General features: G+C 67.5%; 54 protein-coding genes (1 of these 54 cut by a window edge). 33 read left to right on the top strand and 21 right to left on the bottom strand.

Annotated elements, in window-relative coordinates:
• The 3 genes from DIE04_RS04850 to DIE04_RS04840 form a co-directional block, all read left to right on the top strand.
• Positions 1-86, top strand: the final stretch of a protein-coding gene (locus tag DIE04_RS04850; protein ID WP_124486152.1) for a 4-aminobutyrate--2-oxoglutarate transaminase. 1,198 nt of this gene lie to the left of the window's left edge; only the last 86 of its 1,284 coding nucleotides appear in the window; its start codon lies beyond the left edge, outside the window; the stop codon is at positions 84-86.
• Positions 87-175: 89 nt separating this feature from the next.
• Entirely contained in the window at positions 176-1,645 is a 1,470-nt protein-coding gene (gene gabD / locus DIE04_RS04845) for an NADP-dependent succinate-semialdehyde dehydrogenase (RefSeq protein ID WP_044845770.1), read from the top strand.
• A gap of 166 nt (positions 1,646-1,811) precedes the next feature.
• The gene (locus tag DIE04_RS04840; RefSeq protein ID WP_260426216.1) at positions 1,812-2,960 is read left to right on the top strand and encodes a hypothetical protein; all 1,149 of its coding nucleotides are present in this window, start codon (positions 1,812-1,814) and stop codon (positions 2,958-2,960) included.
• Between the two features lie 74 nt (positions 2,961-3,034).
• On the opposite strand, the gene DIE04_RS04835 is transcribed toward DIE04_RS04840, so the two are convergent.
• Both DIE04_RS04835 and DIE04_RS04830 read right to left on the bottom strand, forming a co-directional pair.
• Positions 3,035-4,579: a PAS domain-containing methyl-accepting chemotaxis protein gene (locus tag DIE04_RS04835; RefSeq protein WP_044845772.1), complete on the bottom strand. Its 1,545-nt coding sequence runs from the start codon at positions 4,577-4,579 to the stop codon at positions 3,035-3,037.
• 409 nt (positions 4,580-4,988) lie between these two features.
• Complete coding sequence (locus DIE04_RS04830; protein WP_124520050.1) at positions 4,989-6,533, bottom strand: PAS domain-containing methyl-accepting chemotaxis protein; 1,545 nt, start codon at positions 6,531-6,533, stop codon at positions 4,989-4,991.
• A gap of 546 nt (positions 6,534-7,079) precedes the next feature.
• Here DIE04_RS04830 and DIE04_RS04825 point away from each other — a divergent pair.
• Entirely contained in the window at positions 7,080-7,640 is a 561-nt protein-coding gene (locus DIE04_RS04825) for a GNAT family N-acetyltransferase (RefSeq protein ID WP_124520052.1), read from the top strand.
• Positions 7,641-7,754: 114 nt separating this feature from the next.
• Positions 7,755-8,231, top strand: coding sequence for a DUF523 domain-containing protein (locus DIE04_RS04820; RefSeq protein WP_409333439.1), 477 nt, complete (start codon positions 7,755-7,757; stop codon positions 8,229-8,231).
• 102 nt (positions 8,232-8,333) lie between these two features.
• Here the strand turns inward: DIE04_RS04820 and pcaF are convergent, their stop codons facing one another.
• Positions 8,334-9,536 (bottom strand): 3-oxoadipyl-CoA thiolase, encoded by a 1,203-nt coding sequence (pcaF, locus tag DIE04_RS04815; RefSeq protein WP_044845776.1) that lies wholly within the window; start codon positions 9,534-9,536, stop codon positions 8,334-8,336.
• A gap of 226 nt (positions 9,537-9,762) precedes the next feature.
• Between pcaF and DIE04_RS04810 the strand changes: the two genes are divergently transcribed.
• The gene (locus DIE04_RS04810) at positions 9,763-10,551 is read left to right on the top strand and encodes an IclR family transcriptional regulator (protein ID WP_185500311.1); all 789 of its coding nucleotides are present in this window, start codon (positions 9,763-9,765) and stop codon (positions 10,549-10,551) included.
• Positions 10,552-10,789: 238 nt separating this feature from the next.
• Here DIE04_RS04810 and DIE04_RS04805 read toward each other — a convergent pair whose 3' ends face one another.
• Positions 10,790-12,121, bottom strand: coding sequence for an MFS transporter (locus DIE04_RS04805; protein ID WP_124520056.1), 1,332 nt, complete (start codon positions 12,119-12,121; stop codon positions 10,790-10,792).
• A gap of 63 nt (positions 12,122-12,184) precedes the next feature.
• Positions 12,185-13,375, bottom strand: a complete 1,191-nt coding sequence (locus DIE04_RS04800; RefSeq protein WP_044845779.1) for a M20 aminoacylase family protein — start codon at positions 13,373-13,375, stop codon at positions 12,185-12,187.
• Between the two features lie 228 nt (positions 13,376-13,603).
• Between DIE04_RS04800 and DIE04_RS04795 the strand changes: the two genes are divergently transcribed.
• The 3 genes from DIE04_RS04795 (at position 13,604) to DIE04_RS04785 (ending at position 15,995) form a co-directional block, all read left to right on the top strand.
• A complete protein-coding gene (locus DIE04_RS04795) occupies positions 13,604-14,242 on the top strand; it encodes a TetR/AcrR family transcriptional regulator (RefSeq protein ID WP_124520058.1) in 639 nt (212 codons plus the stop codon).
• A 45-nt stretch (positions 14,243-14,287) separates the two neighbouring features.
• Positions 14,288-15,271 (top strand): MDR family oxidoreductase, encoded by a 984-nt coding sequence (locus DIE04_RS04790; protein ID WP_124486143.1) that lies wholly within the window; start codon positions 14,288-14,290, stop codon positions 15,269-15,271.
• 145 nt (positions 15,272-15,416) lie between these two features.
• Positions 15,417-15,995 carry a peroxidase-related enzyme gene (locus tag DIE04_RS04785; RefSeq protein ID WP_044845836.1) on the top strand — a complete coding sequence of 193 codons (579 nt, stop codon included), beginning with the start codon at positions 15,417-15,419 and terminating at the stop codon, positions 15,993-15,995.
• 199 nt (positions 15,996-16,194) lie between these two features.
• Here the strand turns inward: DIE04_RS04785 and DIE04_RS04775 are convergent, their stop codons facing one another.
• Positions 16,195-17,070 (bottom strand): SDR family NAD(P)-dependent oxidoreductase, encoded by an 876-nt coding sequence (locus DIE04_RS04775; protein WP_124486141.1) that lies wholly within the window; start codon positions 17,068-17,070, stop codon positions 16,195-16,197.
• 186 nt (positions 17,071-17,256) lie between these two features.
• Positions 17,257-17,835, bottom strand: coding sequence for a TetR/AcrR family transcriptional regulator (locus DIE04_RS04770; protein WP_124486140.1), 579 nt, complete (start codon positions 17,833-17,835; stop codon positions 17,257-17,259).
• Positions 17,836-18,038: 203 nt separating this feature from the next.
• Between DIE04_RS04770 and zwf the strand changes: the two genes are divergently transcribed.
• Entirely contained in the window at positions 18,039-19,514 is a 1,476-nt protein-coding gene (gene zwf / locus DIE04_RS04765; protein WP_124486139.1) for a glucose-6-phosphate dehydrogenase, read from the top strand.
• Between the two features lie 184 nt (positions 19,515-19,698).
• Here zwf and DIE04_RS04760 read toward each other — a convergent pair whose 3' ends face one another.
• Complete coding sequence (locus DIE04_RS04760) at positions 19,699-20,643, bottom strand: LysR family transcriptional regulator (protein WP_124486138.1); 945 nt, start codon at positions 20,641-20,643, stop codon at positions 19,699-19,701.
• Positions 20,644-20,744: 101 nt separating this feature from the next.
• Between DIE04_RS04760 and DIE04_RS04755 the strand changes: the two genes are divergently transcribed.
• From DIE04_RS04755 to DIE04_RS04735, 5 genes are all read left to right on the top strand, one after another.
• Entirely contained in the window at positions 20,745-21,947 is a 1,203-nt protein-coding gene (locus tag DIE04_RS04755; protein WP_124486137.1) for an MFS transporter, read from the top strand.
• 29 nt (positions 21,948-21,976) lie between these two features.
• Positions 21,977-22,300, top strand: coding sequence for a MoaF-related domain-containing protein (locus DIE04_RS04750; RefSeq protein WP_124486136.1), 324 nt, complete (start codon positions 21,977-21,979; stop codon positions 22,298-22,300).
• Between the two features lie 16 nt (positions 22,301-22,316).
• Positions 22,317-23,285 (top strand): LLM class oxidoreductase, encoded by a 969-nt coding sequence (locus DIE04_RS04745; RefSeq protein ID WP_124486135.1) that lies wholly within the window; start codon positions 22,317-22,319, stop codon positions 23,283-23,285.
• Positions 23,286-23,434: 149 nt separating this feature from the next.
• Positions 23,435-24,241, top strand: coding sequence for a 2,5-didehydrogluconate reductase DkgB (gene dkgB / locus DIE04_RS04740; protein WP_124520063.1), 807 nt, complete (start codon positions 23,435-23,437; stop codon positions 24,239-24,241).
• A 64-nt stretch (positions 24,242-24,305) separates the two neighbouring features.
• Positions 24,306-25,421, top strand: a complete 1,116-nt coding sequence (locus tag DIE04_RS04735) for an alkene reductase (RefSeq protein ID WP_124486133.1) — start codon at positions 24,306-24,308, stop codon at positions 25,419-25,421.
• Positions 25,422-25,545: 124 nt separating this feature from the next.
• On the opposite strand, the gene DIE04_RS04730 is transcribed toward DIE04_RS04735, so the two are convergent.
• Positions 25,546-26,211 carry an O-methyltransferase gene (locus tag DIE04_RS04730; protein WP_124486132.1) on the bottom strand — a complete coding sequence of 222 codons (666 nt, stop codon included), beginning with the start codon at positions 26,209-26,211 and terminating at the stop codon, positions 25,546-25,548.
• Positions 26,212-26,259: 48 nt separating this feature from the next.
• Between DIE04_RS04730 and DIE04_RS04725 the strand changes: the two genes are divergently transcribed.
• The 7 genes from DIE04_RS04725 to DIE04_RS04695 all read left to right on the top strand — a co-directional run bounded on the left by DIE04_RS04725 (position 26,260) and on the right by DIE04_RS04695 (position 33,239).
• A complete protein-coding gene (locus tag DIE04_RS04725; protein WP_124486131.1) occupies positions 26,260-26,937 on the top strand; it encodes a TetR family transcriptional regulator in 678 nt (225 codons plus the stop codon).
• A 538-nt stretch (positions 26,938-27,475) separates the two neighbouring features.
• Positions 27,476-28,864 (top strand): NCS2 family permease, encoded by a 1,389-nt coding sequence (locus DIE04_RS04720; protein WP_124486130.1) that lies wholly within the window; start codon positions 27,476-27,478, stop codon positions 28,862-28,864.
• A 239-nt stretch (positions 28,865-29,103) separates the two neighbouring features.
• The gene (locus DIE04_RS04715) at positions 29,104-29,697 is read left to right on the top strand and encodes a hypothetical protein (protein ID WP_124486129.1); all 594 of its coding nucleotides are present in this window, start codon (positions 29,104-29,106) and stop codon (positions 29,695-29,697) included.
• A gap of 30 nt (positions 29,698-29,727) precedes the next feature.
• Complete coding sequence (locus tag DIE04_RS04710; protein WP_124486128.1) at positions 29,728-29,940, top strand: hypothetical protein; 213 nt, start codon at positions 29,728-29,730, stop codon at positions 29,938-29,940.
• Entirely contained in the window at positions 29,937-30,857 is a 921-nt protein-coding gene (locus DIE04_RS04705; RefSeq protein WP_044845852.1) for a LysR substrate-binding domain-containing protein, read from the top strand. The genes DIE04_RS04710 and DIE04_RS04705 overlap by 4 nt, the downstream gene beginning before the upstream one ends.
• Positions 30,858-31,082: 225 nt before the next feature.
• Positions 31,083-31,865, top strand: a complete 783-nt coding sequence (locus DIE04_RS04700; protein WP_044845853.1) for an ABC transporter substrate-binding protein — start codon at positions 31,083-31,085, stop codon at positions 31,863-31,865.
• Between the two features lie 258 nt (positions 31,866-32,123).
• A complete protein-coding gene (locus DIE04_RS04695; RefSeq protein ID WP_124486127.1) occupies positions 32,124-33,239 on the top strand; it encodes a succinylglutamate desuccinylase/aspartoacylase family protein in 1,116 nt (371 codons plus the stop codon).
• A 148-nt stretch (positions 33,240-33,387) separates the two neighbouring features.
• Here the strand turns inward: DIE04_RS04695 and DIE04_RS04690 are convergent, their stop codons facing one another.
• Positions 33,388-34,194, bottom strand: a complete 807-nt coding sequence (locus DIE04_RS04690) for a MetQ/NlpA family ABC transporter substrate-binding protein (RefSeq protein WP_044849040.1) — start codon at positions 34,192-34,194, stop codon at positions 33,388-33,390.
• A gap of 307 nt (positions 34,195-34,501) precedes the next feature.
• On the opposite strand from DIE04_RS04690, the gene DIE04_RS04685 reads away from it, so the two are divergent.
• The 9 genes from DIE04_RS04685 to DIE04_RS04645 all read left to right on the top strand — a co-directional run bounded on the left by DIE04_RS04685 (position 34,502) and on the right by DIE04_RS04645 (position 43,503).
• On the top strand, positions 34,502-35,662 hold the full coding sequence (locus DIE04_RS04685; RefSeq protein ID WP_124486126.1) for a porin: 1,161 nt from the start codon (positions 34,502-34,504) through the stop codon (positions 35,660-35,662).
• A gap of 223 nt (positions 35,663-35,885) precedes the next feature.
• Positions 35,886-36,146, top strand: a complete 261-nt coding sequence (locus tag DIE04_RS04680) for a DUF2866 domain-containing protein (RefSeq protein ID WP_044849042.1) — start codon at positions 35,886-35,888, stop codon at positions 36,144-36,146.
• A 135-nt stretch (positions 36,147-36,281) separates the two neighbouring features.
• On the top strand, positions 36,282-36,665 hold the full coding sequence (locus tag DIE04_RS04675) for a DUF6232 family protein (RefSeq protein WP_124486125.1): 384 nt from the start codon (positions 36,282-36,284) through the stop codon (positions 36,663-36,665).
• A gap of 71 nt (positions 36,666-36,736) precedes the next feature.
• Positions 36,737-36,964, top strand: coding sequence for a hypothetical protein (locus tag DIE04_RS04670; protein ID WP_124486124.1), 228 nt, complete (start codon positions 36,737-36,739; stop codon positions 36,962-36,964).
• A gap of 267 nt (positions 36,965-37,231) precedes the next feature.
• Positions 37,232-39,508, top strand: a complete 2,277-nt coding sequence (locus DIE04_RS04665) for a TonB-dependent hemoglobin/transferrin/lactoferrin family receptor (RefSeq protein ID WP_124486123.1) — start codon at positions 37,232-37,234, stop codon at positions 39,506-39,508.
• Between the two features lie 49 nt (positions 39,509-39,557).
• Positions 39,558-40,649 (top strand): hemin-degrading factor, encoded by a 1,092-nt coding sequence (locus DIE04_RS04660; RefSeq protein ID WP_124486122.1) that lies wholly within the window; start codon positions 39,558-39,560, stop codon positions 40,647-40,649.
• Positions 40,646-41,554, top strand: coding sequence for a hemin ABC transporter substrate-binding protein (locus tag DIE04_RS04655; RefSeq protein ID WP_124486121.1), 909 nt, complete (start codon positions 40,646-40,648; stop codon positions 41,552-41,554). The genes DIE04_RS04660 and DIE04_RS04655 overlap by 4 nt, the downstream gene beginning before the upstream one ends.
• 15 nt (positions 41,555-41,569) lie before the next feature.
• A complete protein-coding gene (locus tag DIE04_RS04650) occupies positions 41,570-42,658 on the top strand; it encodes an iron ABC transporter permease (RefSeq protein ID WP_124486120.1) in 1,089 nt (362 codons plus the stop codon).
• 17 nt (positions 42,659-42,675) lie between these two features.
• On the top strand, positions 42,676-43,503 hold the full coding sequence (locus DIE04_RS04645) for a heme ABC transporter ATP-binding protein (protein ID WP_124486119.1): 828 nt from the start codon (positions 42,676-42,678) through the stop codon (positions 43,501-43,503).
• 36 nt (positions 43,504-43,539) lie between these two features.
• On the opposite strand, the gene DIE04_RS04640 is transcribed toward DIE04_RS04645, so the two are convergent.
• Both DIE04_RS04640 and DIE04_RS04635 read right to left on the bottom strand, forming a co-directional pair.
• Positions 43,540-44,151, bottom strand: a complete 612-nt coding sequence (locus DIE04_RS04640) for a trimeric intracellular cation channel family protein (protein ID WP_124486118.1) — start codon at positions 44,149-44,151, stop codon at positions 43,540-43,542.
• Positions 44,152-44,159: 8 nt separating this feature from the next.
• Positions 44,160-46,277 carry a penicillin-binding protein 1A gene (locus DIE04_RS04635; RefSeq protein ID WP_124486117.1) on the bottom strand — a complete coding sequence of 706 codons (2,118 nt, stop codon included), beginning with the start codon at positions 46,275-46,277 and terminating at the stop codon, positions 44,160-44,162.
• A 241-nt stretch (positions 46,278-46,518) separates the two neighbouring features.
• On the opposite strand from DIE04_RS04635, the gene DIE04_RS04630 reads away from it, so the two are divergent.
• Positions 46,519-47,313, top strand: coding sequence for an aminoglycoside phosphotransferase family protein (locus tag DIE04_RS04630; RefSeq protein ID WP_124486116.1), 795 nt, complete (start codon positions 46,519-46,521; stop codon positions 47,311-47,313).
• 141 nt (positions 47,314-47,454) lie between these two features.
• Here DIE04_RS04630 and DIE04_RS04625 read toward each other — a convergent pair whose 3' ends face one another.
• Genes DIE04_RS04625 through DIE04_RS04615 form a run of 3 tightly spaced genes read right to left on the bottom strand, consistent with a single transcriptional unit; the run spans position 47,455 to position 50,273 of the window.
• Complete coding sequence (locus DIE04_RS04625) at positions 47,455-48,450, bottom strand: NAD(P)H-quinone oxidoreductase (protein ID WP_124486115.1); 996 nt, start codon at positions 48,448-48,450, stop codon at positions 47,455-47,457.
• On the bottom strand, positions 48,447-48,824 hold the full coding sequence (locus DIE04_RS04620) for a carboxymuconolactone decarboxylase family protein (RefSeq protein ID WP_124486114.1): 378 nt from the start codon (positions 48,822-48,824) through the stop codon (positions 48,447-48,449). Before DIE04_RS04620 ends, DIE04_RS04625 begins: the two co-directional genes overlap by 4 nt.
• 12 nt (positions 48,825-48,836) lie before the next feature.
• On the bottom strand, positions 48,837-50,273 hold the full coding sequence (locus tag DIE04_RS04615; protein WP_124486113.1) for an NAD-dependent succinate-semialdehyde dehydrogenase: 1,437 nt from the start codon (positions 50,271-50,273) through the stop codon (positions 48,837-48,839).
• 379 nt (positions 50,274-50,652) lie between these two features.
• Here DIE04_RS04615 and DIE04_RS04610 point away from each other — a divergent pair, with 379 nt between their 5' ends.
• Positions 50,653-51,588, top strand: coding sequence for a LysR family transcriptional regulator (locus DIE04_RS04610; protein WP_124486112.1), 936 nt, complete (start codon positions 50,653-50,655; stop codon positions 51,586-51,588).
• A 107-nt stretch (positions 51,589-51,695) separates the two neighbouring features.
• On the opposite strand, the gene DIE04_RS04605 is transcribed toward DIE04_RS04610, so the two are convergent.
• The 6 genes from DIE04_RS04605 to DIE04_RS04585 form a co-directional block, all read right to left on the bottom strand.
• Positions 51,696-52,193 (bottom strand): hypothetical protein, encoded by a 498-nt coding sequence (locus DIE04_RS04605; RefSeq protein WP_124486111.1) that lies wholly within the window; start codon positions 52,191-52,193, stop codon positions 51,696-51,698.
• An 89-nt stretch (positions 52,194-52,282) separates the two neighbouring features.
• Positions 52,283-53,119 carry a bifunctional allantoicase/(S)-ureidoglycine aminohydrolase gene (locus DIE04_RS04600; protein WP_124486110.1) on the bottom strand — a complete coding sequence of 279 codons (837 nt, stop codon included), beginning with the start codon at positions 53,117-53,119 and terminating at the stop codon, positions 52,283-52,285.
• A gap of 700 nt (positions 53,120-53,819) precedes the next feature.
• Positions 53,820-54,260 carry a hypothetical protein gene (locus DIE04_RS04595; RefSeq protein WP_124486109.1) on the bottom strand — a complete coding sequence of 147 codons (441 nt, stop codon included), beginning with the start codon at positions 54,258-54,260 and terminating at the stop codon, positions 53,820-53,822.
• 377 nt (positions 54,261-54,637) lie between these two features.
• Positions 54,638-55,297 (bottom strand): isoprenylcysteine carboxylmethyltransferase family protein, encoded by a 660-nt coding sequence (locus tag DIE04_RS04590; protein ID WP_124486108.1) that lies wholly within the window; start codon positions 55,295-55,297, stop codon positions 54,638-54,640.
• A gap of 166 nt (positions 55,298-55,463) precedes the next feature.
• Positions 55,464-55,631, bottom strand: a complete 168-nt coding sequence (locus DIE04_RS29670; RefSeq protein WP_185500310.1) for a hypothetical protein — start codon at positions 55,629-55,631, stop codon at positions 55,464-55,466.
• A 256-nt stretch (positions 55,632-55,887) separates the two neighbouring features.
• Positions 55,888-56,307, bottom strand: a complete 420-nt coding sequence (locus DIE04_RS04585) for an HIT family protein (protein WP_044848523.1) — start codon at positions 56,305-56,307, stop codon at positions 55,888-55,890.
• Positions 56,308-56,402: the final 95 nt, after the last annotated feature.

Genomic DNA, 56,402 nt, shown 5'->3' with positions numbered 1-56,402 from the left:
CGCTGACGATCCCGCAGGCCGTGTTCGACGAAGCGCTCGTGATCCTCGAGGAAGTGCTGAAGGAAACGGTCGGCGTGCCGGCCTGAGTTCCGGTCCACGTCAACCGAATGCGCCGCCGCCGTCGTCAGGACGGCGGCGGCCTTTTTATCCGTCATTTTCAAGGCAGGCGATTCATATGAGCACCGTTCAGGAAACCCTGGCACTGAAAGATCCGTCGCTGTTCCGCCAGCAGGCGTATGTCAACGGCGAATGGCAAGGCGCGGCGAACGGCGAGTCGTTCGAGGTCCGCAATCCGGCAACCGGCGGCCTGCTCGGCACCGTGCCGGCGATGGGCACGGCCGAGACGCGCCACGCAATCGAGGCCGCGAACGCCGCATGGCCGGCATGGCGCAAGAAGACCGCGAAGGAGCGCGCGGCGATCCTGCGCAAGTGGCACGACCTGATGATGGAAAACGCCGACGACCTCGCGCTGATCCTGACCACCGAGCAGGGCAAGTCGCTCGCCGAGGCGAAGGGCGAGATCGGCTACGCCGCATCGTTCCTCGAGTGGTTCGCGGAGGAAGGCAAGCGCGTGTACGGCGACACGATCCCGACGCCGGCGAGCGACAAGCGCATCGTCGTGACGAAGGAAGCGATCGGCGTGTGCGCGGCGATCACGCCGTGGAACTTCCCGGCGGCGATGATCACCCGCAAGGTCGGCCCGGCGCTCGCGGCAGGCTGCCCGATCGTCGTGAAACCGGCCGAGGCGACGCCGTTCTCGGCCCTCGCGATGGCCGTGCTGGCCGAACGCGCGGGCGTGCCGGCCGGCGTGTTCAGCGTCGTCACCGGCGATCCGAAGGCGATCGGCGGCGAGCTGACGTCGAACCCGATCGTGCGCAAGCTGTCGTTCACCGGCTCGACGCCGGTCGGCCGCCTGCTGATGTCGCAATGCGCGGCGACGGTCAAGAAGGTGTCGCTGGAACTCGGCGGCAACGCACCGTTCATCGTGTTCGACGACGCCGATCTCGATGCCGCCGTGCAGGGCGCGATCGCATCGAAGTACCGCAACAGCGGCCAGACGTGCGTGTGCACGAACCGCTTCTACGTGCACGAAGCCGTGTACGACCAGTTCGCGCAGAAGCTCGCGGCAGCGGTCGGCCAGCTGAAGGTCGGCCGCGGCACGGAGCCGGGCGTCACGCAGGGTCCGCTGATCAACGAAGCGGCCGTGCTGAAGGTCGAGGCGCACATCGAGGACGCGCTCGCGAAGGGCGCGACCGTCGTGACGGGCGGCAAGCGCCACGCGCTCGGCCACGGTTTCTTCGAGCCGACCGTGCTGACGGGCGTCACGCCGGCGATGAAGGTCGCGAAGGAAGAGACGTTCGGGCCGCTCGCGCCGCTGTTCAAGTTCGGCAGCGACGACGAGGTGATCCGCCTCGCGAACGACACCGAGTTCGGTCTCGCCGCGTACTTCTACAGCCGCGACATCGGCCGCGTGTGGAAGGTCGCCGAAGCGCTCGAGTACGGGATGGTCGGCGTGAACACGGGCCTGATCTCGAACGAAGTCGCGCCGTTCGGCGGCGTCAAGCAGTCGGGCCTCGGCCGTGAAGGCTCGCACTACGGCATCGACGACTACGTCGTGATCAAGTACCTCTGCCTCGCCGTCTGACGTTTCGGGGCCTGGCGCTTCGGCGACAGGCCCTGACCGCCCGGCCGGAACCGGGCGGTCACGACGCGGGCCGGTACCTCCTCTCCGCCGTGCCCGCGTCACCTTGCCGTGCGCGATGTCGGCACGCGTTCCGTGCGCGACGTCGATGCCGCATCGGCCAAACGTCATGCCGTTCGGCAATTTCGTTCAAGTCTCATTTCTCGTCCCGCTGCCAGCCGCTAGATTGAGCGTTCCACCTCGATCCGGTTTGCCTGCGCATGAGCAGTTCTTCCGTCCGCCCGACCTGCGTATCCCCCGCGCACCGCGCCCTCGTCGCGCGTCCTCGCACCCGTCCCGGCATCGCGCCCCGCACGAAGGGAGTCCGCACATGAGCGTCGGGTCAGCCGATCGTCGTACGTACCCGCCCAAGGAAAAGCGCGGCGGGCCGAGCAATCACCAGCCGTTCAATGTCGTCTATGACGGGCCCGCGCTCGGCGAGCACCGGATGGACGTGCGTGACCTCGCACCGGTGCTGCTCGCGATCGCCGACCTGTTCTCGTCCGCCAACAAGGAACTCAATGGCGACCACTCCGAGGTTCGTCTCGAGGTCAGGGGCGGCTTCAAGGCCGGCTCATTCCATGCAGAGCTGATCTTCGTCCAGTCGCTCGCGAGCCAGATCCGCGACCTGTTCGCCGGGCCGAACGCCAATGCGTTCAGCAACGCACTGGCAATCCTCACCGCATTGGGGATCATCGGTGGCGGCGGGCTGATCGGCCTCATTCGCACGCTGCGCGGGCGCAAACCGCATCGCACCGAGCCGGACGGAGCGCATGTCAGGATCTGGATGTCGGAGCAGGAATGCTTCGTCGTCGATGAACCCATCGTCCGGCTGTATCGGAACCGGGCCGTTCGCGTCAACCTGCAGAAAATGCTCTCGCCGCTCGAACATGACGGCATCGACAGCTTCGGCATCGTCCGCGACGACATCGTCGAACTCTCGATCGAACGCGACGAACTCGGTACGTTCGCGAGTAGCGACGATCCCGGCGAAATCGTCACCGACACGATCGCACTCAAGATGCTGAAGCTCGAATCCGTCGTGTTCAAGGACGGCAACAAATGGCGCGTGCACGACGGCACGTCCGCGTTCTATGCGTCGCTGGACGACGAACGGTTCATCGCGAAGGTCGATGCCGGCGAGCGCTTCGGAAAGGGCGACGTGCTGGTCGTCGATCTGCGCCAGACGCAGATCGTCACCGACGAAGGGCTTCGCAACGAATACCGGATCGTCAAGGTTCGCGAGCACCGTGCACCGTTGCAACCGGCGCTGATTTGATCTGCGCCTCCCCGTGGAGGTGACGCGCGGGCCGCGCGTCTCCACCGTGCCCGCGTCACCTGCCTTCCCCACCGTCAACGAAACACGTTCACCGCATCCACAAGCCGCGTCGCCTGCTGCTTCAGGCTTTCCGACGCGGCCGCGCTCTGCTCGACCAGCGCCGCGTTCTGCTGCGTGATGTTGTCCAGATGCACGACCGCCTGGTCGACCTGCGCGACCCCGGTGCTCTGCTCGGCCGTCGACGAGCTGATCTCCGCGATCAGGTCCGACACGCGCTTCACCTGCGTGACGATGTCCTCCATCGTCTTGCCCGCGCCGTCGACGATCCGGGCGCCCGATTCGACCCGCTCGACACTCGCGCCGATCAGTGTCTTGATTTCCTTCGCCGCGTTCGCGCTGCGTTGCGCGAGGGCCCGCACCTCGCCGGCGACCACCGCGAAGCCGCGCCCCTGATCGCCCGCGCGCGCCGCCTCGACCGCCGCGTTCAGCGCGAGGATGTTGGTCTGGAACGCGATGCCGTCGATCACGCCGATGATGTCGGAAATCTTGTGCGAACTCGCCGTGATGTCGCTCATCGTCGTGACGACTTCGCTCACCGCCCGTCCGCCGCGCTCGGCCGCCTCGCTCGCCGAAACCGACAGCTGGTTCGCCTGCAGCGCCGTCTCCGCGTTGCTCGATACGGTGGCCGTCATCTCGGCCATCGACGCGGCCGTCTGCTGCACGCTGGTCGACGCCTGTTCGGTGCGCGCGCTCAGGTCGTTGTTGCCTTGCGCGATCTCGTTACTCGCGCGCTGCACGTTGTGCACCTGCTCGCTGACGTCGTCGACGAGCCAGCGGAACATCAGCCCGAGCTGGTTGATCGTGCGCAGCGTCATGCCGATCTCGTCGACGCGGTTCATCGCCACGCCGGTGCGGCTCTCGCCGGTCGCGACGCGCAATGCCTGGTCGCGCAACTGAATCAGCGGACGCACGATCTGCGCGTCGAGCCACAGGCCGGCCGCCACCGCCACACCGACCGCCGCACCGGCAAACGCCGCGAGCCCGCCGCCGGTCAGCCCGCACGCCCACCCCGCGCCGACGACGGCCGGCGCCAGCACGCACAGGGTCGAATGAACGCGCGCGCGCACCGACATCGTCTGGAACAGCGACGCGACACGCATCAGCCCGGTACGGACGATCAGCCCCTTGTGGAAACGGCGATTGCCGGCCTTGCCTTCGCGGAACGCGCGATACAGCGCGTCGGCCGCCGCGATCTCGTCGCGCGACGCCTTGGTGCGCACCGACATGTAACCCGTCGGCTGCCCGTTGCGCATCACCGGCACCGTATTCGAACGGACCCAGTAATGATCGCCGTTCTTGCGACGGTTCTTCACGAGCGCGGTCCACGGTTCGCCGTTCTTCAGCGTCGCCCACATGTCGGCGAACGCCTCCTTCGGCATGTCCGGGTGCCGCACGACGTTGTGCGGCTGACCTTCGATCTCCTCGGGGGAAAATCCGCTGACCTGAATGAACGCGGCATTCGCGTACTTGATGTAACTGTCCGCGTCGGTGGTCGACATCAGCGTCGCGCCGTCGGGAAAATCGAATTCGCGTTGCGTGACAGGCTGGTTATTGCGCATGGTGTGGAGTTCCCAGGTTGCGGATCTTGGCGTCCGCTTGTGGATTGAACCGAGACCGTCCGCATCGCGGTCGTCCCGCATGCGTTCGATCAGACTCCTGCGCTTTCGGCAAATCCGGCGAAAACATTATGCCGGCTTCGGGTAAATATGCATGAATTTCGCATCATCTTGATCCAGCCGAACATTTTGTTTATATGTAAATAAAATCCAGCTTTATCAAATACTTGCGCCATCAATCATCTGACCATTCCGGCGCTTGTTCCAACGGGATTCACGAATCGATCTGGAATCGAGAATGCGAATCTCTCTCGTTTAATTCATGTAAATCGAAACGAAAATCGGGGATTTCGCCGCCTTGCCCCGATTTGCTTCGCGTTGCCTCGCAGTGGCGGGAGCGCGCCCCCGACGATCACCGAAACACGTTCACCGCGTCCACGAGCCGCGTCGCCTGCTGCTTCAGGCTTTCCGACGCCGCCGCGCTCTGCTCGACCAGCGCCGCGTTCTGCTGCGTGATGTTGTCCAGATGCACGACCGCCTGATCAACCTGCGCAACCCCGGTGCTCTGCTCGGCCGTCGACGAGCTGATTTCCGCGATCAGATCCGACACTCGCTTCACCTGCGTGACGATGTCCTCCATCGTCTTGCCCGCGCCGTCGACGATCCGGGCGCCCGATTCGACCCGCTCGACGCTCGCGCCGATCAGTGTCTTGATTTCCTTCGCCGCGTTCGCGCTGCGTTGCGCGAGCGCCCGCACCTCGCCGGCGACCACCGCGAAACCGCGCCCCTGTTCGCCCGCGCGCGCCGCCTCGACCGCCGCATTCAGCGCGAGGATGTTGGTCTGGAACGCGATGCCGTCGATCACGCCGATGATGTCGGCGATCCTGCGCGAGCTGTCGGTAATGTCGTTCATCGTCGTGACGACTTCGCTCACCGCCTGCCCGCCGCGCTCGGCCGCCTCGCTCGCGGACACGGCGAGCCGGTTCGCTTGCAGTGCGGTCTCCGCATTGCTGTCGACGGTGGCCGTCATCTCGGCCATCGACGCGGCGGTCTCCTGCACGCTCGACGCGGCCTGTTCGGTGCGCGCGCTCAGGTCGTTGTTGCCCTGGGCGATCTCGTTGCTCGCGCGTTGCACGTTGTGCACCTGCTCGCTGACGTCGTCGACGAGCCAGCGGAACATCAGCCCGAGCTGGTTGATCGTACGCAACGTCATGCCGATCTCGTCGACGCGGTTCATCCGCACGCCGCGGCGGCTTGCGCCGGTCGCGACGCGCAACGCCTGGTCGCGCAACTGAATCAGCGGACGCACGATCTGCGCGTCGAGCCACAGGCCGGCCGCCACCGCCACACCGACCGCCGCACCGGCAAACGCCGCGAGCCCGCCGCCGGTCAGCCCGCACGCCCACCCCGCGCCGACGACGGCCGGTGCCAGCACGCACAGGGTCGAATGAACGCGCGCGCGCACCGACATCGTCTGGAACAGCGACGCGACACGCATCAGCCCGGTACGGACGATCAGCCCCTTGTGGAAACGGCGATTGCCGGCCTTGCCTTCGCGGAACGCGCGGTACAGCGCGTCGGCCGCCGCGATCTCGTCGCGCGGCGCGCTGGTACGCACCGACATGTAGCCCGTCGGCTGCCCGTCGCGCATCACCGGCACCGCGTTCGCGCGCACCCAGTAGTGATCGCCGTTCCTGCGGCGGTTCTTCACGAGCGCCGTCCACGGTTCGCCGTTCTTCAGCGTCGCCCACATGTCGGCGAACGCCTCTTTCGGCATGTCCGGGTGCCGCACGACGTTGTGCGGCTCGCCGACGAGTTCGTCGGTCGAGAAGCCGCTCACATACGCGAACGTCGTATTCGCGTATGTGATGATGCTGTCCGCATCGGTGGTCGACATCAGCGTGACGTCGTCGGGAAATTCGAATTCTTGTTGGGTGACAGGCTGGTTGTTGCGCATGCAGGGCTCCGAAAGGCGGATCCGGCTGCAGGATCCGCGCAGCGCGAAAATCACGCTCAGTAGCCGAAAAACGGTTTATCGCTTTACGACGGTCTCGTCCTTGCTGTCGGCACCCTCCGGAAAAACCTTAATCCGGAAGCGCATGAAAGATCGAATTCGGTCATCTGCATGATTTCGATCAAGTCATCCGGCGATAATCACATCCGACGCTTTGCGAAAGTGAACCGATGCTTTATGGAATAACCCAGCGCAACGAGCCAATCTGCGCAGCCGTTGCGCGCAGCGAAACGACTCTGCCTGATCTGCTCCATTCGACCGGCATTTGAACTCGATGAAAAAATCCCGGCTGCAATTGAATCGGCCGCCCCGGAATACGGCACGGCCTGCGCATGACGGCGATAGACACGATCAGGCCGCGCTTTTCCGCGATCGCGACACGATGCGTGTTCCGCAAACGCACGACATGCACAACATGCGCGGCGCCGCAGCAGGCACGCGGCCGCACCCACCCAACCACACGCAACGCGCTGCACACCGGACCACCGCATGACACGCCGCACCGCCACCGAACGCGACGCACTCTCGGCACGCCTGCTCACCCGCGACGAACTGCCGCTCGTCTGGACCATCGACCGGCGCGAGATCATCCATCATCTGTACGCGCTGCGCGACGGCGAACTGCAGCTCGTCCCCGACTTCTACGACGTGCGCGGCTGGCCCGACGGCGAAGCCGAGCATTACACGCCGATCCTGCTCGACTGTCACGATCGCGGCGGCTGGTGTCTCGGCATGTTCGACGGCGCACGGCTGGTCGCGGCGGTCATCGTGGACGCCGATCCGCTCGGCCCGCGACGCGACATGCTGCAGCTGAAGTTCCTGCACGTGAGTCAGGACTGGCGCGGTTGCGGGCTCGGCGAGCATCTCTATCGCGCGGCCCGCGCGCAGGCACGGACGATGGGCGCCGCACGGCTCTACGTGTCCGCGACGCCGTCGCAGCGCACGATCGACTTCTACCTGCGCCTCGGTTTCACCGTCAGCGCATCGCCCGACCCGGCGTTGTACGCGCTCGAGCCGGAGGACATCCACCTGGAAGCGCCGACGGCCTGACGCGCGCGAACGCCACCCGCGCGCAACATTTCCGCGCGCCCGACACCGCCCGCACGGAGAACGACATTGCAGAACCCGCCGCAGCCGCCGGTCGCGCCGAAGATCCTCGTCAGCATGTGCGTGCTCGGCCACCCCGTCCGCTACAACGGCTCGGCGAGGACCGCCGCGCATGACACGCTCGCACGATGGCGGCGCGAAGGGCGCCTGGTGCCCGTGTGTCCGGAACTGGCAGGCGGATTGAGCGTGCCGCGTCCGCCCGCCGAGATCGCGGCAGGCGAATCGGGGCAACGCGTGCTGTCGGGTGCCGCGCGCATCGTCGACGTGCACGGCACCGACGTGACGGCCCCGTTCGTCGACGGCGCGCACACCGCGCTCGCGCTGGCACGCGCGCACGACTGCCGCTTCGCGATCCTGGCGGACGGAAGTCCGTCGTGCGGAAGCAGCTTCATTTACGACGGGAGTTTTGCGGGCCGGCGGCATGCCGGCGCCGGTGTGACGGCGGCGTTGCTGCGCCAGCATGGCATCGAGGTGTTCGCGGATACCGAGATCGACGCGCTCGCGGCGCGCATCGCGCGGCTATCACGAGGCTGAATGACGATGTGGCCGACACGACGATCTTCTCGTGCCGGCCACATCGTCCGGAAAGGCAGGGCTAAGCGGCGCGCATTCCGCGCGCTTCGCCGCATCGCGCGATCAGACGCGCTCGATCGCGATCGCGATACCCTGGCCGACGCCGATGCACATCGTGCACAGTGCGAAGCGGCCGTTGGTGCGATGCAGCTGGTACATCGCGGTCGTCACGAGACGCGCACCCGACGCGCCGAGCGGATGGCCGAGCGCGATCGCGCCGCCGTTCGGGTTCACGCGCGGATCGTCGTCGGCGACGCCGAGCATGCGCAGCACCGCGAGACCCTGCGACGCGAATGCCTCGTTCAGCTCGATCACGTCGAACTGATCGATCGTCATCCCGAGCCGCGCGAGCAGCTTCTGCGTGGCCGGCGCCGGGCCGATGCCCATCACGCGCGGCGCGACGCCGGCCGTCGCGATACCGAGCACGCGCGCACGCGGCGTCAGGCCGAAGCGCTTCGCGGCTTCCGCGTTCGCGAGCAGCAGCGCGGCGGCGCCGTCGTTGACGCCCGACGCGTTGCCGGCCGTCACCGAGCCGTCCGGGCGCACGACGCCCTTCAGCTTCGCGAGTGTCTCGAGCGACGTTTCGCGCGGATGCTCGTCACGCGCAAAGACGACCGGGTCGCCCTTCTTCTGCGGAATCGTGACCGGTACGATTTCCTCGGCGAGCGTGCCGTCCTGCTGCGCACGCGCGGCCTTTTGCTGGCTGCGCAGCGCGAACAGGTCCTGATCGGCGCGGCTGACGTTGTAGTCGACAGCGACGTTTTCGGCCGTCTCCGGCATCGAATCGACGCCATGCAGCTGTTTCATCAGCGGATTGACGAAGCGCCAGCCGATCGTCGTGTCGTAGATGTCGGCCTGGCGCGCGAACGCGCTGGCGGCCTTGCCCATCACGAACGGCGCGCGCGTCATGCTTTCGACGCCGCCGGCCACCATCAGCGCGGCCTCGCCCGACTTGATCGCGCGCGCGGCCACGCCGACCGCGTCCATCCCGGAACCGCACAGGCGGTTGATCGTCGAACCCGGCACGCCCTCCGGCAAACCCGCGAGCAGCGCAGACATGCGCGCGACGTTGCGGTTGTCCTCGCCGGCCTGGTTCGCGCAGCCGTAGATCACGTCGTCGATCGCCGTCCAGTCGACGTCGCGGTTGCGCTCGACGAGCGCCTTGAGCGGCACCGCGCCGAGGTCGTCGGCGCGCACGCCGGAGAGCGCGCCGCCGTAGCGGCCGATCGGGGTACGAATCGCATCACACAGAAAAGCTTCGGTCATCAGTGTCTCCGGTCTCATGCAAGCTGGGAAGTGAGTGAAACGCGCCCCTTGCTTTGCCCGCCGGGATGCGCTTAAATGTTCTATATACGAACATAAGATCGTGTATCGAACGTTCAACGCATCATAGGGAGTGCGGGGACGACCTGTCAAGCGCCCGGTCCGCGGTGCGTTTGGCGTGTCAGGCCCCATGCGCTATCTTCTCGGCTGCACGACAATCCGACCGTTCATGACAACCGAAGACATCCAGACGAAACCGGGCGACTCCTATGTGCAGTCGTTCGCGCGCGGCCTCGCGGTGATCCGCGCATTCGACGCCCAGCGCCCGGAGCAGACGCTCACCGAGGTCGCCTCGGCCACCGGGCTCACGCGCGCCGGCGCACGCCGGATCCTGCTGACGCTGCAGACGCTCGGCTACGTCGAGGCGGACGGCCGGCTGTTCCGCCTCACGCCGAAGATCCTCGAGCTCGGCTTCGCGTATCTCACGTCGATGCCGTTCTGGAATCTCGCCGATCCGGTGATGGAGCAGTTGTCCGCGCAGATCCACGAAAGCTGCTCGGCCGCCGTGCTCGACCGCACCGAGATCGTCTATGTGCTGCGCGTGCCGACCCGCAAGATCATGACGATCAACCTGTCGATCGGCAGCCGCCTGCCCGCGTACTGCACGTCGATGGGCCGCGTGCTGCTGTCCGCGCTCGACGACGCGGCGCTCGACGAAACGCTCGCGCAGAGCGGCATCCGCGCGCATACGCCGCGCACGATCACCGACATCGGCGAACTGAAGGCGACGATCGCACAGGTGCGCCAGCAAGGCTGGGCCGTGGTCGACCAGGAACTCGAAGTGGGCTTGATGTCGATCTCCGCGCCGATCCGCAACCGGCGCGGACAGGTGATCGCCGCGATGAACATCAGCGGCAACGCGCAGCGGCACACCGCGAAGCAGATGGTGAGGGAGTTTCTCGGGCCGCTGCAGCAGGCCGCGCAGACGGTGTCGGAACTGGTCGCGCGGCGCGGGTGAGCGGTGACTTCGCCCGCCGGATCGGCAACACGGTCATTCGCGCATATAAACGCGGATAGCGCAGATATAAAGACGGGCGGCATAAGCCGCCCGCTCAACCCTCAGACTCTGCTTGCAACGTCCTTCTCTCGGAACGCGGAGCTCCCTCCGCATCGCCCAATTTAAGGATGCGGCACAGCCCCGTCAATTTGACGAGAACGAAATTGCACCGCGTCGCTTCGGACAGCGGCATCCCGCATCAGTCCATCGACTCGCGCGCCGTCTCGCGCAGCATCGCGACCGCGATCAGCGACAGCACCACGCACGCGGCCACATAGCCGGCCGGCGCGAGCTTGCTGCCCGTCGTCTTCACCAGCCAGGTCGCGATCAGCTGCGCGGTGCCGCCGAAGATCGTCACCGCGAGCGCATATGCGATCGAAATGCCCGTCGCGCGTACGTGGCGCGGCAGCGATTCGCACATCAGCGCCATTTCGGAAGCCGACCCGAGCGAATAGAACAGCAGCATCAGCGCGGTCAGCGGCAGGATCACCGACAGCGTCGGATGATGGTTCATCAGCCAGAACGCCGGGAACAGCAGCAGCACCAGCACGCCGCGCCCGACGAAGATCGGCAGGCGCCGGCTGCCGAGGCGGTCCGACAGCCAGCCGAACAGCGGACACGTCACCAGCATCACGCAGCCCGACGCGACGCCGACGAACATCGACAGCTTCATCGGCAGCCCGAGCGTGTGGATCGCATAGGTCGGCATGTAGAAGGTCAGGATGTAGGTCGACACCGTGCCGCCCATCACCGTCAGCATCAGCAGCAGCACCGTGCGCGTGTGCTGCGAGAACAGTTCGCGCAGCACGCCGCGTTCGATCCCGTGGTGGTTGTCGCCGGGCGCATCGTCCGCGAGCCGGCGGCGCAAGTACATGCCCACCGGCGCGATCAGCACGCCCACGAGGAACGGCAGGCGCCAGCCCCAGCCCTCGAGCGCGTCCTTCGTCAGCGTGTTCGACAGCAGCGCCGCGAAGCCCGAACCCATCAGCGCCGCACCGCCCTGCGTCGCGAGCTGCCAGCTCGCGCGGAACGCGCGGTGCGACGTGCCGCCCTGCTCGATCAGCGTGGACGTCGCCGCGCCGAATTCGCCGCCTTGCGAGAAGCCCTGCATCAGCCGCGCGCCGACGACCAGCAGCGGCGCGGCCACGCCGACCTGCGCGTAGGTCGGCGCGATCGCGATCAGGCCGGTGCCGAGCGCCATCAGCATGATGGTCAGGTTCAGCGCGGCCTTGCGGCCCTTGCGGTCCGCATAGACGCCGAGCACGACGCTGCCGAGCGGCCGCGTGAAGAAACCGGCGGCGAACGTCGCGACCGACAGCAGCAGCGACGTGGTCGGATCGCTCGACGGGAAGAACAGCTTGCCGATCAGCACCGCGAAAAAGCCGTACACGGTGAAATCGAAGAACTCCAGCCAGTTGCCGATCACGGCCGCCGCGATCGCGCCGCGCTTCGTGACGGCCGGCGCGCCATGCGCATCGGTTGCGGCGGCGCCCGTCGACGCGGGGTGCAGTGCGAGATGGTCTTTCTGCATCGTTCGTCTCTCCTCTCAATGCGGCCGGAAGCGCCGGCCGCTCGTCGCGTGTCGCCGCCGGGGTTACTGCCCGAGGTAACGCTCCACGAGGCGCGTCCAGAACGCCGCGCCGATCGGCAGGTTGCGATCGTTGAAGTCGTACTTCGGGTTGTGCACCATGCAGCCGTCCTCGCCTTCGCCGTTGCCGAGCCGCACGAACGAGCCGGGCCGCTGCTGCAGCATGAACGCGAAATCCTCGCTGCCCATCAGCAGGTCGGCCTGCTCGACCACATGCGCGTCGCCGACCAGTTCGCGCGCGACCTGCGCGGCGAAATCCGTTTCGGCATCCGTATTGACGACGACCGGATAGCCTTCGATGTACTCGACGTGCGCGGTCGCGCCATAGCTCGCGGCCTGCGACTCGGCGAGCTCGACGATGCGGCGCTTGAGCAGCGCGCGCACGTCGGGGCTGAACGAACGCACGCTGAGTTCGAGACGCGCGCCGTTCGGGATCACGTTGTTCGCGGTGCCCGCGTGCATCGAGCCGACCGTGACGACCGCCGGCTGCGACGGGTCGACGTTGCGCGCGACGATCGTCTGCAGCGCCATCACGATGCTGGCCGCGACGACCACCGGATCGACCGTCAGGTGCGGCCGCGCCGCGTGGCCGCCGACGCCCTCGATCGAGATGATCGCCTTGTCGCCGGCCGACATGAACGGGCCGCGCCGCGTGAGGAACACGCCGGGTGCCGCGCCCGGATGGTTGTGCATGCCGAACACCGCATCGCACGGAAAGCGCTCGAACAGGCCGTCGTCGATCATCTTCTTCGCGCCGCTGTCGACGCCGTGCTCTTCCGCCGGCTGGAAATACAGGTGCACGGTGCCGGAGAAATTGCGCGTCTTCGCGAGGTGCTGCGCGGCACCGAGCAGCATCGTCGTGTGGCCGTCGTGGCCGCACGCGTGCATCTTGCCGTGCGTGCCGCTTGCATACGGCAGGCCGGTCGCCTCGAGGATCGGCAGCGCGTCCATGTCGGCGCGGATGCCGATGCTGCGCGTGCCGTCGCCCGCGCGCAGCGTGCCGACCACGCCCGTCTTGCCGACCCCGCGCGTCACCTGCCAGCCCCACTGCTCGAGCTTGTCCGCGACGAGCGCCGCCGTTTCGTGCTCCTCGTACGCGAGTTCCGGGTGGCGGTGAATGTGATGGCGGATCTCGCGCAACCCGCCGGCGGCGGGCATCAGATCCTCGATTTCGGTGAATCGGGCGTCGGTGGTCATCAAGCGGCTCCTGCTGATCGTCAGCGTGTCAGCCGCACGCAAACGGTGCGTGCGGGAAAGCGAGCCACTATAGCGAGCCGATATCGGTTCAATAAGATGCGGAATTTTTCACCGCGATAAGCTTTATTAATCAGGGTTAACGCGGGCAAAGGTCGTCGGCACGCGTTCGCCCGGCGCGATCGACACGCCCGCTATTGATTTTTGAGACGAACGGTCTATTATTCGGCCATGGATGTTCGAACCGATCCGCCGCGCCGCCGCGGCAGGCCACCGAAGCAGCACGAAGACCTCGTCGCGACACGTGACATGCTGTTGCGCACCGGGCTGGAGGTGCTCACCGAAAAGGGCTTTTCCGCCACCGGGCTCGACGAGATCCTCGGGCGCGCCGGCGTGCCGAAAGGCTCGTTCTATCACTACTTCGACAGCAAGGAGGCGTTCGGCCTCGAGCTGATCGATCGCTACGCCGAGTTCTTCGCGCGCAAGCTGGACCGTCATTTCAGCGAGACTGAAGCAACGCCGCTGGCGCGCGTGCGCGCGTTCGTCGACGATGCGCGCGACGGCATGGCCCGCTACGAATACAGCCGAGGCTGCCTGATCGGCAACCTCGGCCAGGAAATGGGCGCGCTGCCCGAGCGTTTCCGCGCGCGCCTGCGTGAGACGTTCGAGGATTGGCAGCGCCGTCTGGCCGACTGCCTGATCGCGGCACAGCAAGCCGGCGAACTGGCGGCCTCGGCCGATCCCGCCGAGCTGGCCGCGTTCTTCTGGATCGGCTGGGAAGGCGCCGTGCTGCGCGCGAAACTCGAACGCAGCGACGTGCCGCTCGCGCTGTTCGCACAGTTTTTCTTCAATGGATTGCCTCGCCGCTGAGTTTTTTTGCCATTAACTAGACGATCGGTCTAGAAAGGAGGACGGATGTTCCAGGGCATCGTGATCGACAAGGACGAGACCGGCCAGCACGCGCGGCTGCAGACGCTGGACGACGCGCAGCTGCCTGCGGGCAACGTGACGATCCGGGTCGGCTATTCGACGTTGAACTACAAGGACGGGCTCGCGATCACCGGCAAGAGCCCGGTGGTCCGCAAATTTCCGATGGTGCCGGGCATCGACCTCGTCGGCGAGGTCGAACACAGCACGCACCCGGACTACCGGGCAGGCGACCGCGTCGTGCTGAACGGCTGGGGCGTCGGCGAAACGCATTGGGGCGGCCTCGCGCAGAAGGCACGCGTCGACGGCGACTGGCTGGTGCCGCTGCCGTCCGCGTTTTCGCCGCAACAGGCGATGGCCATCGGCACGGCCGGCTACACCGCGATGCTGTGCGTGATGGCGCTGGAACGGCATGGCGTGCGCCCGGACGATGGCGAGATCGTGGTGACCGGCGCGGCCGGCGGCGTCGGCAGCGTCGCCACCGCCCTCCTCGCGCGGCTCGGGTATCGCGTCGTCGCCGTGACCGGCCGCCCGGCCGATGCCGACTATCTGCGCCAGCTCGGCGCGGTTGAGATCCTCGACCGTTCGCAGTTCGGCGCACCCGGCAAGCCGCTCGGCAAGGAACGCTGGGCCGGCGCGGTCGACGTCGCCGGCAGCCATGTGCTCGCCAACGTGTGCGCGACCACGCGCTACCGTGGCGTGGTGACGGCCTGCGGCCTGGCCGCCGGCATGGACTTCCCCGCGACCGTTGCGCCGTTCATCCTGCGCGGCGTGACGCTCGTCGGCATCGACAGCGTGATGTGCCCGCGCGCCGAGCGTCTGGAAGCATGGCGCAGGCTCGCGTCCGATCTCGACGTCGAGAAACTGGGCACCATCAGCCATCAGGTCGGCCTCGCAAATGTCATCCCGCTCGCCGAGGACCTGATCGGCGGCAAGGTGCGCGGCCGCATCGTCGTGGACGTCAACGCATGACGCCGGCGACGGCGACGGCGACGGCGACGGCGACGGCGACGGCGACGGCGACGGCGACGGCGACGGCGACGGCGACGCATCGTTTCATACCCGGCCGGTGGCGCGCGCATCGCGTTCGCCCGTGCCGCTTTATCCAGGAGACCTCATGACCGCTGCAGACCACGCGCCCGTCAGCCGCTTTCCGGTGCCCGCGCTCGAAGACCTGCCCGACGACATTCGCGAACGCATCGCGGCCGTCCAGGAAAAGTCGGGCTTCATCCCGAACGTGTTCCTCACGCTCGCGCATCGCCCGGACGAGTTTCGCGCGTTCATCGCGTATCACGACGCGCTGATGGACAAGCCGGGCAACCTCACCAAGGCCGAACGCGAAATGATCGTCGTGGCCACCAGCAGCGTGAACCAGTGCCAGTACTGCGTGATCGCGCACGGCGCGATCCTGCGCATCCGCGCGAAGGATCCGCTGATCGCCGACCAGGTCGCGACCAACTACCGCAAGGCCGACATCACCGCTCGACAGAAGGCGATGCTCGACTTCGCGATGAAGGTTTCGCAGACTGCACACCAGGTGGGCGAAGCGGACTTCGACACGCTGAAGTCGCATGGCTTCACCGAAGAGGACGCGTGGGACATCGCGGCGATTTCGGCGTTCTTCGGGATGTCGAACCGCATCGCGAACGTGACGAACATGCGGCCGAACGCGGAGTTCTACGCGCTGGGGCGCTGAGGACCGCCGGCAACGGCGATCGCCGTCGAAGACCGGGGCGTGCATGCGCCCGGTCTTCCTCGGGTCGCCGCGCGCAATTGGCGTCGGCGTCGGCGTCGGCGTCGGCGTCGGCGTCGGCATCTGCATCTGCAATCGGCAATCGGCAATCGACGACACGGCGCGACGCTCGCGCGAACCCGCGCCGCCCCGGCTCCCGCGCTTACCCGACCTGCTTCAACGCCTGCAGCCCATCCGGCAGCTTCGCGTCCGGGAACATCGTCGACAGCGTCGTATCGCGCCACCGCGCCGCCTCCTCTGCGCGCTGCGCTTCCGCCTGCTCGCACACGAACAGCGCATCGCCGCCGAGCAGCAAGCGCATCGGCACGTCGTCGCGACGCGACAGCTCGACGATCAGCGCCGCGATCCGCGCGGGATCGCCGACCTCGTGACCGCCGTACGCGCCGAGCAATTCGAGCATTTTCCCGACTGACGGCTGATAGTCGGGCAGCAGGCCGTCGACCGCACGCTTCGCCTCCGAGGCCCATTCGGTGCGCATCCCGCCCGGCTCCAGCGTGCAGACGCGCACGCCGAACGGCGCGACTTCCTTCGACAGCACGTCGCTGAACCCGCCGACCGCCCACTTCGCGGCCTGATACGCGGACAGGCCAACCGTCGCCGTGCGCCCGCCGACCGACGAAACCTGGAAGATGTGGCCCGCGCGCTGCGCGCGCATCGTCGGCAGCACCGCGCGCGTCAGGTTGACCACGCCGAACAGGTTCGTTTCGATCTGGTCGCGGAAGTCGTCGGCACCCATCTGCTCGAACGGTGCCGTATGACCGTAGCCCGCGTTGTTCACCAGCACGTCGATGCGGCCGAACGCGTCGCGGGCCGCCGCCACCGCATGCTCCGCCGCCGCCGCGTCGGTCACGTCGAGTTCCATCGGCAGCAGCCGGTCGCCGTACCGTGCTTCCAGATCCGCGAGCCGCGCGGGATCGCGCGCGCCGGCCACCAGACGATCGCCCGCCGCCAGCACCGCTTCCGCGATCGAGCGCCCCAGGCCGCGTGCGGCCCCCGTTACCAGCCAGACTTTCGACATTTTTCCACTCCTCGACAAAGTTGAAACCAAAAATGAATGATTACTCACTCATTAATATGGGCGACGAGACGATCGTTTTCGCCGCGCGTCGCCCTGCCTGAAACCGCCTTCCGTCGGTGCGGCAGCGCCCGAACCCAAGGCGCCGCCGATCACCCGTCTTCAGATTTCCGTCACGCCGATCGCCACTCACACCGCGTGCAACACGGCCCACAGCGCACGAAACCCGGCCTCGCGGTACGCATCGGCCAACGCCGGGTCGCGCGCGATCGACTCCATCGCCGTTTCCGCGATCGACGTGAACAGCGCCGCGCAGAACGCGTGCGCGTCGTCGGTCTTCAGCCCGCCCGCCGCGGCGACTTGCGCACGCAGCAACGCGCTGATCGCGCCGAAGCCTTCGGTACCGGCCGCGCGATGCGTGTCGTCGATACGGCCGCTCACGCCGAGCTGCTGCAGCGCGCGCCGCCCGTCCGGGTTCGCGACGCCCCACGACACATAGCCGTTCCACGCATGCCGCATCGCCTGTTCGGCCGGCGCGTGCTCCGGAAACCCGGTCATCATCGCGTCGCGCAGGCCGGCCTTCAGGCTCAGGTACAGCGCGTTCAGCAGCGCATCCTTGGTCTCGAAATAGGTGAACACCGTGCCTTCCGCCACGCCGGCGAGCCGCGCGATGCGCGCGGTGGTCGCGCCCGCGCCGTCCTCCGCGAGCGCGCGGGCGGCAGCGGCGAGGATGGCGTCGTGCTTGTCGGGACTGCGCGGTCGGGCCACGTTCGATTCCTTTAATGAGTGAGCGCTCAATCATAATCGCGCCAACGCAGGTCATGCAAGCCCTGTTACATACGCGGGAACCGATCCGCAATCGATCAAAAGCGTGCACTATTAGTGTTTTCACGTACTGGCGCGCCAACCCACCGGCGCCCGGCGCTCGCCGTTCGTTCCACGCTCACACCGCTTCAGACCGCGAACCACTCATGACGAATAAGCCCAACCAGACCGAAGCCGACCAACCCGTCGACATGATCATCTTCGGCGGCGGCGGCGACCTGGCCGCCCGCAAGCTGTTGCCCGCGCTGTACATGGCGCACCTGCACTGCAACCTGCCGCCGGAGACGCGCATCATCGCGGTCGGCCGCCGCGACTGGGGCATCGACGGCTACCGCAAGTTCATGGACGAGCAATCGCGCCCGTTCATCGACGACAAGGCCTTCGACGCCGACGCGTGGAGTCGTTTCCTCGACCTGTTCCAGTACGTGCTGATCGACGTGAGCGCGCCGGAAGACTACGCGCGCCTCGCCGAAGCGGCGCGCAGCGACGCGATCCGCGTGTTCTATCTGTCGACGTCGCCCGAGCTGTTCACGACGATCTGCGACAACCTGTCGGCCGCGCAGCTCGTCGATGCGCGCTCGCGCGTCGTCCTCGAAAAGCCGCTCGGCCACGATCTCGCGTCGGCGAAGGCGATCAACGATGCGGTCGGCAAGCATTTCGCGGAATCGCAGATCTACCGGATCGACCATTACCTCGGCAAGGAAACCGTGCAGAACCTGATGGTGCTGCGCTTCGGCAACCCGATCTTCGGGCCGCTGTGGCAGGCGCCGAGCATCCGCAGCGTGCAGATCACGGTGGCGGAAACGGTCGGCGTCGGCAGCCGCGCGGGCTTCTACGATCACACCGGCGCGCTGCGCGACATGGTGCAGAACCACCTGCTGCAGCTGCTGTGCATCGTCGCGATGGAGCCGCCGGTGTCGCTCGACCCGGACGCGGTGCGCGACGAGAAGCTGAAGGTGCTGCGCTCGCTGCGGCCGATGGCGCTGTCGGACGTCGCACGCGACACGGTGCGCGGCCAGTACACGGCCGGCGCGGTCGACGGCCAGCCGGTCAAGGGCTATCTCGACGAGGAGAACGTGCCGGCGGACAGCCACGCGGAGACCTTCGTCGCGCTGCGTGCGCACATCAACAACTGGCGCTGGGCGAACGTGCCGTTCTTCCTGCGCACCGGCAAGCGGCTGCAGCGCCGCCAGTCGGAAATCGTGATCGAGTTCGCCGACATGCCGTTCTCGATCATCCCGACCGGCCCGCGCCACTACAGCAACCGCCTCGTGATCCAGCTGCAGCCGGAAGAGTCGATCCAGCTGCAGATGCTCGCGAAGGAGCCGGGCAGCGGGATGAAGATGGTGCCCGTGAGCCTGAACCTCGACCTGCAGCAGGCGATTCCGGAACGGCGCGCGGAAGCGTACGAACGGCTGCTGATCGACGTGATCCGCGGGCGCCTCACGCACTTCATGCGCCGCGACGAACTCGAGGCCGCCTGGTCGTGGGTCGAGCCGATACTCAACGGCTGGAAGCAACTCGGCGACCGTCCGCGCCTGTACACCGCAGGCACGTTCGGGCCGGCGGCATCGTCGGCGCTGCTGGCGCGCGACAACATGTCGTGGTCCGAAGAGGCGTAAGAAGCTTAAGAAGCGCAGCACACGATGGCATGCCGGCGACGCGAGCGCCGTTGGCATGCCGGGTCACATCAGGGGCGCCCGCCGCACACCGCCCGCCTCCCGGCCGTAACCTTCGGCCAGAGAAAATCCGCTGAGCCGTCCTGCGCGGGAACGGCACCCGGCGGCGACGACGCAGCCGTCCCGGCTACACCGTCCCCATCCACGCCGCCTTGCGCCGCGTCGGCGCATCGCTGCCGCCGCTCCCGCCGCCCAGCACCTCGATCATGTAATCGACGAACGACGCGATCCGCGACGAAATCGCGGTATTCCGGTAATACACCGCGTTGATCGGCTGCTCGACGTCGAGCGTCTGCCGCGCGAGCACCTGCACGAGCCGCCCGGCCTCGCGATCCTGCGCGGTCATGAAATCCGACAGGCACACGACGCCCGCGCCCTCCAGCGCGAGCTGCCGCAGCGTCTCGCCGCTCGACGACCAGATAGCGGGCTCGATGCGGCTCGGCTCGCCGTCCGCGCCGAGGATCGGCCACACGTTCAGCGATTCGGGCTGGGTGAAGCCGAGCAGCGTGTGCTTGCCGAGATCCTCGACCTTGCGCGGCTGGCCGTGCGCTTCGATATAGGCGGGGCTCGCGAGGATGCGCAGCCGGCTGTTGCCGATCCGCCGGCTGTGCAAGGTCGAATCCTTGAGCCGGCCGATCCGGATCGCGACGTCGGTGCGCCGCTCGAGCAGGTCGATGATGCCTTCGTTGCTGTTCAGCTCCAGGTCGACCTTCGGGAAGCGTTCGCGGTAGCCGCGCACGAGCGGCACGATCACGTGCAGCATGAACGGCGTCGCGGCATCGACGCGCAACCGCCCCGACGGCATTTCGCGCCGCGCGAGCATCTGCTCCTCGGCGTTCTCGACCGATTCGATGATCGCGCGCGCCTCCTGCAGGAACGCGCGCCCCTCTTCGGTCAGTTCGAGCCGGCGCGTGGTCCGGCGCAGCAGCGTGGTCTTCAGCTTCTCCTCGAGCCGCGCGAGCGTGCGGCTCGTGGCCGACACGGTGAGGTCGAGCTGCTGGGCGGCGGCGGTGATCGAACCGGTGTCGACCACGGCGGCAAAGGCCTGGAGTTCGTCGAGGGTGATCTTCATTGTTGATCTGAAATCAAAACAATTTGGTTTATAGACCAGTTTTTCCGCAAAAGTAAAGGCGGCACACTGCGCTCCATCCTCACTGGAACCAGGATCCCGCCATGCCACTCGCCCTGCTTGCGCTGACCATCAGCGCCTTTGCCATCGGCACGACCGAATTCGTGATCGTCGGGCTGATCCCGACGATCGGCGCCGATCTCGGCGTCAGCCTGCCGTCGGCCGGCCTGCTCGTCAGCCTCTACGCGCTGAGCGTCGCGATCGGCGCGCCGCTCCTCACCGCGCTCACCGGCCGCGTGCCGCGCAAGATGCTGCTCGCCGCGCTGATGGCGCTCTTCACCGTCGGCAACCTCGTCGCCTGGCAGGCGCCGGGCTACGAATCGCTGATCGTCGCGCGCGTGCTCACCGGCCTCGCACACGGCGTGTTCTTCTCGGTCGGCTCGATCATCGCGACCACGCTCGTGCCGAAGGACAAGGCCGCCAGCGCGATCGCGACGATGTTCAGCGGGATGACCGTCGCGTTCGTCGCCGGCATTCCGCTCGGCACCTTCATCGGCCAGCACTTCGGCTGGCGCGCGACGTTCCTGATCGTCGCGCTGTTCGGCCTCGTCGCGTTCCTCGGCGCGGTGGCGTTCGTGCCGCGCGGTCTTCCGCAAACGCCGCCGGCGCCGCTCGCCCGCCAGTTCCGCGTGCTCGCCCAGCCGCGCCTGCTGCTCGTCTACGCGATGACGGCGGTCGGCTACGGCGGCTCGCTGATCGCGTTCACCTACATGGCACCGCTGCTCGAACAGATCGCCGGCTTCACGCCATCGCAGGTCAGCCTCGTGCTCGTCGGCTACGGCGTGTCGGTCGCGGTCGGCAACGTGTGGGGCGGCAAGCTCGCCGACAGCGTCGGCCCGGTCAAGGCGCTCAAGCGGATCTTCCTGCTGCTCGCGATCGTGCTGCTCGCGCTGACCTTCACGGTGCACGTGAAATGGCTCGCGGTGCTGACGATGCTCGCGTGGGGCGCGGTCGCGTTCGGCAACGTGCCGGGCCTGCAGGTGTACGTCGTCAAGCAGGCGCGCCACTTCGCGCCGGACGCCACCGACGTCGCATCGGGCTTCAACATCGCCGCGTTCAACCTCGGCGTCGCGGGCGGCTCGTCGCTCGGCGGCCTGATCGTCGCGAACGTCGGCCTCGGCCACACGCCGTGGATCGCCGCCGCCGTCACGCTCGGCGCATTCGCGCTGACCGCGCTGAGCGGCCGTCTCGACCGCGGCCAGGGGCTGCCCGAACGCACGGCCGAACCCGTCGAACTCGCCCATTGAACGTCAACCTTTTGCAGGAGCTGCTCAGCATGAACGCATCGACCCAACGCCCGCCGTTCGCCGGCAAGACGTTCGAAGTCCGTTACGAGGGCCTCACCGCGCTCAACGCCTATGACGAAGACGGCCTCCGCATGCGCTACGAAATCACCGAAGGCGCATACGCCGGCGCGAAGGGCGAAGTCGCCTGCACGTGGCAGCACGTCGCCGGCGAGACCTATGCGATCTCGTGGCAGGAAGCCGACCGCGCCACCGTGGTGCACATCGACGACTTCGCGGCCGGCACATCGCGCTCGTTCTTCACCGCGGCGTCGCTCGATTTCTACCGGCTCGAAGGCAGCCTGCGCGCGATCTGAACGGAGACGCCCGATCATGTCCACCTCACTCGACAAGCTCACCGCCGGCGGCTTCAGCATCGGCATCGAACTGCCGCTCGACAACGACTGGTCGCCGGCCGGCGACGCGAAGCGCCAGCATGACGGCCGCCGCCCCGGCGTGCCCGACCTGGAAATGCACGCGGAACTCGCGCAACTGGCCGACACGCTCGGCTTCCGCGCGCTCTGGGTGCGCGACGTGCCGGTGTACGACCCGTCGTTCGGCGACGCCGCGCAGGTGTTCGAGACCTTCTCGTATCTCGGCTACCTCGCCGGCATCACGCGCGACATCCTGCTCGGCACGGCGGCCGTCGTGCTGCCGCTGCGCGAACCGCTGCTGACGCTGAAATCCGCCGCGACGATCCAGGAACTGAGCCGCTCACGCCTGCTGCTCGGCGTCGCGAGCGGCGACCGGCCGGTCGAATATCCGCTGTTCGGCCGCGACTTCGCATCGCGCGGCGCGAATTTCCGCGACCAGATCGCGCTGCTGCGCGACGGCGCGCGCGCTCACCTGCCGCCGGGCCTCGACGTGCTGCCGGCCGCGCGCTCGCCGGTGCCGCTGCTCGTCGCGGGTCTCGCGCAGCAGACGCCCGCCTGGATCGGCGAACACATGGACGGCTGCCTCGCGTATCCGGGCACGCCGGACGATCACCTGAAACGGGTCGCGAACTGGCGCGCGGTGGCCGGCAACAAGCCGTACGTGAGCTTCATCCACCTCGACCTCGCGGATGATCCGCACGAGCCGCTGCAGCGGCACCGCTTCGGCGCGCGCGCCGGGCGCATCGCGCTGACGGAGGAACTCGCGGCGATGCGCGACGCGGGCGTGCAGCACATCGGCCTGCATTTCCGCCGCAACCGCCGTCCGCTCGACGAGACGATGGCCGAGATCGCGTCGGACGTGCTGCCGGCATTCCATGCGAATGCGAACGACGCTGCCGACACGAGCGCGCACACGGCCACGGCCTGACGAAGGCACGCCGGCAGCCGGCTCGACCCACGACAGATATTTGACTTTAAATCAAATATTTTTGACCTCTAAAGGCGTTTATCTCATCAGTATCAAACGCCAGAATGACTTCCATACCGCAATCGGTCCACCTATCCCAGGAGCACAAGATGAGCAACATTCCCGCATTCGGCCTCGGTACGTTCCGCCTGCAAGGCCAGGTTGTGATCGACTCGGTCCGTAACGGCCTCGAAGTCGGCTATCGCGCGATCGACACCGCGCAGATCTACGGCAACGAAGCCGAAGTCGGCGAAGCGATCGCCGCGTCGGGCGTGCGCCGCGAAGACGTGTTCCTCACGACGAAGATCTGGGTCGACAACTACGCACCGGAAAAGCTGGTGGCGAGCCTCGAGGAGAGCCTGCGCAAGCTGCGCACCGACTATGTCGACCTGACGCTGATCCACTGGCCGGCCCCGGACAACGGCGTGTCGCTCGAGGCATTCATGACTGCGCTCGCCGAAGCCAAGGCGAAGGGCCTCACGCGCCAGATCGGCATCTCGAACTTCAACATCGAACTGACGAAGCAAGCGATCGCGGTGGTCGGCAAGGATGCGATCGCGACGAACCAGATCGAACTCAGCCCGTACCTGCAGAACCGCAAGCTGGTCGAGTTCCTGAACGCCGAAGGCATCCACGTGACGTCGTACATGACGCTCGCGTACGGCAAGGTGCTCGGCGACCCGGTGATCGGCGCGATCGCGCGGCGTCACGACGCGACGCCGGCGCAAGTCGCGCTGGCCTGGGCACTGCAACTCGGCTACTCGGTGATCCCGTCGTCGACCAAGCGCGAGAACCTCGCGAGCAACCTGCTCGCGCAGACGCTGCGCCTCACCGACGAAGACATGGCGCAGATCGCCGCGCTCGAGCGCAACGGCCGCGAAGTCGATCCGGCCGGCCTCGCGCCGACGTGGGACTAAGCGCGCCGCACCCTCAATCGACCCGTCCGCGGCCAGCCGGCCGCGGCACCGACAGGAATCCATCATGACCCAGGACCCGCTGTTCCAACCGCTGCAATTCGGCGCGCTGACGCTGCCGAACCGCATCGTGATGCCGCCGATGACGCGCTCGCGCGCGAGCCAGCCCGGCGACGAAGCCAACGAACTGATGGCCGCGTATTACGCGCAGCGCGCGAGTGCGGGCCTGATCGTCAGCGAAGGCACCTACATCGCGCCGCTCGGCAAGGGCTACGCATGGACGCCCGGCATCCACACGCCGTCGCAGGTCGCCGGCTGGCGCAAGGTGACGGACGCCGTCCACGCCACGCACGGCCGCATCTTCGCGCAGCTGTGGCACGTCGGCCGGCTGAGCCACACGAGCCTGCTCGGCGGCCGGCAACCCGTGTCGTCGTCGCCGCTCCAGGCGAAGGGCGTGAACGTGTTCATCGCCGGTGAAGACGGCAGCACGCCGGGCTTCGTGCAGGCCTCCGAGCCGCGCGCGCTGTCCGTCGACGAAATCCGCGAGATCGTCGATCAGTACCGCGCCGCCGCGCGCAACGCGATCGAGGCAGGCTTCGACGGCGTCGAGCTGCATGGCGCGAACGGCTATCTCGTGAACCAGTTCATCGACTCGAACGCGAACACGCGCACCGACGCGTACGGCGGCTCGCTCGAAAACCGGCTGCGCTTCCTGCGCGAAGTCACGCAGGCGCTGATCGAAGGCACCGGCGACGCATCGCGCGTCGGCATCCGCCTCGCGCCGTTGACCACGCTGAACGGCTGCGTCGACGACGATCCGGAAACGACCTACCTCGCCGCCGCGAAGCTGCTCGGCGAACTCGGCGTCGGCTACCTGCACATCGCGGAAGCCGACTGGGACGATGCGCCGCTGATGCCGGTCGAATTCAAGCAGCAGCTGCGTGCCGCGTACCCGGGCGTGCTGATCTACGCCGGCGCGTACACAGCAGAGCGCGCCCGCGAAGCGATCGCCGCCGGCTGGGCCGACCTCGTCGCCTTCGGCCGCCCGTTCGTCGCGAACCCCGACCTGCCCGAGCGCCTGCGCACCGGCGCCGCGCTCACGCCGCACGACCGCAATACGCTGTTCGGCGGCGGCGCACAGGGCCTGACCGACTATCCGACGCTCGCGCAAGCCGCGGCGTAAACGATCCGAAGGAATCCTGCATGAAAGCAACGCTCGCCCGGCTCGCGCTCGCCGCGAGCCTGCCGTTCACGGCGGCCCAGGCGGCGCGCGCCGCGCGGCCAGCATGCTTGCAACGTCTCGCCGCTCAGCCGATCCGCATCGACAGCTCGACATCGCCGCCGAACGGCACCGACAGGTAGCCGTTCTCCGGCGCACGCACGTAGGCGAGGTAGTCGGGGCTGTATTCCGCGTTGTCGGCGACGACGAACGCGCCGGGCCGCAGCCGCGGCTCGACCCGCGCGAGGATCTCCGGATACAGCGCCTTCGCGCCGTCGAGCAACACGAGATCGACGGTCTCCGGCAGATCGGCCGCCAGCGTGCGCAGCGCATCGCCCACGCGGATTTCCACCAGATCGGCCAGCCCGGCCGCCGTCAGATTCGCGCGCGCCCGTTCGACCTTCGACGCTTCGAACTCGCTCGTGATCACCCGGCCGCCGCCGTTGTCGCGCAGCGCGGCCGCGAGGTGCAGCGTCGAGATGCCGAACGACGTGCCGAATTCGACGATCGAGCGCGCACCGCAGCCGCGCGCGAGCATGTACAGCAGCGTGCCCGTCTCGCGCGACACCGCGAGCGGATAGTCCTTCAGGCGTGCATAGAAATCGGCGTAACCGGTCTTGCTGCGCATCAGCCGCGCGTGCTCGTCGTGCGACAGGTCGGCGAAGTCCGGGCTCGACGCGGGCGACGATGCCTCGGCTTCGTCGAACAGGCGCGCGAGCAGCGCCGCCAGCGGGTCGTGAATCAGGGTGGTCATGCGAATCTCCGGTGTCAGGTTGAGTGCGTCAGGGCGCCCGACTAGAATATGACGAACTATTCATGTTTTACTATTCGCATTGGCAGACCCGTCATGACCGACCGCCGCAACACCCCGATCGCCTCGCGCAGACTGCCTCGGCAGGCCCGCTCGACCCAGCTCGTCGACGCCGTGCTGCAGGCCGCTATTCAGGTTCTGGCGACCGAAGGCGCGCAGCGCTTCACGATGGCGCGCGTCGCCGAGCGCGCCGGCGTGAGCGTCGGCTCGCTGTACCAGTACTTCCCGAACAAGGCGGCCGTGCTGTTCCGGCTCCAGCACGACGAGTGGCGGCAGACGTCCGGGATGCTCTGCGCGATTCTGCAGGACCCGCAGCAGACGCCGCCCGAGCGCCTGCGCACCGCCGTCCACGCGTTCATCCGTTCTGAATGCGACGAAGCGCCCATGCGCATCGCACTCGATGATGCCGCGCCGCTCTATCGCGACGCCCCCGAGGCGCAGGAAGTGAAGGCCGCGTGCAACCGGATCTTCAGCGCGTTCATGCGCGAAGCGCTGCCCGACGTGCCCGACGCCACGCATGCGCTCGCGTGCGAATTGATCATGACGACGCTCACGACGGGCGGCAAGGCATTCTCCGAAACCGCGCGCACGCCTGCGGAAATCGACGCATATGCGACCGCGATGGCCGACATGTTCTGCACGTACCTCGCGCATCTCGCGCGTGTCTGATGCAGTGGCAGGCCAGGACGAGCGCGGGCGCGGCCCGCGCGCGGCACCGGCATCATCCGGATGCGGGTTGCGCACGGCCGCGTTTTCACATCCGGCGCGGCTGTTTCCGCGCGCCCGCGCAGCCTCTCCGAAAGTCCTTCGTAAGAGTCGATGCATCACCCGCTCCCGCCCCGCCCGCCGACCCTGCATTCAAATAGTCGCCTTAACGGATTCGAACTAGGCGTATACACGCGTTCCGCGACCACGAAGCCCCGTTGCACGCCGATATAAGCGCTGCGACATGCGCTGCATGCTCATCCCCCAATGGGACGTGACGGGCCGTTCGCCTAACCTTCGCTACGGCAAAGCACACGTGACAGGATCGACCGCACCACGCGTCGCACGACGCGGCATACGCGCCCCCTTCGACGCGCGTACGACGACACGACTCACGCGTGAAGCGTCCCCACGACGCCGCCGAACATTCCAACCAGATTCGAGACACCCTGACGACGGTCCGCCACGGGCCGTTTCAGCATGCTGATAAAGGAGCAAGCTCATGAGTGATACCCCGGTGCAGCCGACGGTCGGCGTCGGCGCGGAAGAAACGGACTTCGGCACCAAGGGAGTCATCGACCGGTACTTCGGCATTTCGTCGCGCGGCAGCACGCAGCGTCGCGAAATCGTCGCGGGCGTGACCACTTTCCTCGCGATGGTCTACTCCGTGTTCGTCGTGCCCGGCATGTTCGGCAAGGCCGGCTTCGACACGAGCGCGGTATTCGTCGCGGTCTGCCTCACCACCGCGTTCGGTTCGCTGCTGATGGGCCTGTGGGCGAAGCTGCCGATCGCGATCGGCTGCGCGATTTCGCTGACGGCGTTCACCGCGTTCGGGCTCGTGCTCGGCAAGGGCCTGCCGCCGGCCGTCGCGCTCGGCGCCGTGTTCCTGATGGGTCTCGTGTTCACGGGCATCTCGGTCACCGGCGTGCGTTCGTGGATCCTGCGCAACCTGCCCGCGGGCGTCGCGCACGGCACCGGGATCGGCATCGGCCTGTTCCTGCTGCTGATCGCGTCGAACGACGTCGGCCTCGTGATCAAGAATCCGGGCGCCGGCCTGCCGGTCTCGCTCGGCCAGATCACCGCGTTCCCGGTCATCATGTCGGTCGTCGGCCTCGCCGCGATCTTCGGGCTCGAGAAGCGTCGCGTGCCGGGCGGCATCCTGCTCGTCGTGGTCGCGATTTCGCTGATCGGCCTCGCGTTCGATCCGGCCGTGAAGTACCGCGGCATCTTCGCGCTGCCGTCGCTGAGCGCACCGGGCCACGCGTCGCTGATCGGCGCGATGGACATCAAGGGCGCATTGTCGATGGCCGTGCTGCCGAGCGTGCTGGCGCTCGTGATGACCGCCGTGTTCGACGCGACCGGCACGATCCGCGCGGTCGCGGGCCAGGCCGGCCAGCTCGACGAGAACGGCCGCATCATCAACGGCGGCCGCGCGCTGACCGCCGATTCGGTCAGCTCGATCTTCTCCGGCTTCCTCGGCGGCGCGCCGGCGGCGGCCTACATCGAGTCGAGCGTCGGCGTGGCGGCCGGTGCGAAGACGGGCCTCGCGGCCGCGGTGGTCGGCGTGCTGTTCCTGGTCGTGATGTTCTTCTCGCCGCTCGCGGGCCTCGTGCCGTCGTACGCCACGGCCCCCGCGCTGATGTACGTCGGCCTGCTGATGCTCGGCAGCGTGAGCAAGCTGCACATGGACGACATGGTCGACGCGATGTCGGGCCTCGTGTGCGCGGTGTTCATCGTGCTGACCGCGAACATCGTGACGGGCATCATGCTCGGCTTCTCGACGCTCGTGATCGGCCGCGTCGCCAGCGGCGAATTCCGCAAGCTCAACGTCGGCACCGTGCTCATCGCGGCCGTGCTCGTCACGTTCTATCTCGGCGGCTGGGCGATCTGACCGCGGATCATGCGCGACGTCGCCTGCCGAAGGGCGGCGCGCATCGGGACGGCATCGTCTCCTCCACCATCGTCGTTGATGGTCTCCAGGCTCGGGAACGTACGTTTCCGGGCTTTTTTTCGTCGGTGCGACGGGGGTTCCGGCGGGCCCTCCGGCCGGGACGGGAAACCGCGGCAGCGTGCCGCGCATCGCGAATCCGCACGCGGTGCTACGATCGCGTTTTATCCTCCGGAACGCTCATGAATCCGTTCGGCATCGTCTCCGAATCAGACACGCGGACCGCGGCGCGCAAGCCACCGTTCATCCCGTCGTTCGGTTTCGTCGAAGTTCATGAATCGCGGCCGATCGACGCGCCGCCGTCGCGCATCATCGATGCGGTGGCCACGCTCGACATGCGCGCCGATCCCGTCATCGACGCGCTGCTTGCCGTGCGCGAAGCGCCGGCGGCCATCGCCCGCGCGCTGGGCCAGCGTCCGGCCGGCGCCGCCCGCGAGCGCTTCGGCTTCGATTCGTTCACGCTGCTGCATCGCGACGACACGTCGCTGTCGCTCGGGCTCGTCGGACGCTTCTGGCGTCCGACGCCCGACGTGCGCACGATCGACGACGCCGCGGCGTTCGTGCGGCACGACGATCCGGATGACGCGAAGCTGGTGTTGCGCTTCGAGGTCGTCGGGCTGTCGTCAGGCGCGCGGCTGCTGCGCACCGAAACCTTCGTGCACTGTCCGAGCGCGCGCACGCGCCTGCTGTTCCTGCCGTACTGGCTCGCGATCCGGCTCGGGAGCGGCTGGATCCGCCGCCGCACGCTCGCGGCCGTCGAACTGGCGCTCGCCTGACACGCCGGGACGCCGTCGAACGGAAACGCGATGATGTCGTATCGCGGCATACATCGACGGCATCTCGAACACGCACGCAACATCATCTGCAATCCTGATCGGTTTGCCGCCGGACACGGCGAAACTGTGCCGCGCACCGCCGCGCGATTTTTGTTCCGCCCCGCGCCCGCCGTCACCTCGCGCTACCCTATCGATCTTCGCGCCGGCGCCCCGGCCCGCCGCCAGATCCGAACCGATCGATGACCCGCATCCGCAACCACCTGAACATCGCGCAGCTCCAGGCCTTCGTCTCCGCCGCGCATCACAAGAGCCTGCGCGCCGCCGCGCGCGAGCTCGGCGTCACCCAGCCCGCGATCACGCACACGATCCGCGAACTCGAAACGGCGCTGAACGCGGAACTGCTCGTGCGCAGCGTGCGCGGCGTCGAGCTGACCGCGTGCGGCCACGCGCTGCTGCCGCGCGCCGAGCAGCTGCTCGGCGACATGCGCCGCACCGTCGAGGCCGTCGAGCAGGTGAAAGGGGAAATGTCGGGGCGCGTCGCGGTCGGCACGATGCCGTCGATCGCGCTGACCGCGCTGCCGCACGCGGTCACCGCCTTCCGCCGGTCGATGCCGAACGTGAACCTGCATCTGGAGGAAGTGACGGTGCCCGACGCGCTCGCGCAGCTGCGCAACGGCACGCTCGACATCGCTGCGATGCACCATGTGCCCGCGCTCGACCGCGATTTCACGCAGGTCCCGCTGCTGTCGACCGAGTTCACCGTCGTGATGCGCGAAGGCCACCCGCTCGCGCACGCGCGCCGATTAGAGGAATTGCTCGACGCGGAATGGATCGTCACGGTCGGCGCCGAGCAGTTTCCGCACAGCGTGATGGTCGGGATGTTCGAGGCGCGCGGGCTGCCGCTGCCGAAGCGCCTGCTGCGCTCGCCGATGTCGTTCGCGGTGACGCTCGGGCTCGTCGCGCGCTCCGACGTGATCGGCTGCTTCACGCGCCCGCTGGCCGCGATGGTGGCGCCGCTCGGGATCCGCACGGCCGATCTCGACGAAAGCATGCCGCGCTTCGACCTGTCGATCATCGCGCGCCGCGACCTGCTGCCGACGCCGGCGGTATCGCAATTCGTCACCTGCCTGCAGCGCGCGGTCAACGAAACGCTAGGTTGAATCGTTCCTTCCTCTGAAACGGTCGCGCGCCGCATGCGCAGCCGTCGGGTCCGGTATCGGGGCTTGTCCTAGGCGCCCTGCCGGTATTTTGTCTTGATAATCTTGCGCACGTCGCGCGCCCGCATCGGGCAGCGAAACGGACAGTCCGACGCGAAGCCGCGCCGGGCCGAAGGCTTACGGCGCGGCACAACCGCGCACCCATCGAACAAAACGAGGAGTCACCGAGTGAAAAAGATTCTTGCGGCTGTGACCGTGGCCCTGCTCGCCGTATCGGCCGGCACTGCATACGCGAAGGACTGGACGACCGTACGCTTCGGCGTCGACGCAAGCTACCCGCCTTTCGAATCGAAAGGGGCTGACGGCAAGGTGGTCGGCTTCGACGTCGATCTCGGCAACGAAATCTGCCGCCGCATCAACGCGAAGTGCGTGTGGATCGAGAACGACTTCGACGGGATGATCCCCGCACTGAAGGCTCGCAAGTTCGACGGCGTCCTGTCGTCGATGTCGATGACGCCGGCACGCGAGGAACAGATCGCGTTCTCGTCGAAGCTGTTCAACACGCCGACGCGCCTCGTCGCGAAGAAGGGCGCCGGCCTGATGCCGACGGCCGAATCGCTGAAGGGCAAGTCGGTCGGCGTCGAGCAGGGCACGATCCAGGAAACCTACGCGAAGACGTACTGGGCCTCGAAGGGCGTGAACGTCGTGCCTTACCAGAACCAGGACCAGGTCTACGCCGACCTGATCTCGGGCCGTCTGGACGGCGCGCTGCAGGACGCGGTGCAGGCTGAAATCGGCTTCCTGAAGACGCCGCGCGGCGCGAACTTCGATTTCGCCGGCAAGGACATCGACGATCCGAAGACGCTCGGCAACGGCGCCGGCATCGGCCTGCGCAAGGAAGACACCGACCTGAAGGCGAAGATCGACGGCGCGATCGCCGGCATGCGCAAGGACGGCACGTACGACAAGATCGCGAAGAAGTACTTCGATTTCGACGTGTACGGCAAGTAACACCGCGCAACGCGCGCCTCGCGACCGCGCAGACGGGCTCCGCAAGGAGCCCGTTTTTTTTGCTCGCGCTCGGCGAAAGGCCGCTCGACACGCGTGGACGAAGGGCTGCGGCGCAGTTATTTTTTACGCACCAACCCGATGATTCGTAAAGGAAATCGACATGGCCGGCGCGCGGTTTGATAGGTTCGCGGAAGGCAACGTACAATCGATCTTCCACGCATACCGGATCACTCGCGGCTGCGCCGCCCTCCCCTCATCATGCAAACGCAGACCCATCCGCTGATTTCCCCCGCCGTCGGCACCGAACGCCAGATCACGAGCTTCCACTACGGCCCGCGCGGCGGCAGGAAGGTCTACATCCAGTCGTCGCTGCACGCGGACGAACTGCCCGGCATGCTGGTCGCCGCGCTGCTGCGCCGCAAGATCGCCGCGCTCGAGACGGCCGGCAAGCTGCGCGGCGAAGTGGTCATCGTCCCCGTGCCGAACCCGATCGGCCTGTCGCAGCACGTGTTCGGCGATCACCTCGGCCGCTTCGAGCTCGGCTCGATGCAGAACTTCAACCGCAATTTCTACGATCTCGCGGCGCTCGTGCTGCCGCGCATCGAAGGCCGCCTGACGAACGACGCGCAGCGCAACCTCGCCGCCGTACGCGCCGCGATGCGCGAGGCGCTCGACGAACAGAAGCCGCGCACCGAGCTCGAATCGCAGCGCCTCGCGCTGCAGAAGCTGTCGTTCGACGCCGACATCGTGCTCGACCTGCATTGCGACAGCGACGCGGTGATGCACCTGTATACGAACCCCGATCTGTGGGAAGACGTCGAGCCGCTGTCGCGCTACCTGGACGCGCAGGCGTCGCTGCTCGCGCTGAATTCGGTCGGCAACCCGTTCGACGAGATCCACAGTTTCTGCTGGTCGGATCTGCGCAGCCGGTTCGGCGATCGCTTCCCGATCCCGAACGGCGCGATTTCCGTCACGGTCGAATTGCGCAGCGAGCGCGACGTGTCGTACGAACTCGCGGAGAAGGACTCACAAGCGATCGTCGAATACCTGACCGAGCGCGGCGTCATCGACGGCACGCCCGCGCCGCTGCCGCCGCTCGCGCATCCGGCCACGCCGCTCGCGGGCACCGATCCGCTCGTCGCGCCGGTGTCCGGCGTGATCGTGTTCCGCACGCCGGTCGGCGCATGGATCGAGGCCGGCCAGGATGTGGCCGACATCGTCGATCCGCTGACCGATCGCGTGATCACGCTGAAGAGCAGCGTATCGGGCGTGCTGTACGCGCGCCAGATCGTGCGCTTCGCGACCGCCGGGATGGAAGTCGCGCGGATTGCCGGCGCGAACCCGATCCGCACCGGGTCGCTGCTGTCGGCCTGAGTCGCCTCCGGTCCGGGCCGCCTGAACGGCCGGCCCGCGCGCCGCATCGCGACGCGCACCAACGAAATCGCCCGCTTGCGCGGGCGATTTGCTTTTCGGTCCGGCGGCATGCCCGGCGACGTGGCCGGGGGGCAGCCGGGCGCAGCGTTCAGAACGCCGGCACGATCGCGCCGCCGAACTTCTGGTCGATGAACTTGCGCACGTCGTCCGATTCATAGGCCGCGACGAGCTTCTTCACCCACGGCTTGTCCTTGTCCTGCGCGCGCACCGCGATCAGGTTCGCGTACGGCCCGCGCAGGTCCTCGATCGCGATCGCATCCTTCACCGGCGTGAGCCCGGCCTTCACCGCGTAGTCGGTGTTGATCGATGCGGCGTCGACATCGGGCAGCGCGCGCGGCAACTGCGCGGAGTCGAGTTCGACGATCTTGATCTTCTTCGGGTTCTCGGCGATGTCGAGCGGCGTCGCGTTCACGCCGTTGCTGCCGACGCCCGGCTTCAGCTTGATCACGCCGTACTTCTGCAGCAGCAGCAGCGCGCGGTTGCCGTTGGACGGATCGTTCTGGATCCCGACCTTCGCGCCGGCCGGCAAGTCCTTCAGCGACTTGAGCTTCTTCGAATAGAAGCCCATCGGCGCCGTGTAGGTCAGCCCGACGTTGACGATCTTGTAGCCGCGCTGCTTGATCTGGCTGTCGAGGAACGGCTGGTGCTGGAAGCCGTTCGCATCGAGGTCGCCCGCATCGAGCGCCGCGTTCGGCTGCACGTAGTCGTTGAATTCGATGACCTTGATCGCGAGCCCTTCGCGTGCGGCGACTTTCGTCACCTCGGTCCAGATCTGCGCGTCGGGGCCGCTCATCGTGCCGATCTTCAGCGTCTGGGAATCGGCGTGCGCGCCGGGCGCGGCAAAGGCCAGCGCCGCGGCAAGCGCGCCGAGGCCGGTCAGGATCGAACGTCGCATGGTGTCCTCTTGTCCCGTGTCGTTGTTGAAGCGCGCATCGTGGCACGGGGCCGGACCGGCACCAACCAAGCTTATTTCATGTGCATATTCCTCACTCCGATCGAATCTCAGGCGGAATCGGTATAACTCCCTGCTGTACAACCGGGCAGAATCCAATGTCGCATCGGCACCACAGATTTGTCATATGACAAAGGCTGTCACATTCATTACGTGGCCCGCCGATAAAGTTGCGACCGGTCCGTGAAAGCGCCCATAGAGAGCGCCGGAACCGCAACTGGACACGCCATTTACTCGCTCGGAGAATCCTTTGAACAAGAAACTGTTGACCATCGCCATCCTCGCAGCAACGGCTGGCACGGCGCACGCACAAAGCAGCGTGACCCTGTACGGTGTCATCGATGCCGGTATCAGCTACGTGAACCACAGCAAGACCGCGAACGGCGGCAGCGGCAAGCTGTTCAAGTACGACGACGGCGTGGCCCAGGGCAGCCGTTGGGGCCTGCGCGGCACCGAAGACCTCGGTGGCGGCCTGAAGGCGATCTTCGTGCTCGAAAACGGCTTCAACAGCGGCAACGGCACGATCGGCCAGGGCGGCGCGATCTTCGGCCGTCAAGCATACGTCGGCCTGAGCCAGGCGCAATACGGCACGGTCACGTTCGGCCGTCAGTACTCGTTCTCGACCGACATCCTCGGCTCGAACTACTCGACGGGCGGCAACACGGTCGCGGGTAACTACGCGTACCACGTGAACGACGTCGACCAGCTCACGTCGAGCCGCATCAACAACTCGGTGAAGTTCCAGAGCGCGAACTACGCCGGCTTCACGTTCGGCGCGTTGTACGGCTTCTCGAACTCGACCGACTTCGCAGGCGCACCGTCGACCACGACGGGCACCACGACGACGGCCGGTTCGTCGCGCGCATACAGCTTCGGCCTGAACTACGCGAACGGCCCGTTCGCGCTCGGCGCCGCCTACACGGACATCCGCTTCCCGAGCCAGTCGACGCCGGCATTCTCGACGTCGATCGCGAACATCGCGCTGACGAACATCCGCGACCTGCGCACGTACGGCGTCGGTGGCCGCTACCTCTTCGGGCCGGCAACGGCATGGCTGCTCTGGACGCGCACGCAGTTCACCCCGATCGCGGCTGGCGCATCGGGCACGTTCTACAACGCGTATGAAGCGGGCGTGAAGTACGCGATCACGCCGGCCCTGTCGGCAGCAGTCGGCTACACGTACACGAACGCCACGCAAAGCGGCAACTCGGCACACTGGAACCAGGGCAACATCGGCCTCGACTACGCACTCAGCAAGCGTACGGACGTGTACGCGCTGGTCATCGGCCAGAAGGCGTCGGGCAACAACGTGCAGGCGCAGATCGGCTCGAGCACGAGCTACTTCAGCACGTCGGGCAACGGTGCGACGAACCAGATCGCCGCGCGCGTCGGTATCCGCCACAAGTTCTAAAGCATCCGCTTAACTCGTCCGCTCATCGCGCGGATGACGACGGCACGAAGCGCCCCGCTCCATGCGGGGCGCTTTTTTATGGGCTTTTAAGTTTCGCTTAATTCTGGGCTGAGAGGATGCTCTCACCCCCCCTGTTGGCCGCCTGAGCATCGGCGGCTTCTTTTTTTTGAGACCCACTACGGCACCGCCATCAACTGCCCGCAAGACAGGATCGGAGGCCAAGATGATCGAAGATACCGTTTTCAGCCATCTGCACGCGATTCTGACGCGTCAGCATTCGCTACCGGTCCAGAGCTGCCGCGTGTCGGTGGCGATGCAGCGCCCATGGGGCCGCCCGTACCGGCTCGTCGAATGGACGATGCATCTCGACGCGCCCGCGCGGCGCCAGATCGTGCCGGCCGAATCGACCGACGAAGAGATCGCCGAGGTCGTCGCGTCGCACGTGCCGGGCCGCCTGTACGGCGACGGCCAGCTGCAGTTCTGACTTCCCCCTCGTTACGCCTCGTTACCCGTCCCTGCCCGCAGCGCGGCCGGCCCGCACGCATCGTGCGGCACTCGGTCTCGTTTGACGCGGCAACGAAGTCTGCTACGCTGCGCGTTTTCGTCCACGCACCATACGATGGAAAACGCATTCAACGAACGCGGCGTGATGGTCACGCGCAACGGCCTGTCGGCCGCCGGGCAGGTCTTCCCGCTGCGTGACATCCGCAACGTCGACGTCGTCAAGATCCCGAAGAATCGCCTCGTGCCGTCGCTGATCTCGCTGATCGGCGTGGTCGCCGCCATTGCCGGCGGCATCGGCGGATCGAGCGCCGCGCTGGTCGTCGGCGTGATGCTCGCCGTCGTCGGCTATCTCGCCTGGACCACGCAGGACATCACGTACCGGCTGATGGTCGAGATGCCCGACGGCAAGCGCGAAGCGCTGTCGAGCGTCGACCCCGAATTCGTCGAACGCGTCGCGCAGGTCGTGCGCGATGCACGGACGGCGACGGCCGCCGGCTGATTTCCGCTGCGCGCGCCGACCACCTACTATGAAATGAGCGGCACGCCGCCGCGTCGTTCGAGGAGGTCGGCATGAACCCCCAATCGCTGTCCGGCATGCTGCGCGCGCAGGAACTGCTGCTCGTCACGATGATCCGCGCGCTTCCGCCCGACGCACGCAGCGCGCTCGTCGACCTCTACGCCGAACAGCTCGCGTTCGCCGAACAGGCCGGCTTCGAAGGTCACGGCGATCGCGCGACACACGACGCGTTCATCGCGCATGCGCGCAACCTGCTGATTCGCATCGAATCGCTCGCATAGGGCCTCTGCTCACGCCGATAACGGACCCGCGCCGGCCCGCTTCTCCCGAATTTGCCCCTGCGCGGCGCGTCCGGTCCGCGCCGGCGGCGCACGTCCTCAGACGCCGCTTTCCGTTCTTGTATTGATAATAGTTCTCATTTACACTGAACGAATCATCAATTCCCTTTCAATTCGCCGTTCGCCGCCTGCCGCGCGCGAATGGGCCAGCCAGGTGAACGCGTCACCCAGCCAGCCTTCGGGCTAGTCATCGTCAATGGGAGACCACCTGTGCATTGCTATCCGCTGGCGCGGCGGCCGATCTGTGCCGCGCTGTTCGGCGCGTTCGGCCTGTCCGCCGCCCCGGCTTACGCCGATTCGTCGCCGCAAGGCGCCAACCCTTCATCTGCCGTGCTGACCACCGCCGCCGCATCCACGCGCGGCAATGCGGCGCTGCTCGACCCCGTCACCGTCACGGCCACCCGCACCGCCACCGCCGCGAGCCGCACGGCCGCGTCCGTGTCGGTCATCAGCGACGACGATCTCGACGAGCAGCAGGCGACCAACATCAAGGACGCGCTGCGCTACGAGCCGGGCGTCACGGTGCGCCGCACCGCGTACCGCCCCGGCAGCGCCGCGCTCGGCGGCGGCCGCGACGGCGATTCGAGCATCAACGTCCGCGGCCTCGAAGGCAATCGCGTGCTGCTGATGGAAGACGGCATCCGCCTGCCGAACGCGTTCTCGTTCGGGCCGCTCGAAGCCGGCCGCGGCGACTACGCGGATCTCGACATGCTCAAGCGCATCGAGATCCTGCGCGGGCCGGCATCGGCGCTGTACGGCAGCGACGGGCTGACCGGCGCGGTGAACTTCATCACGAAGGATCCGCGCGACCTGCTGTCGATCTACGGCAAACCCACCTACTTCTCGCTCCGGCCGGGTTACGACTCGGCCGACCGCAGCGTCGGCGCGACGGTGTCGGCCGCGGGCGGCAACGACCGCGTGCAGGGGATGATCATCGCCGACGGCCGGCGCGGCCATGAGGTCGACACGCGCGGCAGCGACAATTCCGCGAGCACGCTGCGCACGACGTCGAACCCGCAGGACGTCTATTCGGAATCGCTGCTCGGCAAGCTCGTGCTGACACCCACCGCGGGCGACACGATCAAATTCACCGCGGAAACCGTGCAGCGCCGCGTGAGCACCGACGTGCTGTCGGCGATCAACCCGCCCGGCACGCTCGGGCTCACGACGCACGACCGGCTCGAGCGCAACCGCTTCAGCATCGACTACGACTTCCGCGACGATGCGTTGCGCTGGTTTCAGAACGCACACGTTCAGTTCTACTACCAGGATGCGATGCAGGATCAATACGCGTTCGAGACGCGCGGCGCGCCGCTGAAATCGCGCTCGCGCGACAACCAGTACAAGGAGCGCACGTTCGGTGGCGCCGCGTTCGCCGAAAGCGGCTTCTCGACGGGCCCGCTCGCGCACAAGCTGCTGTATGGCGTCGACGGCAGCCTGTCGCGCGTGACGAACCTGCGCGACGGCACGGTGCCGGGCGTCGGCGAGGCGTTCCCGAACAAGGCGTTTCCCGATACCGACTACACGCTGTTCGGCGCGTTCGTGCAGGACCAGGTCGGCTATGGCCGCCTGCTCGTCACGCCGGGGCTGCGCTTCGACACGTACCGGTTGAGCCCGACGCGCAACGATCCGCTGTTCACCGGCACCGCGGTGTCGACGAGCGCGAACGAAGTGTCGCCGCGCGTCGCGGTGCTCTACGAGATCACGCCCGCGCTGATTCCGTATGCACAGTACGCGCACGGCTTCCGCGCGCCGACGCCCGACCAGGTGAACAGCAGCTTCTCGAACCCGGTGTACGGCTACACGTCGATCGGCAATCCGAACCTGAAGCCCGAAACCAGCGACACGTTCGAAGCCGGCCTGCGCGGCAAGGCCGGCACCGGCTACGGCGTGGTGCGCTACAGCGCGGCCGCGTTCACGGGCCGCTACCGCAACTTCATCGCGCGCACGACGATCGCGGGCGGCGGCCGGCCAACCGACCCGTTCGTGTTCCAGTACGTGAACTTCGCCGACGCGCGCATCCACGGCCTCGAAGGTCGTGCCGAATGGATCATGCCGAACGGCGTCACGCTGAAGACCGCGATGGCGTTCACCAGGGGCTCGACGCGGAACGACGGCGCGGCGAGCCAGCCGCTGAACACGATCAATCCGTTCTCGGCGGTGTTCGGCGTGCGCTACGAACCCGGCGAACGCTGGTTCGTGCAGACCGACCTGCTGTTCCAGGCCGCGAAACGCGACAAGGACATCGACAAGTCCGACTGCTCGAACAAGGCGTGCTTCGCGCCGCCGTCGTCGTTCGTCGTCGACCTGCGCGGCGGCTACCGCTTCAACAAGCATGTGAGCGCGACGATCGGCATCCGCAACCTGTTCGACCGCAAATACTGGAACTGGTCGGACGTGCGCGGCATCGCCGCCGATTCGCAGGTGCTCGACGCGTATACGTCGTCCGGACGCACCGTCGCCGTCAGCATGAAAGTGGATTTCTGATGCGCGCGATCGCGCGTTCCTGCCCAACCGTTACTTGAAGGAGTCCGACATGATGCATTCCGCCCTTCCCGGCCAGCCGGCCACGCCGGCCCGCGCGCCCGCCGCGTTGCGCGACGCATTCGTCAAGCTCAAGGCCGAGCGCCAGCTGCGCAACCGCGACGTCGCGCAGGCGCTCGGCGTCAGCGAAGGCGAGGCGCTCGCCGCGTTCGTCGGCGAGCACGTGGTGCGGCTCGACGCGCGCTTTCCGGCGATGTTCGAGGAAATGCCGCGCCTCGGCCGCGTGATGGCGCTCACGCGCAACGACACGGCCGTCCACGAGAAGGACGGCGAATATGCGCAGATGAGCCACGACGGCCCGGTCGGCCTCGCGCTCGGCGACATCGACCTGCGCATCTTCTACCGTCACTGGGCGTCCGCGTTCGCGGTGCGCGACGAAACCTCACACGGTCCGCTAAAGAGTTTGCAGTTCTTCGACGCGCAGGGTCATGCGATCCACAAGGTCTACCTGCGCGCGCACAGCGATCACGCGGCGTACGACGCGTTCGTCGAACGCTGGCGCGCGGCGTCGCAGGAGCCGGGGCTCGACGTCGTGCCCGCCGCACCGAAAACGCCCGAGCGGGCCGATACCGGGATCGACGTCGCAGGCTTTCGCGCCGCATGGGACGCGATGACCGACACGCATCAGTTCTTCGGCATCACGCAGCGCTTCGGCGTGAGCCGCATGCAGGCGCTGCGCCTCGCCGAGCCGCGGTACGCGTATCCGGTCGAGGCGACGCGCGCGCTGCGTCACGTGCTCGAACGGGCCGCGGGCAGCGGCCAGCCGATCATGGTGTTCGTCGGCAATGCAGGGATGATCCAGATCCACACGGGCCCCGTCGCGAACGTGCGCGAGGTCGGCGCATGGATCAACGTGCTCGACCCGGGCTTCAACCTGCACGTGCGCGAGGACCTGATCGCCGCCGCGTGGGTCGTGAAGAAGCCGACGAGCGACGGCATCGTCACGTCGCTGGAGTTGTTCGACCGGCAGGGCGACCATGTCGCGCTGCTGTTCGGCGAACGCAAGCCCGGCCGCGTCGAACGCGACGACTGGCGCGCGCTCGTCGCGACGCTGCCGTCGGCGGCGCGCGGAGACGCGCGGTGAGCGCGCGATCGTTCCAGCCGCGACGCCGCGTCGTGCTCGCGGGCGCGATCGCCAGCGCACTCGCGGGCGCGCTGCCCGGCCGAGCGCTCGCGCAAGCCGCGCCGAAGCGCGTGGTCGTGATCGGCGGTGCGCTTGCGGAAACCGCGTTCGCGCTCGGCGGCGCCGACGCGCGCGGTTACCGGCTCGTCGGCACCGACACGACCTGCACGTACCCGGACGCCGCGAAGCGCCTGCCGAAGGTCGGCTACCAGCGCGCGCTGTCGGCCGAGGGGCTGCTGTCGCTACGGCCCGATCTCGTGCTCGCGTCGGCGGAGGCCGGCCCGCCCGCCGCGATCGCGCAGGTGAGAAGCGCGGGCGTCGCGGTCACGACGTTCGACGAGCGGCACGACGTCGATTCGGTGCGCGCGAAGATCACCGGCGTCGCGCAAGCGCTCGACGTACGCGACGCGGGCACCGCGCTGCTGCAACGCTTCGATCGCGACTGGCAGGCCGCGCGCGACGCGGTCGCCGCGCGCGTGCCCGGCGGCGCGCAGCCGCCGCGCGTGCTGTTCGTGCTGAACCATACCGGCAACCAGGCGCTCGTCGCCGGCCAGCGCACGGCCGCCGACGCGATGCTCCGCTACGCGGGCGCGCGCAACGCGATGCAGGGTTTCGATCACTACAAGCCGCTGACGACCGAGGCGCTGGCCGCCGCCGCCCCCGACATCGTGCTGATCTCCGACGAAGGACTCGCGGCGGTCGGCGGGCGCGCCGCGCTGCTCGCCGCGCCCGGCTTCGGCGCGACGCCGGCCGGCCGCGCACGGCGCGTCGTGTCGCTCGATGCGCTGTTCCTGCTCGGCTTCGGTCCGCGCCTGCCGCTCGCCGTCACGACCCTGCACCGGCGCCTGTCGGATGCGCTCGCCTGATTCCGGAGCGTCCCGATGCCTGTTCATGCTTCGCCTTTCCCCGCGCGGTCGCACGTATCGCATGCCAGCGCCGCGCGCGTCGGCGCGTCGCGCCGCCTCGTACCGTTCGCGCTGGCCGCGCTGGCCGCGCTCGTGTGTGTCATGTCCGTCATCGCGCTGTGCGTGGGCGCGTACCGCATTCCGTTGGCGGAGGCCTGGGCCGCGCTGAGCGGCGACCCGGCCGCCCGGCAGGCAGGCGCGGTGCTGTTCGACATCCGCGCGCCGCGCGTCGTGCTCGCGCTGCTGGTCGGCGGCGGCTTCGGCGCGGCCGGCGCCGCGATGCAGGCACTGTTCCGCAATCCGCTCGCCGACCCGGGGCTCGTCGGCGTGTCGAGCGGCGCGGCGCTCGGCGCAACGACGACGATCGTGCTCGGCCCCGCGTTGTTCTCCGCGCACGCGAGCGCGGCCGTGCTGCCCGTCGCCGCGTTCGCCGGCGCGCTCGCGGTCGCGGCGCTCGTCTACCGGCTCGCCGCGTCGCGCGGCCGGCTCGCGCTGCCGCTGCTGCTGCTCGCCGGCATCGCGATCAACGCGCTGGTCGGCGCGGCGATCGGCCTGCTCACGTTCGTCGCCGACGACGCGCAGTTGCGTTCGCTGACGTTCTGGAGCCTCGGCAGCCTCGGCGGCGCGCAATGGTCCGCGCTGGCGGCCGTCGCGCCGTGCGTCGCGATCGGCTGCGTGCTGCTCGCGCGCGACCGTGACGCGCTCAACGCATTGCAGCTCGGCGAAACCGAGGCGCTGCACCTCGGCGTGCCCGTGCAGCGGCTCAAGCGGCGCGTGCTCGTCGCGGTCGCGCTCGCGGTCGGCGCGCTCGTGTCGTGCGCGGGCATCATCGGTTTCATCGGCCTCGTCGCGCCGCACTGCGTGCGCCTCGCGTGCGGCCCCGACCAGCGCGTCGTGCTGCCCGGCGCCGCATTGCTCGGCGCGCTGCTGACGCTCGCCGCCGATCTCGCCGCGCGCACCGTCGCCGCGCCCGCCGAGATTCCGCTCGGCGTGCTCACCGCATTGCTCGGCGCACCGTTCTTTCTCGCGCTGCTGTGGAAAAGCCGCGGCGCGCTCGGCGGCTGATCCTTCATGCACCCATCATGCTGACTGCCCATCATCTCGGCGTCGCCCGCCGGCACCGCACCGTTCTGCACGACCTGTCGCTGTCGATCGAACCCGGCCGCGTGACCGCGCTGCTCGGTCGCAACGGCGCGGGCAAGAGCACGCTGCTGAAGACCCTGGCGGGTGAACTGACCGGCAGCGTCGCGCCGAACGGCGTGCGCGTGACCGGCGACATCACGCTGAACGGCGAACCGCTCGCGCACATCGACGCGGCGCGGCTCGCGTGCCTGCGCGCCGTGCTGCCGCAGGCCGCGCAACCGGCGTTTCCGTTCAGCGTCGACGAAATCGTGCTGCTCGGCCGCTATCCGCATGCGCGGCGCGGCGGCCCGCGGCACGTGATCGCGCATTGCGATCGCGACATCGCATGGCAGGCGCTCGAACGCGCGGGCGCCGACGCGCTCGTCGGCCGCGACGTGACGACGCTGTCGGGCGGCGAGCTCGCACGCGTGCAGTTCGCGCGCGTGCTCGCGCAGTTGTGGCCGGACGACGACGCGCAGCCGAGCCCGCGCTACCTGCTGCTCGACGAGCCGACCGCCGCGCTCGATCTCGCGCACCAGCACCGGCTGCTCGATACCGTGCGCACGGTAGCGCGCGAGTGGCGGCTCGGCGTGCTCGCGATCGTCCACGATCCGAACCTCGCCGCGCGGCACGCGGATACGATCGCGATGCTCGCGGACGGCACGATCGTCGCGCAGGGTGCGCCGCGCGACGTGATGACGCCCGGCCATATCGCGCAGTGCTACGGATTCGCCGTGAGGATGGTGGAAACGGGCGACGGGGCGCCGCCGCTCATGGTGCCGGCGTAGAACACGCGTATCGTCGCGTCCGTGCGGCACCCTCGCTCAACGCTCGACGTCCGCGACACCGAACGTGCGCATCTTCCACCCGAGCCGTACGGCCAGCATCCGCATCGTGAAGCCGGCCGCCAGCGCAACCGCCGTCGCGAACCCGGCATCGACGCCGAGATGCTGGATCCCGACATACAGCGTGCCCGTGAAGAACGCGACGCTCGCATACAGTTCGTCGCGCAGGATCAGCGGCATCTCGTTGCACAGCAGATCGCGCAGCATCCCGCCGCACACGCCGGTGATCGCACCGGCCAGCACGACGATGATCGGCGCGGTGCCCGTCGACGCGCCGATGTCGCAGCCGATGATCGTGAACGCCGCGAGGCCGATCGCGTCGACGGTGACGAACAGCGTCTTCATGCGCGCGACGTGCCGCGCGGCCCACGACGCGACGGTCGCCGCGGCGAGCGTGATCACGAGGTACTCGGGATGCGCGATCCAGCCGAGCGGATAGTGGCCGAGCAGCACGTCGCGCACGGTGCCGCCGCCAAGCGCCGTGACCGCGCCGACGAGCGCGAGCCCGAAGCGGTCCATCCCGCGCCGCATGCCCATCAGCGCGCCCGACATCGCCTCCGCGACGATCGCGATCAGATAAAGCGTATGCATCGCGCGCCTCAGTCTTCGGTACGGAACAGGTCGAGCACGCGTTCGCGTTCGGCCGCGTCGACGGCGGCCGGCATCGGCTCGCCGGACATGCCGCGCCCGTCCGGCGCATCGGACGCCGGCGCACCGCCACAGGCAAAACGGCTGCGGATGAACGGCGGCATGTCGGCGGTGCAAGTGCCGCGCATGTATTCGGCGTACACGAAATCGCCGTCGACGAGCGCGACGTCCTGCGGCGGCGTCGCATCGACCGGCGTACGTCCGTCGACGGCCGTCTTCATGTAGTCGAGCCAGACCGGCAGCGCGAGCGTCGCGCCGGTCGCGCGCCCCATCGGGCGCGGCGTGTCGTAGCCGAGCCACGCGACCGCGACGATGCCCGACGAATAGCCGGCGAACCACGCGTCCTTCGAGCCGTTCGACGTGCCCGTCTTGCCGGCCGTGTCGTCGCGGCGCAGCGCGAGCGCGCCGCGCGCGGTGCCGGCCCGCACGACGTCGCGCAGCATGCTGTCCATCACGAACGCATTGCGCACCGACACGACGCGCGTGCCTTCAGGCGTCGTCGCCTCGTACATCGCGCTGCCATGACGCTGCTTCACCGACAGGATCAGCCGCGGCACCATCCGTATCCCGCCGTTCGCGAACACGCCGTACGCGCTCGCGAGTTCGAGCGGCGTCACGGCGCCCGCGCCGAGCGCGAGCGGCAGCGACGCCGGATTGCGCCGCGCGTCGAAACCGAAGCCCACCGCATGCTGCTGCACGTAGCGCGCGTCGGCCGCCTGCATCAGGTTGACCGCGACGAGGTTCTTCGAGCGCACGAGCCCGCGCCGCACCGGGATGAAGCCCTCGTATCGGTTGCCGAAATTGCGCGGACGCCACGGCCGCGCGCCGGTTTCCGCATGCGTGAGCGTGCGCTGCGTATCGTCGACCAGCACGCCCGGGAAGTAGCCCTTCTCCAGCGCCGCCGAATAGACGAACGGCTTGAAACTCGACCCCGGCTGGCGATACGCCTGCAATGCATGGTCGAACACGTTGCGGCCGAAATCCGCGCCGCCGACGAGCGCGAGCATGTCGCCCGTCGCCGCATCCAGCGACACGAGCGCGCCTTCGAGCCCGTTGCGCACATCGCGCTTGCCGGGCTGGCGGCGCAGCGTACGCCCGAGCGCGGCCTCGGCCGCGCGCTGGTCGCGCATCGAGATCGTCGTCGTCACGTCGAGGCCGAGCGTATAGGCGTCGTCGTGAAAGCGCTCGACCATCATCCGGCGCGCGCGCTCCGCGACGTACGGCGCCGCGACGATGCCGGGCGGCGGCGTGGTCGCCAGCACGATCGGCAGGTCGACCGCCTCGCGATAGGTCGCCTCGTCGAGTTCGCCGAGCGCGTGCATGCGGCCGAGCACGTAGTTGCGCCGCGCGGTCGCGCGCGCCGGATTGACGACCGGGTTGAACGCGGACGGCGCCTTCGGCAATCCGGCGAGCACGGCCGCCTCGCCCGCGCTCAGCGCGTCGAGCGGCTTGCCGAAATACACGTTCGCGGCCGCCGCGAAACCGTACGCGCGCTCGCCGAGATAGATCTGGTTCATGTACAGCTCGAGCAGCTTGTCCTTGCCGTATTCGCGCTCCAGCTTGATGGCCATCAGGATCTCGGCGAGCTTGCGGCTCAGCACCTTGTCGCGTGTCAGGTAGAAATTGCGCGCGACCTGCATCGTGATCGTGCTGCCGCCCTGCCCCGGCTGCCCGGTCACGACGTTCGCGAAGGTCGCGCGCGCGAGGCCGCCGACGTCGATCGCGCCGTGCTGGTAGAACTTCGCGTCCTCGGCCGCGAGCAGCGCGTGGCGCATCAGCGGCGGAATGCGTTCGAGCGGCACGAACTCGCGGCGCTCGACGCCGTACTCGGCCAACAGGTCGCCGTCGCGCGAAAAAATCCGCAGCGGCAGCGCGGGACGGTAGGCGGCCAGATGTTCGACGGACGGCAGTTGCGTCCAGATGCGGTGAATCGTCCATGCGCCGATGCCCGCGCACGCGAGCGTCAGGCCGAGCAGCGCGCCCGCGAGCATGCGCCATGCGCGGCGGCGGCGTGACGGTGCGGACGGTGGCGCGGGGGGCGGCGATGGGTTGGCGGTGGGGTCGGTCATGTCGGGCTCCTTCTTCAGTGCCGCGACGGCCGGCGCGCGAGTGGCGCCGATCGTCGCGAAAGGCGCGCATTGTCGAAGGGATGGCGCGAAACCGGAACATTCTTCAGCCAAAGTTTGGCTGGCTAAATTTTATTTAGGAAAGCCCGGCGGGGGCCGCTCGCGCGGTGCACGCAGGCCTATGGCATGTCGTCACGGCCGAGCGCACCGGGCGCGCGAGCCGGTTCGCTTGTACCATCGTCGGATGTTCGATCGATACCTCGACCTGTGGGGCCTCGTTCCCGACGGCGGCCCGATCCTGACCGCGAGCGGCGGCCTGTTGCCGGTCGTCTGGCGCACACGGCCGGCAATGCTGAAAGTCGCGACCTGCGACGAAGAGCGTCGCGGCAATGCGCTGATGACCTGGTGGAACGGGGATGGCGCCGCGCGCGTGTGGTTGCACGACAGCGACGCGGTACTGCTCGAACGCGCGCAGCCGGCGCCGACGCTCGCCGGCTTGTCCGCCGCGGGACACGATGACGACGCGATCCGGATCGCATGTCGCGTGGTCGCGCGGCTGCATGCGAATCGCGCACCGGCACCGCCCGCGGCCGTGCCGCTGCCCGACTGGTTCCACGCGCTGCTGTCGCACGACACGGACGACGACGTGCTGCGGCGTTCTGCCGAGACGGCGCACCGGCTGCTGGCCGTGCCGCCCGTCGATGACGTCGTGCTGCACGGCGACATCCATCACGGCAACCTGCTGTATTTCGGCGATCGCGGCTGGCTGGCGATCGACCCGAAGGGGCTTCGTGGCGACCGCACGTTCGACTACGCGAACCTGTTCTGCAATCCCGCGCACGACATCGCTGTGGCTCCCGCGCGCTTCGAGCGTCGCGTCGTGCTCGTTGCGGATGCCGCACAGCTCGACCGGCGGTGGTTGCTGCAATGGATTCTCGCGTGGTCGGGGCTGTCGGCCCTGTGGTTGATGGAAGACGGCCTGCCGCCCGATACGCGGCTGCAGGTTGCGCAACTCGCGGCAATCGCGCTCGGTCCGTAGCGGATTTCCGAGGGAAAGCGGCGAAGACCACCGTATCCGGCCAGAAGCGGTCGCTCACGCAAGTTGGCCGAGTGACCGCTTCGCTCCGCTTAACCGCCAAACCGCTTCGTGCACAGGCATGCGACGTGAACAAGCGTCACTTCAGATGTTTTCGGTCATCGTCAGAATGATCTTTCCCACGTTCAGGGCCGACTCCATCCGTCGATGGGCAGCCGCGGCATTGGCGAGAGGAAACACGCTGTCGACGACCGGCTCCAGGCCCGCTCCTCCCGCAAAGCGGTCCAGCCAATGTTCGCGAAACCGCCGAACCATCGCGTGCTTCTCGCGCTGGTCGCGCGACTTCATCACCGTGCCGATGATTTGCAGATGACGGTACAGGATCTGTTCGAGACTCACGCTCACGTCACCGCCGCCGCCGAGTATGCCGACCTGCACCAGCCGGCCGCCGTTTGCCAATGACGCGACATTCCGGGAAAAATACGGCGCGCCCACGAAGTCGATAACCACGTCGACGCCGCGTTTGTCTGTCCTGCTTGCGACGACTTCCGAAAAGTCCTGCGTCTTGTAGTCGATCGCATGGTCCACACCCAGTTGAACGATCCGTTCCAGCTTCGAGGCTTCGGCGGTCGCGAATATCGTCGCGCCGGTTGCGTAGGCCAGTTGGACCGCCGCGGAACCCACCCCGCCCGCCGCTGCGTGAATAAGCACCGATTCGCCACGCTGCAAGCGGCCAAGATGCAACAACGCTTCGTGCGCCGTGACGAAGACTTCCGGTATCGCAGCCGCGTGCACGTAGTCGATCGTTGCCGGAATGGGCATCGCCATTCTCCAGTCAATGCGCGCCAGTTCTGCATAGGCCCCGCCGCCCACGACGCCCATTACACGATCACCGACCTTGTAACCCTGCACGGAAGGTCCCGTCTCGATCACCTCGCCGGCGATTTCGAGCCCCATGATCGTCGAGTCGCCGAAGTTCGGACGGCCGTATCCTCCTCGCCGATGCGTAAGATCCGCGCGATTCACGCCTGCGGCATGGACGCGTACCAGCAGATCGTCGGGGCGAACCTCGGGAGCCTGAACGTCGGCGAGCTGGAGAACCTCGGCCTCGCCGAATTCGTTGAATGTGATGGCTTTCATTTCAAACCGTCCTGCGTCGTGGATGAATGGCCGGCGAAATCGTCGGACCGGGGTTGCGCGCCGAGCGTTGCCTGCGCCGCGGCCGATGCCGAGATTGCCGCAGGAAACCCCGCATAGAACGCGAGGTGAGTGATCGTCGCGGCGAGTTCTTCGCGGGTTACGCCGTTTGCCAACGCGCGGCGCAGGTGCGCCGGCAACTCGTCGAGATGGCCCCCCGCGATCAGCGCGGCGACGGTCACGAGGCTGCGGTCCCGCGGCGAGAGCGCCGGATCGCTCCAGATCCGCGGATAGAGCGTGTCGTCGACGAATGCCGAGAGCTTCGGCGTGAAGGCACGCGCGGCCTCGCGCGGACTGTCGAAATGCGTATGAGACATGGCGATCCCCCTTCAGGCCTGGCTGATGAACTTGCGCGTGAGGTAGTACTCGATGCCCTCGGCGCCGCCTTCCGAGCCGTGGCCGCTTTCCTTCATGCCGCCAAACGGCAGTTCGGTCGAAACGATGCGGTACTGGTTGATGCCGATCATGCCGGCTTCGAGACCGTCTGCTACATCAATGGCCGTGCGCGCACTGCGCGTGAATGCGTAGGCGGAGAGCCCGTATGGCAACCGGTTCGCTTCGGCGAGCCCGTCGGCAAGGGCATCGAAGCGCATCAGCACCGCGATCGGGCCGAACGGTTCTTCGTGCATCACACGCGCGTCCTTCGGTACGTCGGCGAGGACCGTGGGCTCGAAGAAATACCCTTCTCCCGCGATGCGCTTTCCGCCGGCGAGGACCCTTGCGCCACGCTCCACCGCATCGGCGATGAGTTCCTCCATCTTGGCAAGCTGGCGCGGATTTGCCAGCGGCCCGACCTGCGTGCCCGCATCCAAGCCGTTGCCGACCTTGAGCGCGTTGGCTGCGCGCACGAAGTGCCCGACAAACTCGTCGTAGACGTCGCGTTGGATCAGGAAGCGCGTCGATGAGATGCAGATCTGGCCCGTACCGCGAAAGCGATTCGCCGCGCCTTCGACCGCGGCCTTTTCGACATCCGCATCGTTGAATACGAGGACGGGCCCGTGGCCGCCCAGCTCCAGCGTGATGGGTTTGACGCCTTCGGCTGCGCGCGCCGACAGCAGACGGCCGATCGGCACCGAGCCCGTGAACGTCACCTTCCGGATGACCGGGGAAGCGATCAGCTGCTTCGACACCTGGTCGGGCACGCCGAATACGACCTGAAGCACGCCCTTCGGCAAACCGGCGTCGTCCAGTGCGCGTGCCAGCGCGAGCGCCGTTGCGGGGCTTTCCTCGCCGGGTTTGATGATGACACTGCATCCGGCGGCGAGTGCGGCGGAGAGCTTGCGCGCCGGGGTGATCGCGGGAAAATTCCACGGCGTGAATGCGGCGACGGGCCCGATCGCCTGTTTCTTCACGAGCTGTTGCACACCCGGGCGATTGGACGGCACCACACGGCCGTCGATGCGGCGCGCCTCTTCGGCGAACCATTCGAAGTAGTCCGCGGCACGCAGGACTTCGTCACGGCTTTCCGCCAGCGGTTTGCCTTCCTCGAGCGTCATGACGGTGGCGATGTGCTCGGCGCGCTCGCGCATCAGTTCCGCCCCGCGCTTCAGAATGCGCGCGCGTTCGGCTGGCACGGTGTTGCGCCAGACGTCGAACGCCTGTGCAGTGACCTGCAGGGCGCGATCCAGGTCGGCTGCCGTCGCCAGCGGGACGCGGCCGATCTCGATTTGCGTGGCGGGGTTGATCACCGGCGCCGTTTCGCGTTCGCTCGCGCCGATCCATTCGCCGTTGATGAAAAGATGAAGTGCGTCGTAAGTGATGTCCATGGTATTAACCTTTATGGTTAGGATTGCGATTCAATATGTGTTCGCCGCGAGCCGGATTGGGGGACCGTGCCGCCACGCCGTGCCGGGATGATTCGCCGTGTCGGGCTGGGCTCGGGTATGAAACGTCCGTGTTCCGACTGCCTGACTTCGGGACCAAGTCTAGACGTGAAGCGGACGGCAACTTAGGGGGGCCGGAAAGAATGAATCTTGTCTCCGGAGAGAAAATCCCCGATGAACATGAAGGCATATTGAAAGGATGCACAAAAACGACACGCGGTCGCACGCTGACTGCACGAAACAGGCGCGGGCCCTATGATCACAGGCTCGCGCGGGCCGAAACGCAGCGATTCGACGAAAAATTCAAAGCCAGGGATGCGTAATGGACAAGGTTCACACCATGTCGGTGTTTGCGAAAGTGGTCGAGATGGGCAGTTTCACGGCTGTTGCAAACCACCTCGATACGACTGTCGGCAACATTTCCCGAGCGGTCTCGGTACTTGAGGACAATCTCAACACGCGGTTGCTGCAGCGCTCGACGCGACGGCTCGTAGTCACCGATGCGGGGCGACGTTTCTACGAGCGCAGCGTTGCGATCCTGTCGGACATCGAGCGGGCAGAAGCAGAAGCCCGCGATGCGCTGCTGGAGCCGCGTGGTGTATTACGCGTGCACACGGTTCCGGGATTAGGCCGTCAGCTTGTTTCGCAAGCCGTGCTTGCCTATCGAAGCGCATACCCGGAAGTATCGGTCGATCTTATGCTGTCGCAGCGGATGCCGAATCTGCTCGAAGAGCAGCTCGACGTTGCGATCGTGATTGCGCGCACACTGCCGGACTCGGCGTATGTGAGCCAGAAGATCGGCGCCAGCCATTGCATTCTGGCGGCGTCGCCCGATTATCTGGCACGGCATCCGGCTCCCGAGTGTGTGGAAGATCTTGTCGATCACACATGTGTGCTCCTGAGCACGGTCGATTACGCACCGGACGAGTGGCATCTGCAAGGCAGGGCCGGCGAGGCGGTGTATCGTCCAACGGGATCGCACTTCAGTGTCAACGACATGGACGCGATGTCCACGGTGCTGCAGGAGGGCGCGGGAATCGGGCTGATCGCCGCTTTCTCGGCAATCGACGATTTGCGTAAAGGGTCGCTCGTTCGCGTCCTGCCTGAATTCCACACCGCTCAGCGCAACGTGTACGCGGTGTATTCGTCCCGCCAGTTCGTCGACGCGAAGATCAAACGGTTCATCGATACGCTGAAGGTGCGGGTAGGTGACCGGTTGAATGCGTATGCGGAGGAACTCGCCATCACGGTCGTATGACCGACTTTACAGTCGGCATCGTCGGGGAAGGTGTCCGATTTCCCGGCGCCGAGAGTCGTATCCGCGATCCGGATCGCATGCGGGGTGCTTCGTGCGAAGGTGGTCGGTCAACCGTGGAGCGTCGACCGCTGAATCAACCGATTCACGCCCCATACGATCAGACCCGCGATACCAAGGCAAACACCGAGAACGAGAAGGAGCCCGACTCCTTCAACATCATCGGCATGTGCGATCGTGTCGACGCCGAAAAGCGCCATCACCGATTCGATGGTTGACGGAATCGACGTCTCGATTGGAAGTCGGACGAACCAGCGCGCGAGCAGCACGCCGAGAGCTCCCGTTGCAAGAACATTGATGCTGTAGCGGACCGCTTTCATTACCTGACCTCGACGATTCCATATGCCTTGATGGCGGTGCCCGGAATCGGAACCGTTGCGCCGTGCGCGCAAAATCATGGAGCCGTCCCAAGCGCCCGCCAGTCTGTGTGTCGACAATGTAATAGAGGCCACGCGGTAGCGGGCCTGATTTCGGTTTAGCGACCGGTTCTGCTTCCGCTCGATTCCTTGTTCTATCCGGCGCTTCTTCGCGCCCGCAAAACGTGTCAATCTGTTTCCGGACGGGTCACAGGTCACAATGAAAAAAGCCCGCCGGCTTGCACCGGCGGGCTTTCGTATCCGACTTGCGCGGTGGCGCGTTAACGCGCCGGATTCAGCGTCAGGTTCATGTGACGGTTCACGTCTTTATACAGCAGGTAACGGAAGCGGCCGGGGCCACCCGAATAGCAAGCCTGCGGACAGAACGCGCGCAGCCACATGAAGTCGCCCGCTTCCACCTCGACCCAGTCCTGGTTCAGGCGATAGACGGCCTTGCCTTCGAGCACGTACAGGCCGTGCTCCATCACGTGCGTCTCGGCGAACGGAATCACGCCGCCCGGCTCGAAGGTCACGATGTTCACGTGCATGTCGTGACGCATGTCGCTCATGTCGACGAAGCGCGTCGTCACCCACGCGCCGTTGGTGCCCGGCATCGGGATCGGCTCGACGTCCTGCTCGTTGGTCACGAACGCTTCCGGCAGCGGAATGCCGTCGACGACCTGGTAGTGCTTGCGGATCCAGTGGAAACGCACGGCGGCATCGCTGACGTTGTGCAGCGTCCAGTCGGCGCCCGGCGGAATGAACGCGTAGCCGCCCGGCTTCAGCGTGTGCTGCTTGCCCTGCAGCGTCAGCTCGGCCTCGCCCTCGACGACGAACAGCACGGCTTCGGCGTTCTTGTCCTGCTCGGGCTTGTCGCTGCCGCCGCCCGGGTTCACTTCGACGATGTACTGCGAGAAGGTTTCGGCGAAACCCGACAGCGGACGCGCGATCACCCACAGGCGCGTGCTGGTCCAGAACGGCAGCCAGCTCGTGACGATGTCGCGCATCACTCCCTTCGGAATGACCGCGTACGCCTCGGTGAACATCGCGCGATCGGTCAGCAGATCGGTCTGCGGCGGGTGGCCGCCATGCGGCGCGTAATACGTTGTCTTAGACATAAAGCATCCAGGCAATGGGTTGGTCCGGCCCCGGGTCGCAACGGCAGGCGCGGCACGCGCGTGGGGCACGCATGCGGCGGCGGGACATCGTTGCCGGGGTGGCTTGAAAGCGCGGGCGCCTTCGTTCGGTCGGCCAGGCTTCGCGACGGGTCCGCCCGGTTCAGCGGGCGGGGCGCCCCATGCTTGCGGGTCCGGCGGCCGGGCCGCGGACACTCGGGGTGATGCGGCGGGGCACGGGGGACGGCACGGTTCGAGTCCGTACGCGGGCAGCGTTGACGATAGCGAAGTCGATCCTGATCGACCAATTAAATGTTGCGATGCCATCCATTCGATTTCCCACTACCCGCCGCGGTGCGCGACGGCCGGCGAACGCGTGCCGCGGATGCGTCGGCGCATGAGGGAAATCCTGATGACCGGACGCCAACGCGTCGATCAGCAATATCGAAACGGGGTCGGCCGAACCTGCCCGGCTGCATGTCGATGCAACGGGAGAATGCCGTCTACAAGCGGGAAAAGTCAGGCGGGAGAGAAGGCGCCAAGCCGTCGAACGAGGCTGGGCATGAACTGCCGAAGGGGAGAAGCCGCCGGTCTTGCCGGCGACGGCCGCCCGGCTGAAGCTGCCGGGCCGGCCGTCGGATCGGGTGCCGACGCGTCGGGCGCGCCGGTGCGCAAAGCGCGCACCGTGCCGCGCCCGCGGGGATCAGTCCCAGTCGCGGTGATGGCGATGCTTGCGGTGACGATGGCCGCGATCGCCATAGTCGCCGCGGTCGTACGAGTTGCGCGACAGGTTGCCGCCGAGCGCCGCGCCGGCGCCGCCGCCGACGGCTGCGCCCAGCAGGCCGCCCGTGCGGCCGCCCATCGCGTTGCCGGCCGCGGTACCCGCGCCGCCGCCGAGTGCGCCGCCGATGATCGCGCCGGTGCGTTCGCGACGGTTCGACGTCACGGCACCACCCGCGCCGCCGCCGATCGCGCCGCCGATCACGGAGCCCGTGCTGCCGCCGACCGCGCCGCCGACCGCTGCGCCGGCAACCCCGCCGAGCGCGCCGCCAAGCGCGTTGTTCATGTCACCGGCCATTGCCGGCAGTGCGGTCGCGCCGGTCAGCACGGCGACGACGAGAGTGGGGGCGATTTTCTTCCACATTCCCGTATTCTTCCTTGTTCGCAATCTGGTTATTAAAGGTCTGCTCGTTACGACGATCTGAATCGATCGACGTCGATGCCGGCATTGTGCCGAATCCCGGACCAATTCATTTCAATGAGCTTGCGGCGAAGAATAGCACCGGTCGTGTCCCCTTGCCGTCGACATTCTGGTAACAAGTTGTTTACCGCAACAGGACCGGAAAAGGTTGCCGAAAACCGCCTGCAAAGCCCGCCGGCACGGGCTCCGGCCGTGGGCCGGCCGCACTCGAAGGCGGTGCCGGAAGCGCCCGTCGCGCGGGTTCGGACACACGTGGCAACACATCGCGGGTGCGCCACGAGGCGGCCGGGATCGACCGGGCCATCCAGGACGAACGAGGGTCAGTACACGCCCGGCAGCAGCCGCCACGTGTGCGCGCAGTACGCGTCGTATTCGGCACCGAATTGCGCGCGCAGCAACGCTTCCTCGGAACGGATGCGGGCGACCAGCGGGATCATCGTCAACGCGACGAGCAGCAGCCCGATGCCCGAGCGGAACGCGCACGCCCAGCCGGCCGCATTGACGAGCAGGCCGAGATAGCTCGGGTTGCGAATTCTCCGATAGATACCGTCCGTCACCAGCGTGTGGCCCGGCTGGATCGCGACGAGCCCGCTGAAGCGCTTGCCGAGCACGAACACGGGCCAGATGCGCAGCACGCCGCCCGCGACGTACAGCACGACGCCGATCCAGCGCACCGTGTCGCCGCCGAAGGTCCATACGTCGAGCCGGTCGGTCAGCGCGGGCAGGTAAGCGAGCAGGAACCCGCTGGCCGCGAACGCCGCGAGCACCCAGCGGTTGTCGCGGTTCTCGCGTTCGCCGGCGCTCAGGTTGCCTTCGGTGAACAACGCGGCGACGGCCAGCGCGAGCGTCGCGACGGCAATGACGGTCAGTTGCGGATGCGAGAAGAAGGCGGCGAACCCGCCGATGCCGAGCACGGCGAGCCCGAGATAGACGAGCGTGGAGACGCTCGCCACGATTGCGACCTTGCGCGTAACGGCCATGGCTGCCTCGCCGGAGTGGGCTTTCCTGTGAAGTATAGGAACCCGGGCGGGCCATGCGCACGCGCGCCGTCATGCGGCGCGCGAGTCGTCCGTGCGGGAAGCGGCGGCCAAGCGTCGAACGACGGGGCCGCTCGACGTGCGGGCGGCGCCCGCGCCCGCCGCCCGGTCAGCGAATGCGGAAGTTGCCGCCGATGCCGACGCTGACGGGCGGTGCGTAATAGGCGGGCGCATAGCCGTAGTAGGCCGGCGCGGGTGCGTAGTAGCCGTAAGGCGGCGCGACATAGCAGCCGGACAGGCCGCCGATCAGCGCAAAGGTGATGAGGATTTTGTACATGACTCGATTCCCGGCGAAGAGGGCACGTTGCATCTCGCGAAAACCACGCCGTCGCAGCCTGCGACGGCCGGCACGGAAGAGACAACCGGCCCTTCCCGTCGCTCGATGCGGCAATGCGCGGAGTCTAGCGCCGGGGCCACCGGGACACGTTTCGCGAGCGGTTACACGTGTTACGTGGTGTGACCGCTGAAACAGGCGCGCCCGGCGTCGCGGCACGCGCCGGCTGGCGCCGCCCGAACCACGCGCCGTCTGCGCGTTACACGAAACGCGCGCGGATCCGCTCGGCGACCGATTCGAGCGTCGCCGAATCGGCGATGTCGCGCGCGTGCATCCGCAGCTCGACGCCTTCCCAGCGCGGAATCACGTGGAAATGCACGTGCGGGACCGTCTGGCCCGCCGCCGCGCCGTTGAACTGGCCGATGAACACGCCGTCCGGCCCGAGCGCCGCGCGCACGGCCGCCGCGACGCGCTGCGTCATGCGGATGCCGGCCGCGGCCGCGTCGCCGGACAGCTCGAAGATCTGCGCGGCCGGCTCCTTCGGGATCACGAGCACGTGACCGTCGGCCTGCGGCATGAGATCCATGATCGCGAGCGTTGCGTCGTCTTCGGCGACCTTCACGCACGGCAGTTCGCCGCGCAGGATCCGGGCGAACGGGTTGTTGTTGTCGTAGGACATGGGCGTTTTCCGATGTTTGCGATTGCGGTTTGACTGGGAACGATGCCGGACGATTATCGGCCGACGGCGGTCCGGATTTCAACTTGTCAGGCCGT

It is taken from the genome of Burkholderia sp. Bp8994 (assembly GCF_003853805.1).
Lineage (GTDB): Bacteria > Pseudomonadota > Gammaproteobacteria > Burkholderiales > Burkholderiaceae > Burkholderia.
The sequence above is the reverse complement of the archived record's forward strand: the minus strand, read 5'-3'. Positions and strand labels throughout refer to the sequence as shown.

Coding starts and splice junctions, on each gene's coding strand:
- DIE04_RS04625 (WP_124486115.1), bottom strand. CDS start 48,450: ATGAAAGCCATCACATTCAACGAATTCGGCGAGGCCGAGGTTCTCCAG.
- DIE04_RS04610 (WP_124486112.1), top strand. CDS start 50,653: ATGGACAAGGTTCACACCATGTCGGTGTTTGCGAAAGTGGTCGAGATG.
- DIE04_RS04670 (WP_124486124.1), top strand. CDS start 36,737: ATGAACCCCCAATCGCTGTCCGGCATGCTGCGCGCGCAGGAACTGCTG.
- DIE04_RS04650 (WP_124486120.1), top strand. CDS start 41,570: ATGCCTGTTCATGCTTCGCCTTTCCCCGCGCGGTCGCACGTATCGCAT.
- DIE04_RS04830 (WP_124520050.1), bottom strand. CDS start 6,533: ATGCGCAACAACCAGCCTGTCACCCAACAAGAATTCGAATTTCCCGAC.
- DIE04_RS04730 (WP_124486132.1), bottom strand. CDS start 26,211: ATGACCACCCTGATTCACGACCCGCTGGCGGCGCTGCTCGCGCGCCTG.
- DIE04_RS04795 (WP_124520058.1), top strand. CDS start 13,604: ATGGATGTTCGAACCGATCCGCCGCGCCGCCGCGGCAGGCCACCGAAG.
- DIE04_RS04775 (WP_124486141.1), bottom strand. CDS start 17,070: ATGTCGAAAGTCTGGCTGGTAACGGGGGCCGCACGCGGCCTGGGGCGC.
- DIE04_RS04825 (WP_124520052.1), top strand. CDS start 7,080: ATGACACGCCGCACCGCCACCGAACGCGACGCACTCTCGGCACGCCTG.
- DIE04_RS04805 (WP_124520056.1), bottom strand. CDS start 12,121: ATGCAGAAAGACCATCTCGCACTGCACCCCGCGTCGACGGGCGCCGCC.
- DIE04_RS04590 (WP_124486108.1), bottom strand. CDS start 55,297: ATGGCCGTTACGCGCAAGGTCGCAATCGTGGCGAGCGTCTCCACGCTC.
- DIE04_RS04720 (WP_124486130.1), top strand. CDS start 27,476: ATGAGTGATACCCCGGTGCAGCCGACGGTCGGCGTCGGCGCGGAAGAA.
- DIE04_RS04790 (WP_124486143.1), top strand. CDS start 14,288: ATGTTCCAGGGCATCGTGATCGACAAGGACGAGACCGGCCAGCACGCG.
- DIE04_RS04820 (WP_409333439.1), top strand. CDS start 7,755: ATGTGCGTGCTCGGCCACCCCGTCCGCTACAACGGCTCGGCGAGGACC.
- DIE04_RS04630 (WP_124486116.1), top strand. CDS start 46,519: ATGTTCGATCGATACCTCGACCTGTGGGGCCTCGTTCCCGACGGCGGC.
- DIE04_RS04810 (WP_185500311.1), top strand. CDS start 9,763: ATGACAACCGAAGACATCCAGACGAAACCGGGCGACTCCTATGTGCAG.
- DIE04_RS04600 (WP_124486110.1), bottom strand. CDS start 53,119: ATGTCTAAGACAACGTATTACGCGCCGCATGGCGGCCACCCGCCGCAG.
- DIE04_RS04680 (WP_044849042.1), top strand. CDS start 35,886: ATGATCGAAGATACCGTTTTCAGCCATCTGCACGCGATTCTGACGCGT.
- DIE04_RS04695 (WP_124486127.1), top strand. CDS start 32,124: ATGCAAACGCAGACCCATCCGCTGATTTCCCCCGCCGTCGGCACCGAA.
- DIE04_RS04595 (WP_124486109.1), bottom strand. CDS start 54,260: ATGTGGAAGAAAATCGCCCCCACTCTCGTCGTCGCCGTGCTGACCGGC.
- gabD (WP_044845770.1), top strand. CDS start 176: ATGAGCACCGTTCAGGAAACCCTGGCACTGAAAGATCCGTCGCTGTTC.
- DIE04_RS29670 (WP_185500310.1), bottom strand. CDS start 55,631: ATGTACAAAATCCTCATCACCTTTGCGCTGATCGGCGGCCTGTCCGGC.
- DIE04_RS04750 (WP_124486136.1), top strand. CDS start 21,977: ATGAACGCATCGACCCAACGCCCGCCGTTCGCCGGCAAGACGTTCGAA.
- DIE04_RS04800 (WP_044845779.1), bottom strand. CDS start 13,375: ATGACCACCGACGCCCGATTCACCGAAATCGAGGATCTGATGCCCGCC.
- DIE04_RS04735 (WP_124486133.1), top strand. CDS start 24,306: ATGACCCAGGACCCGCTGTTCCAACCGCTGCAATTCGGCGCGCTGACG.
- DIE04_RS04645 (WP_124486119.1), top strand. CDS start 42,676: ATGCTGACTGCCCATCATCTCGGCGTCGCCCGCCGGCACCGCACCGTT.
- DIE04_RS04705 (WP_044845852.1), top strand. CDS start 29,937: ATGACCCGCATCCGCAACCACCTGAACATCGCGCAGCTCCAGGCCTTC.
- DIE04_RS04585 (WP_044848523.1), bottom strand. CDS start 56,307: ATGTCCTACGACAACAACAACCCGTTCGCCCGGATCCTGCGCGGCGAA.
- DIE04_RS04760 (WP_124486138.1), bottom strand. CDS start 20,643: ATGAAGATCACCCTCGACGAACTCCAGGCCTTTGCCGCCGTGGTCGAC.
- DIE04_RS04835 (WP_044845772.1), bottom strand. CDS start 4,579: ATGCGCAATAACCAGCCTGTCACGCAACGCGAATTCGATTTTCCCGAC.
- DIE04_RS04785 (WP_044845836.1), top strand. CDS start 15,417: ATGACCGCTGCAGACCACGCGCCCGTCAGCCGCTTTCCGGTGCCCGCG.
- DIE04_RS04840 (WP_260426216.1), top strand. CDS start 1,812: ATGCCGTTCGGCAATTTCGTTCAAGTCTCATTTCTCGTCCCGCTGCCA.
- pcaF (WP_044845776.1), bottom strand. CDS start 9,536: ATGACCGAAGCTTTTCTGTGTGATGCGATTCGTACCCCGATCGGCCGC.
- DIE04_RS04710 (WP_124486128.1), top strand. CDS start 29,728: ATGATGTCGTATCGCGGCATACATCGACGGCATCTCGAACACGCACGC.
- DIE04_RS04615 (WP_124486113.1), bottom strand. CDS start 50,273: ATGGACATCACTTACGACGCACTTCATCTTTTCATCAACGGCGAATGG.
- DIE04_RS04725 (WP_124486131.1), top strand. CDS start 26,260: ATGACGAACTATTCATGTTTTACTATTCGCATTGGCAGACCCGTCATG.
- DIE04_RS04715 (WP_124486129.1), top strand. CDS start 29,104: ATGAATCCGTTCGGCATCGTCTCCGAATCAGACACGCGGACCGCGGCG.
- DIE04_RS04635 (WP_124486117.1), bottom strand. CDS start 46,277: ATGACCGACCCCACCGCCAACCCATCGCCGCCCCCCGCGCCACCGTCC.
- DIE04_RS04755 (WP_124486137.1), top strand. CDS start 20,745: ATGCCACTCGCCCTGCTTGCGCTGACCATCAGCGCCTTTGCCATCGGC.
- zwf (WP_124486139.1), top strand. CDS start 18,039: ATGACGAATAAGCCCAACCAGACCGAAGCCGACCAACCCGTCGACATG.
- DIE04_RS04745 (WP_124486135.1), top strand. CDS start 22,317: ATGTCCACCTCACTCGACAAGCTCACCGCCGGCGGCTTCAGCATCGGC.
- DIE04_RS04660 (WP_124486122.1), top strand. CDS start 39,558: ATGATGCATTCCGCCCTTCCCGGCCAGCCGGCCACGCCGGCCCGCGCG.
- dkgB (WP_124520063.1), top strand. CDS start 23,435: ATGAGCAACATTCCCGCATTCGGCCTCGGTACGTTCCGCCTGCAAGGC.
- DIE04_RS04620 (WP_124486114.1), bottom strand. CDS start 48,824: ATGTCTCATACGCATTTCGACAGTCCGCGCGAGGCCGCGCGTGCCTTC.
- DIE04_RS04690 (WP_044849040.1), bottom strand. CDS start 34,194: ATGCGACGTTCGATCCTGACCGGCCTCGGCGCGCTTGCCGCGGCGCTG.
- DIE04_RS04675 (WP_124486125.1), top strand. CDS start 36,282: ATGGAAAACGCATTCAACGAACGCGGCGTGATGGTCACGCGCAACGGC.
- DIE04_RS04640 (WP_124486118.1), bottom strand. CDS start 44,151: ATGCATACGCTTTATCTGATCGCGATCGTCGCGGAGGCGATGTCGGGC.